This is a genomic window from Duganella aquatilis (assembly GCF_009674565.1).
Classification (GTDB): Bacteria; Pseudomonadota; Gammaproteobacteria; order Burkholderiales; family Burkholderiaceae_D; genus Rugamonas; species Rugamonas aquatilis.
This window is the reverse complement of sequence record NZ_WKJL01000003.1, coordinates 115,344-172,352: the sequence shown is the minus strand read 5'-3', so window position 1 is coordinate 172,352 and position 57,009 is coordinate 115,344. Positions and strand designations below refer to the sequence as shown.

52 protein-coding genes (2 of these 52 running past the window's edge) are annotated in these 57,009 nt (G+C 64.2%); 33 read left to right on the top strand and 19 right to left on the bottom strand.

All coding sequences use genetic code 11. From position 1 onward, the window contains the following. From rimO to GJ698_RS06875, 7 genes are all read left to right on the top strand, one after another. Window positions 1-105 carry the 3' portion of a 30S ribosomal protein S12 methylthiotransferase RimO gene (gene rimO / locus GJ698_RS06905; protein ID WP_154356877.1) on the top strand. It extends 1,287 nt beyond the left edge of the window, so the window shows 105 of its 1,392 coding nt (coding positions 1,288-1,392); the start codon falls outside the window, past its left edge; it ends in the stop codon at window positions 103-105. Window positions 106-184: 79 nt separating this feature from the next. Further along, window positions 185-1,033 (top strand): creatininase family protein, encoded by an 849-nt coding sequence (locus tag GJ698_RS06900; protein ID WP_154356876.1) that lies wholly within the window; start codon window positions 185-187, stop codon window positions 1,031-1,033. After that, complete coding sequence (locus tag GJ698_RS06895) at window positions 1,030-2,271, top strand: YncE family protein (protein WP_154356875.1); 1,242 nt, start codon at window positions 1,030-1,032, stop codon at window positions 2,269-2,271. Before GJ698_RS06900 ends, GJ698_RS06895 begins: the two co-directional genes overlap by 4 nt. 2 nt (window positions 2,272-2,273) lie before the next feature. Continuing rightward, a complete protein-coding gene (locus GJ698_RS06890; RefSeq protein WP_154356874.1) occupies window positions 2,274-3,446 on the top strand; it encodes a cystathionine beta-lyase in 1,173 nt (390 codons plus the stop codon). Next, window positions 3,439-4,497, top strand: coding sequence for a histidinol-phosphate transaminase (gene hisC, locus GJ698_RS06885; protein WP_154356873.1), 1,059 nt, complete (start codon window positions 3,439-3,441; stop codon window positions 4,495-4,497). Before GJ698_RS06890 ends, hisC begins: the two co-directional genes overlap by 8 nt. 47 nt (window positions 4,498-4,544) lie before the next feature. Next, window positions 4,545-5,777 (top strand): putative DNA modification/repair radical SAM protein, encoded by a 1,233-nt coding sequence (locus GJ698_RS06880; RefSeq protein ID WP_154356872.1) that lies wholly within the window; start codon window positions 4,545-4,547, stop codon window positions 5,775-5,777. Continuing rightward, window positions 5,774-7,201: a UdgX family uracil-DNA binding protein gene (locus GJ698_RS06875; protein ID WP_154357048.1), complete on the top strand. Its 1,428-nt coding sequence runs from the start codon at window positions 5,774-5,776 to the stop codon at window positions 7,199-7,201. Before GJ698_RS06880 ends, GJ698_RS06875 begins: the two co-directional genes overlap by 4 nt. On the opposite strand, the gene GJ698_RS06870 is transcribed toward GJ698_RS06875, so the two are convergent. Further along, entirely contained in the window at window positions 7,198-7,560 is a 363-nt protein-coding gene (locus tag GJ698_RS06870; RefSeq protein ID WP_154356871.1) for a DUF4870 family protein, read from the bottom strand. The genes GJ698_RS06875 and GJ698_RS06870 overlap by 4 nt on opposite strands. 92 nt (window positions 7,561-7,652) lie before the next feature. Then, window positions 7,653-8,531 (bottom strand): alpha/beta hydrolase family protein, encoded by an 879-nt coding sequence (locus tag GJ698_RS06865; RefSeq protein ID WP_154356870.1) that lies wholly within the window; start codon window positions 8,529-8,531, stop codon window positions 7,653-7,655. A 64-nt stretch (window positions 8,532-8,595) separates the two neighbouring features. Between GJ698_RS06865 and GJ698_RS06860 the strand changes: the two genes are divergently transcribed. From GJ698_RS06860 to GJ698_RS06845, 4 genes are all read left to right on the top strand, one after another. Further along, window positions 8,596-9,084, top strand: a complete 489-nt coding sequence (locus tag GJ698_RS06860; protein ID WP_166454818.1) for a YfbM family protein — start codon at window positions 8,596-8,598, stop codon at window positions 9,082-9,084. 9 nt (window positions 9,085-9,093) lie between these two features. Beyond that, a complete protein-coding gene (locus GJ698_RS06855; RefSeq protein WP_154356868.1) occupies window positions 9,094-9,570 on the top strand; it encodes a low molecular weight protein-tyrosine-phosphatase in 477 nt (158 codons plus the stop codon). A gap of 148 nt (window positions 9,571-9,718) precedes the next feature. Then, window positions 9,719-10,018, top strand: coding sequence for a hypothetical protein (locus tag GJ698_RS06850; protein WP_154356867.1), 300 nt, complete (start codon window positions 9,719-9,721; stop codon window positions 10,016-10,018). An 81-nt stretch (window positions 10,019-10,099) separates the two neighbouring features. Then, window positions 10,100-11,065, top strand: a complete 966-nt coding sequence (locus tag GJ698_RS06845) for a sensor domain-containing diguanylate cyclase (RefSeq protein ID WP_154356866.1) — start codon at window positions 10,100-10,102, stop codon at window positions 11,063-11,065. Between the two features lie 4 nt (window positions 11,066-11,069). On the opposite strand, the gene serB is transcribed toward GJ698_RS06845, so the two are convergent. From serB to GJ698_RS06830, 3 genes are all read right to left on the bottom strand, one after another. Then, window positions 11,070-11,912 (bottom strand): phosphoserine phosphatase SerB, encoded by an 843-nt coding sequence (gene serB / locus GJ698_RS06840; protein WP_154357047.1) that lies wholly within the window; start codon window positions 11,910-11,912, stop codon window positions 11,070-11,072. Window positions 11,913-11,969: 57 nt separating this feature from the next. Beyond that, entirely contained in the window at window positions 11,970-15,422 is a 3,453-nt protein-coding gene (mfd, locus tag GJ698_RS06835) for a transcription-repair coupling factor (RefSeq protein WP_154356865.1), read from the bottom strand. 68 nt (window positions 15,423-15,490) lie between these two features. Beyond that, a complete protein-coding gene (locus GJ698_RS06830) occupies window positions 15,491-16,417 on the bottom strand; it encodes a 5'-nucleotidase (protein WP_154356864.1) in 927 nt (308 codons plus the stop codon). 160 nt (window positions 16,418-16,577) lie between these two features. Between GJ698_RS06830 and GJ698_RS06825 the strand changes: the two genes are divergently transcribed. The 3 genes from GJ698_RS06825 to GJ698_RS06815 all read left to right on the top strand — a co-directional run bounded on the left by GJ698_RS06825 (window position 16,578) and on the right by GJ698_RS06815 (window position 20,326). Continuing rightward, on the top strand, window positions 16,578-17,690 hold the full coding sequence (locus GJ698_RS06825) for a GGDEF domain-containing protein (RefSeq protein ID WP_154356863.1): 1,113 nt from the start codon (window positions 16,578-16,580) through the stop codon (window positions 17,688-17,690). Window positions 17,691-17,816: 126 nt separating this feature from the next. After that, complete coding sequence (locus GJ698_RS06820; RefSeq protein WP_154356862.1) at window positions 17,817-19,589, top strand: methyl-accepting chemotaxis protein; 1,773 nt, start codon at window positions 17,817-17,819, stop codon at window positions 19,587-19,589. Between the two features lie 146 nt (window positions 19,590-19,735). Next, complete coding sequence (locus tag GJ698_RS06815) at window positions 19,736-20,326, top strand: hypothetical protein (RefSeq protein WP_154356861.1); 591 nt, start codon at window positions 19,736-19,738, stop codon at window positions 20,324-20,326. On the opposite strand, the gene GJ698_RS06810 is transcribed toward GJ698_RS06815, so the two are convergent. Next, complete coding sequence (locus GJ698_RS06810) at window positions 20,327-21,232, bottom strand: lipase secretion chaperone (RefSeq protein ID WP_154356860.1); 906 nt, start codon at window positions 21,230-21,232, stop codon at window positions 20,327-20,329. After that, a complete protein-coding gene (locus tag GJ698_RS06805; RefSeq protein WP_154356859.1) occupies window positions 21,232-22,146 on the bottom strand; it encodes a lipase family alpha/beta hydrolase in 915 nt (304 codons plus the stop codon). The genes GJ698_RS06810 and GJ698_RS06805 overlap by 1 nt, the downstream gene beginning before the upstream one ends. A gap of 180 nt (window positions 22,147-22,326) precedes the next feature. On the opposite strand from GJ698_RS06805, the gene GJ698_RS06800 reads away from it, so the two are divergent. Beyond that, window positions 22,327-23,025 (top strand): TetR/AcrR family transcriptional regulator, encoded by a 699-nt coding sequence (locus GJ698_RS06800; RefSeq protein WP_229259866.1) that lies wholly within the window; start codon window positions 22,327-22,329, stop codon window positions 23,023-23,025. 106 nt (window positions 23,026-23,131) lie between these two features. Here GJ698_RS06800 and GJ698_RS06795 read toward each other — a convergent pair whose 3' ends face one another. Beyond that, on the bottom strand, window positions 23,132-25,528 hold the full coding sequence (locus tag GJ698_RS06795) for a penicillin-binding protein 1A (protein ID WP_229259865.1): 2,397 nt from the start codon (window positions 25,526-25,528) through the stop codon (window positions 23,132-23,134). Between the two features lie 105 nt (window positions 25,529-25,633). On the opposite strand from GJ698_RS06795, the gene glpD reads away from it, so the two are divergent. The 3 genes from glpD to GJ698_RS06780 all read left to right on the top strand — a co-directional run bounded on the left by glpD (window position 25,634) and on the right by GJ698_RS06780 (window position 27,790). Further along, window positions 25,634-27,166 (top strand): glycerol-3-phosphate dehydrogenase, encoded by a 1,533-nt coding sequence (gene glpD / locus GJ698_RS06790; protein ID WP_154356858.1) that lies wholly within the window; start codon window positions 25,634-25,636, stop codon window positions 27,164-27,166. Between the two features lie 70 nt (window positions 27,167-27,236). Continuing rightward, window positions 27,237-27,584 carry an ORF6N domain-containing protein gene (locus GJ698_RS06785; protein WP_154356857.1) on the top strand — a complete coding sequence of 116 codons (348 nt, stop codon included), beginning with the start codon at window positions 27,237-27,239 and terminating at the stop codon, window positions 27,582-27,584. An 11-nt stretch (window positions 27,585-27,595) separates the two neighbouring features. Continuing rightward, window positions 27,596-27,790 (top strand): hypothetical protein, encoded by a 195-nt coding sequence (locus GJ698_RS06780; protein ID WP_154356856.1) that lies wholly within the window; start codon window positions 27,596-27,598, stop codon window positions 27,788-27,790. 27 nt (window positions 27,791-27,817) lie between these two features. Here GJ698_RS06780 and GJ698_RS06775 read toward each other — a convergent pair whose 3' ends face one another. Further along, window positions 27,818-29,317, bottom strand: coding sequence for a peptide MFS transporter (locus tag GJ698_RS06775; protein WP_154356855.1), 1,500 nt, complete (start codon window positions 29,315-29,317; stop codon window positions 27,818-27,820). A gap of 234 nt (window positions 29,318-29,551) precedes the next feature. Here GJ698_RS06775 and ppnN point away from each other — a divergent pair, with 234 nt between their 5' ends. After that, window positions 29,552-30,922: a nucleotide 5'-monophosphate nucleosidase PpnN gene (ppnN, locus tag GJ698_RS06770; protein WP_154356854.1), complete on the top strand. Its 1,371-nt coding sequence runs from the start codon at window positions 29,552-29,554 to the stop codon at window positions 30,920-30,922. Window positions 30,923-31,309: 387 nt separating this feature from the next. Beyond that, complete coding sequence (locus tag GJ698_RS30810) at window positions 31,310-31,651, top strand: hypothetical protein (RefSeq protein WP_229259864.1); 342 nt, start codon at window positions 31,310-31,312, stop codon at window positions 31,649-31,651. Between the two features lie 33 nt (window positions 31,652-31,684). Here GJ698_RS30810 and lysS read toward each other — a convergent pair whose 3' ends face one another. The 3 genes from lysS to prfB form a co-directional block, all read right to left on the bottom strand. Beyond that, window positions 31,685-33,214: a lysine--tRNA ligase gene (gene lysS, locus GJ698_RS06760; protein WP_154356853.1), complete on the bottom strand. Its 1,530-nt coding sequence runs from the start codon at window positions 33,212-33,214 to the stop codon at window positions 31,685-31,687. A 25-nt stretch (window positions 33,215-33,239) separates the two neighbouring features. Beyond that, the gene (locus GJ698_RS06755) at window positions 33,240-33,908 is read right to left on the bottom strand and encodes an HAD family hydrolase (protein WP_154356852.1); all 669 of its coding nucleotides are present in this window, start codon (window positions 33,906-33,908) and stop codon (window positions 33,240-33,242) included. Beyond that, a protein-coding gene (prfB, locus tag GJ698_RS06750) for a peptide chain release factor 2 (RefSeq protein ID WP_154356851.1) occupies window positions 33,908-35,012 on the bottom strand; the annotation gives its coding sequence in 2 pieces (ribosomal slippage) (window positions 33,908-34,930 and window positions 34,932-35,012; 1,104 coding nt in all). The genes GJ698_RS06755 and prfB overlap by 1 nt, the downstream gene beginning before the upstream one ends. A 185-nt stretch (window positions 35,013-35,197) precedes the next feature. Between prfB and GJ698_RS06745 the strand changes: the two genes are divergently transcribed. From GJ698_RS06745 to GJ698_RS06720, 6 genes are all read left to right on the top strand, one after another. Beyond that, a complete protein-coding gene (locus GJ698_RS06745; protein ID WP_229259863.1) occupies window positions 35,198-37,210 on the top strand; it encodes a bifunctional 2',3'-cyclic-nucleotide 2'-phosphodiesterase/3'-nucleotidase in 2,013 nt (670 codons plus the stop codon). Further along, entirely contained in the window at window positions 37,207-37,728 is a 522-nt protein-coding gene (locus tag GJ698_RS06740) for a tetratricopeptide repeat protein (RefSeq protein ID WP_154356849.1), read from the top strand. The genes GJ698_RS06745 and GJ698_RS06740 overlap by 4 nt, the downstream gene beginning before the upstream one ends. Window positions 37,729-37,891: 163 nt before the next feature. Beyond that, window positions 37,892-39,049 (top strand): ABC transporter substrate-binding protein, encoded by a 1,158-nt coding sequence (locus GJ698_RS06735; protein ID WP_154356848.1) that lies wholly within the window; start codon window positions 37,892-37,894, stop codon window positions 39,047-39,049. Window positions 39,050-39,128: 79 nt separating this feature from the next. Beyond that, complete coding sequence (locus GJ698_RS06730) at window positions 39,129-40,019, top strand: branched-chain amino acid ABC transporter permease (protein WP_154356847.1); 891 nt, start codon at window positions 39,129-39,131, stop codon at window positions 40,017-40,019. 3 nt (window positions 40,020-40,022) lie between these two features. After that, window positions 40,023-41,966, top strand: a complete 1,944-nt coding sequence (locus tag GJ698_RS06725) for a branched-chain amino acid ABC transporter ATP-binding protein/permease (RefSeq protein WP_154356846.1) — start codon at window positions 40,023-40,025, stop codon at window positions 41,964-41,966. Window positions 41,967-41,978: 12 nt separating this feature from the next. Continuing rightward, complete coding sequence (locus GJ698_RS06720) at window positions 41,979-42,701, top strand: ABC transporter ATP-binding protein (protein WP_154356845.1); 723 nt, start codon at window positions 41,979-41,981, stop codon at window positions 42,699-42,701. A 36-nt stretch (window positions 42,702-42,737) separates the two neighbouring features. Here the strand turns inward: GJ698_RS06720 and GJ698_RS06715 are convergent, their stop codons facing one another. Then, complete coding sequence (locus GJ698_RS06715) at window positions 42,738-43,577, bottom strand: transposase (RefSeq protein WP_154356844.1); 840 nt, start codon at window positions 43,575-43,577, stop codon at window positions 42,738-42,740. Window positions 43,578-43,722: 145 nt separating this feature from the next. Between GJ698_RS06715 and GJ698_RS06710 the strand changes: the two genes are divergently transcribed. The 6 genes from GJ698_RS06710 to GJ698_RS06685 all read left to right on the top strand — a co-directional run bounded on the left by GJ698_RS06710 (window position 43,723) and on the right by GJ698_RS06685 (window position 50,021). Continuing rightward, window positions 43,723-44,559, top strand: coding sequence for an aldo/keto reductase (locus GJ698_RS06710; protein WP_154356843.1), 837 nt, complete (start codon window positions 43,723-43,725; stop codon window positions 44,557-44,559). A 13-nt stretch (window positions 44,560-44,572) separates the two neighbouring features. After that, window positions 44,573-45,646, top strand: a complete 1,074-nt coding sequence (locus tag GJ698_RS06705) for a DUF4272 domain-containing protein (RefSeq protein ID WP_154356842.1) — start codon at window positions 44,573-44,575, stop codon at window positions 45,644-45,646. A gap of 80 nt (window positions 45,647-45,726) precedes the next feature. Beyond that, complete coding sequence (locus GJ698_RS06700; RefSeq protein ID WP_154356841.1) at window positions 45,727-46,143, top strand: RcnB family protein; 417 nt, start codon at window positions 45,727-45,729, stop codon at window positions 46,141-46,143. 49 nt (window positions 46,144-46,192) lie between these two features. Further along, complete coding sequence (locus GJ698_RS06695) at window positions 46,193-46,660, top strand: YbaK/EbsC family protein (protein ID WP_154356840.1); 468 nt, start codon at window positions 46,193-46,195, stop codon at window positions 46,658-46,660. Continuing rightward, window positions 46,657-48,675, top strand: coding sequence for an alpha/beta hydrolase domain-containing protein (locus GJ698_RS06690; RefSeq protein WP_154356839.1), 2,019 nt, complete (start codon window positions 46,657-46,659; stop codon window positions 48,673-48,675). The genes GJ698_RS06695 and GJ698_RS06690 overlap by 4 nt, the downstream gene beginning before the upstream one ends. Next, on the top strand, window positions 48,672-50,021 hold the full coding sequence (locus tag GJ698_RS06685) for an 8-oxoguanine deaminase (protein ID WP_154356838.1): 1,350 nt from the start codon (window positions 48,672-48,674) through the stop codon (window positions 50,019-50,021). Before GJ698_RS06690 ends, GJ698_RS06685 begins: the two co-directional genes overlap by 4 nt. Here the strand turns inward: GJ698_RS06685 and GJ698_RS06680 are convergent. From GJ698_RS06680 to GJ698_RS06655, 6 genes are all read right to left on the bottom strand, one after another. Further along, window positions 50,013-50,330 carry a DUF2288 domain-containing protein gene (locus tag GJ698_RS06680; protein ID WP_154356837.1) on the bottom strand — a complete coding sequence of 106 codons (318 nt, stop codon included), beginning with the start codon at window positions 50,328-50,330 and terminating at the stop codon, window positions 50,013-50,015. The genes GJ698_RS06685 and GJ698_RS06680 overlap by 9 nt on opposite strands. A 2-nt stretch (window positions 50,331-50,332) precedes the next feature. Beyond that, entirely contained in the window at window positions 50,333-51,022 is a 690-nt protein-coding gene (locus GJ698_RS06675; RefSeq protein WP_371865162.1) for an RES family NAD+ phosphorylase, read from the bottom strand. Then, window positions 51,023-51,457 (bottom strand): antitoxin Xre/MbcA/ParS toxin-binding domain-containing protein, encoded by a 435-nt coding sequence (locus tag GJ698_RS06670; RefSeq protein ID WP_154356836.1) that lies wholly within the window; start codon window positions 51,455-51,457, stop codon window positions 51,023-51,025. It abuts the gene before it with no gap. Between the two features lie 18 nt (window positions 51,458-51,475). Continuing rightward, window positions 51,476-52,834, bottom strand: a complete 1,359-nt coding sequence (locus tag GJ698_RS06665) for a hypothetical protein (protein WP_154356835.1) — start codon at window positions 52,832-52,834, stop codon at window positions 51,476-51,478. 81 nt (window positions 52,835-52,915) lie between these two features. Then, the gene (gene recJ / locus GJ698_RS06660; protein ID WP_154356834.1) at window positions 52,916-54,610 is read right to left on the bottom strand and encodes a single-stranded-DNA-specific exonuclease RecJ; all 1,695 of its coding nucleotides are present in this window, start codon (window positions 54,608-54,610) and stop codon (window positions 52,916-52,918) included. Beyond that, window positions 54,607-55,632 (bottom strand): hypothetical protein, encoded by a 1,026-nt coding sequence (locus tag GJ698_RS06655; protein WP_154356833.1) that lies wholly within the window; start codon window positions 55,630-55,632, stop codon window positions 54,607-54,609. The genes recJ and GJ698_RS06655 overlap by 4 nt, the downstream gene beginning before the upstream one ends. A gap of 370 nt (window positions 55,633-56,002) precedes the next feature. Between GJ698_RS06655 and GJ698_RS06650 the strand changes: the two genes are divergently transcribed. Next, window positions 56,003-57,009 carry the start of an SdrD B-like domain-containing protein gene (locus tag GJ698_RS06650; protein ID WP_166454817.1) on the top strand. 6,847 nt of this gene lie beyond the right edge of the window, so the window shows 1,007 of its 7,854 coding nt (coding positions 1-1,007); the start codon lies at window positions 56,003-56,005; its stop codon lies off the right edge, out of view.

Genomic DNA, 57,009 nt, shown 5'->3' with positions numbered 1-57,009 from the left:
GTCAAGCCGCCGTATGAACCGCACAAGAAACTGGTGGTAGGCCAGTTCGTCGATGTGAAAATCACCACGTCCGACGCGCACGATTTGTGGGGTGAGGCGCTTTAAGGCGTTTTTCGTGGCACATCCACTATAATAAAGGCGGACCGGCGTTATCGCGGTCCGCCTTTTTTTGTTAGTGAGCCTTATGCGTGACTTGAAACTCCCGGCGGCGCTTGCCGCCTGCCTGCTGGTCGGCCTGCTGGCGCGGCCTGTGATGGCTGCCGACACACCTGTCATGCTGGAAGAGATGACCAGCACCGAGCTGCGTACCCGCATCGACGCCGGCGCCACCACCGCCATCATTCCGATCGGCGGCACCGAACAAAGCGGCCCCTATATCGCGCTCGGCAAGCACAATGTGCGCGCCGCCGTGCTGGCGCGGATGATCGCGCAAAAGCTCGGCAACGCCGTGGTTGCGCCGGTGGTCGCTTACGTCCCGGAAGGCAGTATCACGCCGCCGGCCGGCCACATGAAGTTTGCCGGCACCCTGTCGATACCCGAATCCACTTTTGAAGACCTGCTGTTCGCGACGGCGCAAAGCCTGCGCCAGCACGGTTTCCGCCACATCGTCTTCATCGGCGACCATGGCGGCTATCAAAAAAGCGAAACGCGCGTGGCGCAGAAGCTGAACAAGGCCTGGGCCAAGAACGGCGGCGCCGCCGCGCTGGCCCTGCTGGCCTATTACGACGTCACGCAGGAGCCGTTTATCGCCGACCTTGAAAAGCGCGGCTACAGCAAGGCCGAAATCGGCCTGCACGCCGGCCTGGCCGACGCCGCGCTGATGCTGGCGACCGACAAATCCCTGGTGCGCACCGAGGCGCTGGCGCATGGTCCTTCGCCGACCGTGGCGCAGGGCGTGCGCGGCGACGCGCGCCGCGCTACCGCCGAATTGGGCAAGCTTGGCGTGCAGCGCATCGTCGACGCCTCGGTGGCGGCCATTTCCGATTTTGCGGCGCATGGCGCGCCGTCCACTTCTAGTAAAGCATCCAAATGAAAACTAATCGACTCATTTTTGCGGCGCTGGCCGCCGCTGGTTTGATCGGTGCCGGCGGTTTGCTGGCTGTTACCAATACCGAGGCCGCGCAGGCCGTGCCGCCTGCCGCTTCGGCAGCTGCCGCCGCCGCGCCGGTCAATGTTTATGCGGGCATCGGCCCTGCGAACATGAATCCTTCGCTGCGCGACCATCTGCCGCGCGTGTATGTGCCGAATCTGCGTTCCAACGACGTCTACGTGATCGACCCGGAAAGCATGAAGGTGGTCGACAAGTTCAAGGTCGGCGTCGGCCCGCAGCACGTGGTGCCGGCCTACGACCTGCAAACGCTGTGGGTGGCGAATAACGCCGAACGCACCAACAAGGGCAGCCTGACGCCGATCGATCCGCGCACCGGCAAGCCGGGCGCGCAGGTGGCGGTGGATGATCCCTACAATATGTACTTCTCGCCGGACGGCAAATCCGCCATCGTGGTGGCCGAAGCCTTGCACCGCCTGGACTTCCGCGATCCGAAGACCATGGCCATGCAGTACGCCATCGACGTGCCGCAATGCGGCGGCATCAACCACGCCGACTTCTCGCCGGACGGCCGTTACGCCATGTTCACCTGCGAATTCGACGGCGCCGTGGCGCGCATCGACCTGGCCGCGCGCAAGGTGGATGGCTATCTGAAGCTGTCGATGCCGACCACGCGCTTCTCGGAGAAGGATCCGATCGACCAGTTGCTGGCGAATGAAGTGTGCAGCAAGAAGAAGGGCATGCCGCAGGATATCCGCGTTTCGCCAGATGGCAAGCGTTACTACATCGCCGACATGGATGCCGACGGCGTCCACATCGTCGATGCGGCCACCTTCACCAAGGTCGGCTTCATTCCGACCGGCGTCGGCGCGCACGGCCTGTATCCAAGCCGCGATGGCACCAAGCTGTATGTGGCCAACCGCGGCACGCACAACATCCACGGCAAGCGCAAAGGCAAGGGCCGCGTGACGGTGATCGACTTCGCCACCGAAAAAGTGGTGTCGCAATGGCCGATTCCTGGCGGCGGCAGCCCGGACATGGGCAACGTCAGCGCCGACGGCAAGTACCTGTGGCTGTCCGGCCGCTTTGACGATGTGGTGTACCGCATCGACACCGCCAACGGCGACGTCAAGCAGGTCAAGGTCGGCCAGGAGCCGCACGGCCTGACCGTGTGGCCGCAACCGGGCCGCTACTCGCTGGGCCACACCGGCAATATGCGCTGATCATGACGATGAAAAAATCTCCGCAGACGGCGCTGATCCACACGGACTACAAGGCGCCGGAAGGCTTCGAGGCTTTCCCGGTCGGTATCCATCATGCCTCCACGGTGCTGTTCAAGAACGTGGCGGCCATGCGCTCGGGAGACTGGAAAGAGAAGAACGCCTACACCTACGGCCTGCACGGCACGCCGACCACCTTCACGCTGGAGGCGCGGCTGGCCGAGATCGAGGGCGGCAACTACTGCCTGCTGGCGCCGAGCGGCCTGGCCGCCATCGCCATGGTGGATTTCGCGATCCTGAAGGCGGGCGACGATGTGCTGTTGCCGGATAACGTCTACAACCCGAACCGCGAGCTGGGACGCTGGCTGTCGGCCGATTTCGGCATCACCGCACGCTATTACGATCCGCTGATCGGCGAAGGCATCGCGGCGCTGATCCAGCCGAATACAAAGCTGATCTGGACCGAGGCGCCAGGATCTGTGTCGATGGAAGTGCCGGACCTGCCGGCCATCTGCAAGGCGGCGCACGAGCGCGGCGTGCTGGTGGCGCTGGACAATACCTGGGCCGCCGGCCTGGCGCTGCGCGGCTTCGACCTGGGCGTGGACATCATCATGCAGGCGCTGACCAAGTACCAGTCCGGCGGTTCGGATGTGCTGATGGGCGCCGTGATCACGCGCGACCGCGCACTGCACGACCGCGTCAGCCAGGCGCATATGCGGCTCGGCATGGGCGTGGGCGCGGACGACGCCTACCTGGTGTCGCGCGGCCTGCCGACCATGCGTCTGCGCTTCGACGCGCACGATGCGGCGGCGCGCAAGCTGGCGGCGTGGCTGCAATCGCGGCCTGAAATCACGCGCGTGCTGCATCCGGCGTTCCCGGAATGTCCCGGCCACGAAGTCTGGAAGCGCGACTTCAGCGGCGCCGGCGGCCTGTTCTCGGTGATCTTCGACGAGCGCTATACCGAAGCGCAGACCGACCGTTTTGTCGACTCGCTCAAACTGTTCAAGATCGGCTATAGCTGGGGCGGCGCCAACAGCCTGGTCATGCCATACCGCATCCAGCACATGCGTCAGAACTGGCCGGACAAGGGCACGCTGGTGCGCTTCAACGTCGGTCTGGAGGACGTACAGGATCTGATCGGCGACATCGAGCGCGCATTGGGGGAAATGAATGAGTAAGTTCTGGAGCAAGGTGGTACACGGCCTGACGCCCTACACGCCGGGCGAGCAGGTGCAGATGCCCGGCCTGGTCAAGCTGAATACCAACGAAAATCCCTACGGCCCGTCGCCGAAGGCCATCGCGGCGATGCAGGAAGCGGCCGGCGACGGCTTGCGCAAGTATTCCGATCCGTCCAACGCGGTGTTGAAGGACGCGGTGGCGCGTCGTTTCGGCCTGGCGCGCGAGCAGGTCTTCGTCGGCAACAGCTCGGACGAGGTGCTGGCGCATACCTTTCACGCGCTGCTGCGGCACGATCTGCCGCTGCTGACGCCGGACATCAGCTACAGCTTCTATCCGACCTATTGCAGCCTGTATGGCATCGAGGCGGTCCATGTGCCGCTGAACGAACGCTTCGAGATCGACGTCGCGGATTATGCGCAGCCATGCGGCGCCATCATCCTCGCCAATCCGAACGCGCCGACCGGCATCGCCTTGCCGCTGGCGCAGATCGAGGCGCTGCTGGCGGCGCATCCGGATCAGGTGGTGGTGATTGACGAAGCCTATGTGGACTTCGGCGCACAAAGCGCCGCCGCGCTGCTGGGCCGCTACGACAATCTGCTGGTGATCCAGACGCTGTCCAAATCGCGCTCGCTGGCCGGCCTGCGCGTCGGCTTTGCGCTGGGCCACCCGGACCTGATCGCGGGCCTGGAGCGCGTCAAGAACAGCTTCAATTGCTATCCGCTGGGCCAGGTGCAGCAGGCCGGCGCGGTGGCGGCGCTGGACGATGTGGCCTACATGGCGCAGACCTCGCAAGCCATCATCGCCAGCCGCGCGTGGCTGACGGCGCAGATGCAGGCGCTGGGCTTCGAGGTGCTGCCGTCGCAGGCCAACTTCATCTTCACCCGCCATCCGCGGCATGATGGCGCACAGCTGGCGGCGGCGCTGCGCGAGCGCGCCATCCTGGTCCGCCACTTCAAGGCGGCGCGCATCGACCAATTCCTGCGCATTACCATCGGCACGGACGAGGAGTGTGCCAAGCTGGTCGACGCACTGAAAGGCATTCTGTCCTGAACAAATTCTGATATACTGTATGAAAACACAGTATATCGGGGCGCGTGATGGAGTTAAATGACAAGCTGGAGATCCTGGCGGATGCGGCGAAATATGACGCATCCTGCGCCAGCAGCGGCGCGCCGAAGCGCAACTCCATCGGCAAGGACGGTTTCGGCGCCACCACCGGCATGGGCATCTGCCACAGCTACACGCCGGACGGGCGCTGCGTCTCGCTGCTCAAGGTCCTGCTGACCAATTACTGTCTGTACGATTGCCAGTATTGCGTGAACCGGCGCACCTCGAATGTGCCGCGTGCGCGCTTTTCAGTGGCCGAAGTGGTCAAGCTGACCACCGATTTCTATCTCCGCAATTACATCGACGGCCTGTTCCTCAGTTCCGGCATCATCCAGTCGGCCGACTACACGATGGAGCAGCTGGTGCAGGTGGCGCGCGAGCTGCGCGAGGTGCATCAGTTCCGCGGCTACATTCACCTGAAGACGATACCGGATGCCGATCCCGCGCTGATCGCGGCGGCGGGCAGGTATGCGGACCGCCTGAGCGTGAACATCGAACTGCCGACGCAGGACAGCGTGCAGAAGCTGGCGCCGGAGAAGAGCGTCCACACGATCAAGCTGGCGATGGGTTCCATCCGCCGCAAGCTGGATGAAAAGGCGGAAGAACCGAAGTCGCCGCGCTTCGCGCCGGCCGGGCAGAGCACGCAGATGATCGTCGGCGCCGACGCCAGCGACGACCAGCAGATCCTGTCGACGGCGGAGACGCTGTACGGCAGCTATAAGCTCAAGCGCGTGTACTACTCGGCCTTCAGTCCGATCCCGCAAAGTCCCAAGAGCGTGCCGCTGGCGCCGCCGCCGATGCTGCGCGAACACCGTTTGTACCAGGCCGACTTCCTGCTGCGCAGCTACGGCTTCCAGGCGAATGAACTGCTGCCGGCCAGCGGCGGCAACCTGGCGCTGGATATCGATCCCAAGCTGGCGTGGGCGCTGGAGCATCGCGAGCATTTTCCGCTGGACCTGAATCGCGCCGAACCGCACATGATCGCGCGCGTGCCGGGCATCGGCTTGCGCAATGCGCAGCGCATCGTCGAGCTGCGGCGCTTGCGGCAGGTGCGGTATGCCGATTTGTCGCGCCTGCGTTGCAGCATGAAGAAGATTTCGCCGTTCATCATCACCGCGGATTATTTTCCGGCGCGCGACGCCAGTCCGTCCGAACATCTGCGCCGCGCGATGGCCGATGCGCCGCAGCAGATGAATTTGTGGCCGGAGTTGCAGGCGGCATGATGCGGCAGGTGGTGCAATCGTTCGATGCGTGGCGGGCGGCGGCGCGGGAGCTGATCGCGCGCCACGTTTCGCCGGAATCCGTGGAATGGGCGTCGAATGAGACCGATGGCGATCTGTTCTCGGCGGCTGGCGGCGCAGCGCCGGCCGAACTGCCGGCTGTCGCATCGGCCGGACCGGCGCTGCGCCTGCCGCGCGAGCTGATGGAGATGCTGGCCAGCGCGGCCTGCTTCAGCGCTGTGGACCGCTGGGCCTTTCTGTACAAGGTGGTCTGGCGCTGGCATCTGGGCGAGCGCGATGTGATGTCGGCGGCGGACCCGGACGGCGCGCGCCTGTATGCCATGGTCAAGGCCGTCCACCGCGAGGAGCATGACATGCATGCTTATGTACGTTTTCGCGAACGCAAGGAAGAGGATGGGGCGCCGCGCTTCGTCGCCTGGTTCGAGCCGACGCACGAGGTGCTGCCGCAGGTGGCGCGGCATTTCGCCCGGCGCATGGGCGGCGCCACCTGGATGATCGCCACGCCTGCCGCCGCCGTGCTGTGGGACGGCGAACGTCTGCACGACGCGCCGGCGCTGATGCGCAGCGCGGCCGATATCGACGACGCCGGCGAGGCGCTGTGGCTCACCTATTACCGCAGCATCTTCAATCCGGCGCGGCTGAATGCGGATCTGCTGCGCAGCCATATTCCTTCGCGATTCTGGAAAAATCTGCCGGAAGGCGCCATCGTGCCGGCCATGGTCAGCGCCGCCGCCAATGGCGAACGCCGCACCGGCCAGACCATGACGGTTGGCCAGCGCCGTGGTGCGACCACCATCGACATCACGCCGGAACGCGCGCAGCCGCAGCGCGCGCAGCCCGATTCGCTGGACCAGTGCCGCCGCTGCGAGTTGTGGCGCGATGCCACGCAGGCCGTGCCCGGCATCGGGCCGACGAAGGCGCGCATCATGCTGGTCGGCGAGCAGCCGGGTGATCAGGAGGATTTGCAGGGGTTGCCGTTTGTCGGCCCGGCCGGCGCGGTGCTGGACCGGGCGCTGGCGGAAGCTGGCGTGGAGCGCGGGGCGGTGTATCTGACCAACGCCGTCAAGCACTTCAAGTGGGAGCTGCGCGGCAAGCGCCGCCTGCACAAGACGCCGGCGCAGCGCGAGGTATCGGCTTGCCACGTCTGGCTGGAGCAGGAACTGGCGAAGGTCAGGCCGGAGGTGGTGGTAGCGCTGGGCGCCACGGCGCTGAAGTCGGTGCTGCAGGACAGCGGCACGACCATGGGCGCGGTGATGGATGCGCCGTTCCAGCACCAAGGCCGCTGGGTGGTGGCGGTCTATCACCCATCGTTTGTGCTGCGTGCGCGCGATGAGGACAGCCGGCGGCAGGCCTACGAAGTGATTGTCGCCGGCCTGCGCGCAGCCTTGCGGCTGTTGGGCGATTAAACCGGCGCCGCCTCGTTGCGGTTGATGCGCGTGATGCCGACGATCAGGCGGTACGCCTTCCACAGCCAGGCGCAGACCCAGATCAGCCACGCTACCGGAATGCCGATGAAGGTCATGAAGAACACCGCGCCAACCACGATCCACACCACGTACCACCAGAACGAACGGATCATCCACGTGTGATGGCTGTGGACGAAAGTGCCCTCGGTTCCTGGCCGTTGCAGGTAGTTGAGGATCAGCGGAATAATCGAAAACGCACCCAGCGAGAACACAAAGCTGACCCCGTGGATAACGTACAGCCACCACGCCGTGGTCTTGGCCGACTCCAGGCGATTGTCTAATATCAATTCTTGGGACATGACGGTTCCTTTATGAGCAGCGATTAGTCAGAGTATAGCCACACCGTTTTCCGACCTCCGTACGAGAGTGAACATAACAGCCAAAGACGCGATCAAAGCGTCCGTTTGAGGAAGGCGGTGACGTCGGCGAAGAACTCGGGCTGGATGGTTTCGCGGTCGAAGCCTTCCGGATCTTGCGAGGGCTTGAAGTTGGGCCGCGTCATCTCGGGCGGGAACTTGCTCATGAAGGCGAAGTGGCCGGCGCCGGGGATGTCCTTGTGCTCGATCAGCGACGGATCGCCGACGCCTTCGATGATCTTGTGGGCGTGCTCGATCGGCGTGATCTCATCCTTTTCGCCGGTGCGCATCAGGATCGGCAGGTTGACCGGCCGCAGCGAGCCGGCGATGAACCAGAACGTCGCGGGATTCAACAGTACCAGCGCGCGAATGCGCGGATCGGGCGTCACCGGCACCGGCTCCGGTCCGGCGTGTTCGCTCTTGCGTTCATACGGCCCGCTCCAGGCGATGCCGCCGGCCGCCGCCAGCGCGGTGTAGCCGCCGATCGAATGGCCGATGACGGCGACGCCATGGCGCGCCACGTGCGGCGCCAGCACGGCGTCGGCGAGCACCGCGTCGATGCTCAGTGTGATATGGCGCGGACGGTTGGCCAGGTTGGCGGCGGTGCCGGCCAGCGAGTTGTCGGTGCGCGTGTTGCCGGTGTGGGCGGGCAGGGCGACCACGAAGCCGGCCAGCGCCAGGTGCTTGGCCAGCTGGCGATACGCCCACGGCGTGCCGGAGTGGCCGTGCGAGATGACCACCAGCGGATAGACGCCGTCGGCCGGTGCGGCGTCCTTCGCCACGTCCAGCGAATAGGGGCCGAAATGCTCGGCGTGTTCCTCGCCATGCGCCGGGTACAGCACGGCCAGCGGAATCGTCGCGTCCTGCACGGCGTCGTGCACATTGCTCAAGCGGCAGCCGCAGCTGAGATTCATACCTCTCCCTTTTTCGCATAAAATGCAATAGTGGCGATTATATAAGGAGCTGGCTGAGATGGGTATGTGTGCATATTTTGTGCCGGTGACCGGCGAACAGATCGCGCTCTTCACGGAAGAGCCGGATGAGCTGATAGCCTTCCTCTTTCCGGACGACCTGGACCAGGAACCGGAAGGCCGGATCGACGCCGACAAGGCCTGGCATGCGATTCACTTCCTGCTCAACGGTTCCGCCATGCCGGAGGAAACCGATCCCGCACCGGCGATCTTCGGCGGCGAGCCGATCGGCGAGGAGCTGGACTACGGCCCGGCGCGCGTGCTCCAGCCGGCCGAGGTTCAGGCGCTGGCGGGGACGCTGGCCGGCATCGATGCGGCCCAACTGCGCGCCCGCTATGTGCCCGAACAACTGACCGAAGCCGACATCTATCCAAGCATGTGGGACCGTAACGATGACACCGACCTGGACTACGTCATCGAAAATTACCTGCACATGGCGACCTTCTACCGCGGCGCGGCGGAACGCGGCGACGGCGTGCTGCTGTACATCGCTTGAGGGGCTGGCATGGCTAAACCGGTATCGGTGCTGTTTGTCTGCATGGGCAATATCTGCCGTTCGCCGACAGCGGAGGGCGTGTTCCGCCAGCGCGTGGCAGCGGCGGGGCTGGCGCACCGTTTCGTCATCGACTCGGCCGGCACGCACGGCTACCACGTCGGCGAGGCGCCTGATGCGCGTTCGATGGAGTACGCGCTGAAGCGCGGCTATGACCTGTCGGCGCAGCGTTCGCGCAAGGTCGCGGCGCAGGACTTCGAAGATTTCGACTACCTGCTGGCGATGGACCACGACAACCTCAAGCTGCTGCAGGCCGCGTGTCCGCCGCAGCACCGCCACAAGCTGGGCCTGATGATGTCGCACGCCACCCGCAGCGGCGCCGATGCGGTGCCCGATCCGTATTACGGCGGCGGCCGCGGCTTCGACGTCGTGCTGGATTACCTGGAAGACGCCGCCGACGGCCTGCTGGCTCACCTGAAAGTGAAATAAGCGCCATTCGCCCCCGCGAAACGCGCATTCGTGCCCACCTGCCCGCGATTGGTCGGATGGCGCGTGCGATGCATGATGTTTCTGTCTACAGTTGGTGAATTGCCATCCATTGTGAGAGATGGCGATACCACTGAAACGGGGACATATCATGCGGAAGTTTATTCTGGCCTGGCTACTGGGCTGTTGCGTGGCGGGCGCCGCCACCGCGGCCGACAGCGACGATCTGCCGGCAATGAAGGGAAGTTACACGCTGGCCGACGGCCGCGTGCTGTACGTCAGCTACCACCAGCGCACGCTGTACGCGCAGATCGACGCCGGGCCGGAAGTGGCGCTGCAGCCGGCCGGGGGCGCCGTGTGGCAGTCGGCAAACGGCGGCCTGCGCATCACATTCCAGCAGTACGACAACGGCGTGGTCAGCGGCGTGCAGTTGGTGGCGCGCCGAGAATAGCCGCGCACTTTTCATTTTGCTACTGCCGGGCCACGGTAGTATGATAGGGTCATCCACGCCGTCGCAAGCATAGGAGATCACTTGGAACAGCCCGGCATTCCCCATAACGAATCCATCCGGCTTGCAGCCCTCAAGTCGCTCAATGTGCTCGATACGCCGCCCGAGGAGCGTTTCGACCGGCTCACGCGCATGGCGCGGCGACTGTTCGGCGTGCAGACCGCCCTGGTCAGCATCGTCGACGAGGACCGCCAGTGGTTCAAGTCGCGCGATGGGCTGGACGCCACCGAGACGCCGCGCAATATCTCCTTTTGCGGCCACGCCATCCTGGGCGACGACATTTTCCTGATCCGCGACGCCCGCACCGACCAACGCTTTGCAGACAATCCGCTGGTGACCGGGGCACCGAACATCCGCTTCTACGCCGGTTGCCCGCTGCGCGCCAACGACGGCCTGAAGATGGGCACCCTGTGCATCCTCGACAGCCAGCCGCGCGACTTCAGCGAGGAAGATGCGCTGGCGCTGCGCGACCTGGCCTCGATGGTGGAAGACGAGCTGTCCGCCTTCCACACCTCCACCACCGATGAACTGACGCGTTTGTCCAACCGGCGCGGCTTCCTGCAACTGGCGCGCTACGGCCTGAATTTCTGCGTGCGGCACCACCAGCCGGCGGCGCTGGCGTTCATCGATCTGGACCGCTTCAAGCCGATCAACGACCAGTACGGCCATGCGGAAGGCGACCGTGCGCTGGCGGCGTTTGCGGACGTGATGCGCGGCAGTTTCCGCAGCACCGATCTGTGCGCGCGGCTGGGCGGCGATGAGTTCGTGGTGCTGCTAACCGGCGCTACCAAGGCCGAGGCGGAAACGGTGATCAGGAAGTTCTGCGGCCAGCTGCACGACTACAACGTGCGCGCCGACCGTGGTTATGCGCTGGATTTTTCATACGGCGTGGAAGAGTTCCTGCCGACCGATCCGCGCGATGTGGCGGCGTTGCTGGCCGCCGGCGACGCGCACATGTACGCGATCAAGGCGGCCAAGCGCCGGCATTAAGTCATTAAGTCAGCAGCGGCAGGATGCCGTCGAGACCGACGAAGTTGAGCGCCACATTGGCCTGCTCGCGCACCACCGGCTTGGCGCGGAACGCCACCGACATGCCCGAAATGCTCATCATCTTCAGATCATTGGCGCCGTCGCCCATGACGATGGCTTGCGATGGCGAGATGCCCAGCTCCTTGCACACGCGTTCCACCGTGCGCTTCTTCTCTTCGGCGTCGACGATGCCGCCGATCACCTTGCCGGTCAGTTTGCCGTCGACGATTTCCAGCTGGTTGGCGTGGGTGTAGTCCAGGCCCAGGCGCGCTTTCAGGCGTTCGGTGAAGTAGGTGAAGCCGCCCGACACCAGCAGCGTTTTCAGGCCAGCCTTCTGCACCGCCTTCAGCATGCTCTCGGCGCCTGGTGACAGCTGCAGGCGTTCGTCGTACACGCGCTCCAGCGCCGAGGCGTCCAGGCCTTCGAGCAGCGCCACGCGGCGCGTCAGGCTGGCGGCGAAATCCAGCTCGCCGCGCATCGCCGCCTCGGTGATCTCCGAGACTTCCTGCTTCAGGCCCTGCATGTCGGCGATTTCGTCGATGCATTCAATGGTGATCAGCGTCGAATCCATGTCCATGGCCACCAGCTTGAACTCGCTCATCTTGTGGAAGCCGATCGAGTAGGTGGTGTCCAGCTGCGCGGCCTGCGCCGCCACCTCGATGGTCTGGCGCAGCGCCGGCGAGAAGGTGATGCCTTCGCAGCGCAAGGCCTGGTCGCTCAGCCAGGTCAGGCTGGTGGGCGCGGTGAGGGCGCTGATGCGCTCCAGCCGAGCCTTGCAATCGCCCAAGCCTTGCAGCACGAGGTTCATGGCGGTTTTTGCGTTAGTCATGTGCGTCGATGATAGTGAGTATGCTTGATAGTATGTTTAAGGAGTCAGCTGCTTGATGGCGGCCTTGATCTGCGTCACCCGCGCCGCCAGGTCCGGCATGGCGGCGGTGATCTTCAGTTTATCCTGTCCATTCAGCTTGATCTGGCGATTCTTCTGTATCAGCTCGATGATGCGCATCGGGTCGATCGGCGGCTTGGCCATGAACTGCAGGTTGGCGGCCTCGGTATGCGCGTCGATCTTGATGATGCCCACCGTCTTGGCGGCGATGCGCAGGCGGTGCGTTTCGATCAGCGCCTTCACCGGCTCCGGCAGCTTGCCGAAGCGGTCGATCAGCTCTTCCTGCAAGTCGTCGATCTTGCCTTGCGATGCGCAATTCGCCATGCGCTTGTAAATCGATAGCCGTTCGTGGACATCGCCGCAGAAATCGGCCGGCAGCAGCGCCGGCACGTGCAGATTGATTTCGGTGGTGGTGGCCAGCGGCGCCGCCAGGTCCGGCTCCTTGCCGGCCTTGAGCGAGCGCACCGCTTCGTTCAGCATGTCCGAGTATAGCTGGAATCCGATCTCGGTCATCTCGCCGGACTGGTTGTCGCCGAGGACTTCGCCGGCGCCGCGGATTTCCAGGTCGTGCATGGCCAGGTAGAAGCCGCTGCCCAGTTCCTCCATCTGCTGGATGGCGTCCAGGCGGCGCTGCGCCTGCTTGGTCAGCGACTGCACGTCGTGCACCAGCAGGTAGGCATAGGCCTGGTGGTGCGAACGGCCGACGCGGCCGCGCAGCTGGTGCAGCTGCGCCAGGCCGAACTTGTCGGCGCGGTGCATGATGATGGTGTTCGCGGTCGGCACGTCGATACCGGTTTCGATAATCGTCGTGCACAGCAGGATGTTGTAGCGCTGGGCGACGAAATCGCGCATCACTTTTTCCAGGTCGCGCTCGTGCATCTGGCCGTGGGCCACGGCGATGCGCGCTTCCGGCAGCAGCTCGGTCAGCATCGCCATGCGGTTCTGGATGGTCTCGACCTCGTTGTGCAGGAAGTAGACCTGGCCGCCGCGCTTCAGTTCACGCAGGCAGGCCTCGCGGATGATCGATTCGCCTTCGCTGCGCACGAAGGTCTTGATCGCCAGCCGCTTTTGCGGCGCGGTGGCGATTACCGAGAAGTCGCGCAGGCCTTCCAGCGCCATGCCCAGCGTGCGCGGGATCGGCGTGGCGGTCAGCGTCAGCACGTCGACTTCGGCGCGCAGCGATTTCAAGGCTTCCTTCTGGCGCACGCCGAAACGGTGCTCCTCGTCGATGATGACCAGGCCGAGACGCGTGAACTTGACGTCGTCCGACAGCAGCTTGTGGGTGCCGATGATGATGTCCAGCGTGCCGTCGGCCATGCCCTTGATCGCCTGCGCGATCTCCTTGCCGGTGCGGAAGCGCGACATTTCGGCGATGCGCACCGGCCAGTCGGCGAAGCGGTCGGCGAAGGTTTGCGCATGCTGTTCGGCCAGCAGCGTGGTCGGCGCCAGGATGGCGACCTGCTTGCCGCCCATGACGGCGATGAAGGCGGCGCGCAGCGCCACCTCGGTCTTGCCGAAGCCGACGTCGCCGCACACCAGGCGGTCCATCGGTTTGCCCGAGGTCATATCCTTGATGACGTTGTTGATGGCTTCCTGCTGGTCCGGCGTTTCGTCGAAGCCGAAGCTGTCGGCGAAGCGCTCGTAGTCGTGCGCCGAGTATTCGAACGAATGGCCCTGGCGCAGCGCGCGGCGGGCGTAGAGGTTCAGCAGTTCGGCGGCGGTGTCGCGCACCTGTTCGGCGGCCTTGCGCTTGGCTTTTTCCCACTGGCCGGAACCCAGCGTATGCAGCGGCGCGTCGTCCGGCGAGGCGCCGGAGTAGCGCGAGATCACGTGCAGCTGCGAGACCGGCACGTACAGCTTGGTCTCCTTGGCGTATTCCAGGTGCAGGAATTCGGCATCGCCTTCGCCCAGGTCCATGGTGGTCAGGCCCATGTAGCGGCCGATGCCGTGGTTGATGTGCACCACCGGATCGCCGATCTTCAGCTCCGACAGGTCGCGCACCATCGATTCGACCTGCGTGACGGCTTCCTGCTTTTTCTTGCCGACGCGGCGGCCGGAGCCGGCATACAGCTCGGTCTCCGTGATGAAGATCAGATTCGCCTTCGGCAGCGACAGCTCGAAGCCGGCGTGCAGCGGCGCCACGCCCAGCGCCAGCTTGGCGTCCGAGGCGATAAAGCCGTCGAAGCCTTCGACCGGCGCCAGTTCCAGGTTGTATTCGTTGAAGTACTGCTGCAGCGTTTCGCGGCGGCCGTTGGATTCGGCGCAGATCATCACGCGGCTGCCGGACTGCATCAGGTAGGCGCGCAGATTGGTCAGCGGGTCTTCCAGATGGCGGTTGACGGCGATGTTGGGCACCGGCGCCGACAGCTCGGAAGCGCCGGCGTCCGGGTTGTTGCGGATGGCGATCTGCGGGTACGGCTTGGCCAGCACGAAGAACTGTTCGTCGGACAGGAACAGCTCTTCCGGCGCCATCAGCGGACGTTCGCGGTCGGCCTTCAGGAAGCGGTAGCGCGAATTGGTGTCGGTCCAGAAGCGCTTGATGGCCGCTTCGATGTCGCCGACGGTGGCGACCACGGCGCCTTGCGGCAGGTATTCGAACAGCGTGGCGGTTTGGTCGAAGAACAGCGGCAGGTAGTACTCGATACCGGCGGAGGCGATGCCGCTGCTGATGTCCTTGTAGATCACGGCGCGCGACGGATCGCCTTCGAAGTGTTCGCGCCAGCGGCTGCGGAAGGCGGTGCGCGAGGCTTCGTCCATGGGGAACTCGCGGCCCGGCAGCAGGCGCACCTGCTTGACCGGGTACAGCGAGCGCTGGGTGTCGGCGTCGAAGGTGCGGATGGTTTCGATGGTGTCGCCGAACAGGTCGAGGCGGTAGGGCAGCGCGGAGCCCATCGGGAACAGGTCGATCAGGCCGCCGCGCACCGAGTATTCGCCGGGCGACATCACCTGCGTCACGTGGGTGTAGCCGGCCAGCGACAGCTGCGATTTCAGGCGCGCCTCGTCCAGCGATTCGCCCTGCTGGAAGAAGAAGGTGTAGGCGGCCAGGAACGACGGCGGCGCCATGCGCACCAGCGCGGTGGTGGCCGGCACCAGCATGACGTCGCACTGGCCGCTGGAGATTTCGTGCAGCGTCGCCAGGCGCTCGGACACCAGGTCCTGGTGCGGCGAGAAGGCGTCGTAGGGCAGCGTTTCCCAGTCCGGCAGCAGGTGGCAGCGCAGCTGCGCGCCGCCGAACCACGGGATTTCGTCGAGCAGGCGCTGGGCGTCGCTGGCGTTGGCCACGACCACCGCCAGCATCTGGCCACGGGATTTGAGTTCGAGCGCGATTTGCGCGAGGGCGTAAGCATCCGCCGAGCCGTGCAGCGCGGGCAGGGCAAAACGGTTGCCGGGTTTGGGAATGGATTTAGTTAAGGCTGACGACACAACACACATTCAACGGTTATCCCGGCATCGCCGGGTGGCAATGCCGCTGCCGACATTATAGACGAACTGCCCCCGGTTTAGCGGTTGGCGACGCCGAACGGGATATGCACCATCGGGATGTTGCCGGCCGGGGATTGCAGGTGGCTCAACTGGTCGTCGAAGAACATATGCGGCTTGAAGATGCTCAGCACGCGCGCTTTTTCCATGCCGCCCAGGAAGAAGGTTTCGTTGGCCGACACGCCCCAGCTTTTCAGCGTCGTCACCACCCGCTCGTGCGACGGCGCGCTGCGGGCGGTGATGATGGCGATGCGCAGGATTTTCTTGTACGACGGATCGTCGCGTTGCGCGTCTTCCTCCAGCTGCTGCATGGCCGACAGCTTGCGGAACAGGTCGGCCAGCGGTCCCGGCTGGTGCGGGATGGCGACGCGCGCGCTTTCGTGGGCGTGGAATTCGCCGACGTCGTTGTTGCGCTTGAATATAGTTTCAGATTCGTCGTCGGCGATCACGCCGTCGAAGTCGAAGGCGATACGCAGTTCGCCGTCGGCCTCGTCGTCCTCGGTGCGCGACGGCAGCACCAGGCCGGCGGGGTAGTGCGCGGCCAGCGCGTTGCGCACGTCTTCCTCGTTGGCGCTGAGGAACAGCGAGGTGTTGAAGGCGGGCAGGTAGGTGTAGGGCGACTGGCCGGTCAGGAAGCAGGCGCGCGAGATGTCCAGGCCGTAGTGGGCGATCGAATTCATCACGCGCAGGCCGGTCTCCGGCGAATTGCGCGAAAACAGCACCACTTCCACCGGCGCCGTCTGCGGATGGTGCTGGTTGATGCTGAGGAAGCGGCGGATGAAGGGGAAGGCCACGCCCTTGTCGAGCACGGTGGCGAGCTGTTCTTCCTGATACTTGCGGTAGGCTTCCGGACCGTGCTCCAGGTACACCTGGTGCGAGGCGGTCAGGTCAAACAAGGCGCTGGAGGCGATGCCGATCACCAGCTTGTGCTCGATAGGATAGGGCATGGGACTGCGGTCAGTGGATGATGACCGCTACTGTAACCGATTCGGCCCGCGCCCTGTTTTGATTTCTTTTCTGCAATTTAATCATTGCCTCCAGACGGTCACTGCGCTACATTGACACTTCATTACCACGGATGCTGTTGTGCTGAATCTCGATACTCTTTTGCTGGTCCAAGTCTGCGTGACGGTGCTGACCACCGCCTTGCTGGTGGCCGCCGCCTGTTATACCGAAAGTCCGCCCGAACAACGCTGGTGGGCCGGCGGCAATGTGGTGACCTGCATCGGCCTGGCGCTGAGCAGCACGGCGACGCTGCCGGTGCTGGTCCACGGCGTGCTGGGCTACGGCGTTATCGCGCTGGGCCTGGGCCTGGTGCTGCGCGGCTTGCGCGTGCACTGTTCGGCGAGCCTGTCATGGACCTTCATCGCCGCCCTGGTCGGCATCGCGCTGCTGATCCCCGCCTACTTCACGCTGGTGGCGCCTAGCCTGCGCGCGCGGCTGTGCTTCAGCGGTTTTTACTTTGCGCTATTGAACTGGATGTGCGCGGCGGTGGTGGCGCGGCACGGCGTGTGGCGCGTCAGCGGCATCAGCCTGGCGGGCTTCAGCCTGCTGGGCCTGGCGCTGTTCCTGCGCGGCGTGCACATGCTGCTGCATGGCGACCCGGCCGACACCACCAGCTCGCTGGTGATGGGACTGAGCACGCTGGCGATACCGCTGGCGCAGATCTGCATCGCCTTCGGCCTGATCCAGATGGTGATGTGGCGCTACGCCGAGCGCTTGCGGCGGCTGTCGACGCTCGATGCGCTGACCGGGGCGCTGAACCGCGCCGGCCTGGAGATTCAGGGCAAGCGCGTCGGCCTGCGCGCCCTGCGCGCGGCGCGCAGCCTGGCGGTGATCATGATCGACGTCGACAACTTCAAGGTCATCAACGACACCCACGGCCATCCGGTGGGCGACGAGGTGCTGCGCCATCTGGCCCGGCTGGTCAAGGTGGAACTGCGGCCGCACGATTTGCTGGCGCGCTTCGGCGGCGAGGAATTCGTGCTGGTGCTCGACGGCGTCAACCGCGAGGCGGCGCTGAAGGTGGCCGAGCGCCTGCGCGCGCGCATCGAATCGGAGGTTGTCGAATTGGATAACTTGTCGGTTCGCTACACCGCCAGCATGGGCGTGGTGTGCTCGGACGACCACAGCTACGACCTGATCCGCCTGATTTCCGCCGGCGACGCCGCCATGTACGACGCCAAGCGCGCCGGCCGCAACAAGGTCATCGCCGTCTGAGATTGTGCGTGGCGCGCCACACCCGCGACGAATGTGATTGACGCACACATTGTCGGGGCCGCATATTAGTTGGACAGAATCAATATTCACCAATTCTAACTAACGGCCACTGGCGGGAGTGCGGGGATGTTCAGGAATTTACTCATCAAGTGGAAGTTGGCGACGCTGGTGGCGATCATGATGGTGGCGCTGCTGGTGGTGGGCGCGGCCGGGTATCGCGGCATCGTCAAGGTGGGCGGAGCGGTGAATGAAATCGGTGTGGTGCGGTTGCCGTCGATCCAGGGGCTGCTGGTGATGAGCGAAGGCCAGACCGCGGTGTCGGCCGCCACGCTGTACGTGGGCACCTGGTCGCACGAGTATCAGGCGCAGGACAAGTTCGCCGAGGCGATCGAGATGCGCAAGAAGGCCTGGGCGAATATCGACCGCGGCTGGAAGCGCTACGAGCCCTTGCCGCAGACCGCCGAGGAGTCGGTGCTGTGGAAGCAGTTCACCGGCGAGTGGGCGGAGTGGAAGGCGGCCGACGACAAGCTCGGCGCCATCATCGCCAAGCTGGCGGCCAACAAGGACGAGCAGACGCAGAATGCCTTGTTCGGCGAGTTCTACCAGGTGTTCAATCCGTCGCGCCCGCTGTTCCGCAAGGCCGAGGCTACGCTGATGAAAATCGAGCGCCTGAATGAAGGCGTGTCCGACGCCAGCGTGCAGGACGGCATGGCGGCGGTCAGCAGCGCCGAGTGGGCGATGCTGATTGCGGCGCTGATTGCGGCGGCGGTGGCGATCGGCTGCGCGGTGTATATCGCCGGCGCCATCACCAATCCGATCAACGAGGCGGTGCGCGTGGCGCAGACGGTGGCGTCGGGCGACCTGACCAGCCGCATCGAGGTGGCGACCAGGGAGGAAACCGGCCAGCTGCTGGGCGCGCTGAAGGAGATGAACGATAGCCTGATCCGCATCGTCGGCCAGGTGCGCAGCGGCACGGACACGATTGCGACGGCGTCGGCCGAGATCGCCAGCGGCAATCTGGATCTGTCGTCGCGCACCGAGGAGCAGGCCAGTTCGCTGGAGGAGACCGCGTCGTCGATGGAGGAACTGACCTCGACCGTGCGGCAGAATGCGGACAATGCGCGCCAGGCCAATACGCTGGCGGCGTCGGCCTCCGGCGTGGCGCAGCGCGGCGGCGATGTGGTGGCGCGCGTGGTCGAGACCATGGATTCGATCAATGCCTCGTCGTCCAAGATTGTCGACATTATCGCGGTGATCGACGGCATCGCGTTCCAGACCAACATCCTGGCGCTGAATGCGGCGGTGGAAGCGGCGCGCGCCGGCGAGCAGGGACGCGGCTTTGCGGTGGTGGCGGGCGAGGTGCGCACGTTGGCGCACCGTTCGGCGGCGGCGGCCAAGGAGATCAAGGAGCTGATCGGCGATTCGGTGGAGAAGGTCGGCGCCGGCAGCAAGCTGGTGGAAGAGGCTGGCGCGACGATGGGCGAGATCGTCACCAGCGTGCAGCGCGTCACCGACATCATGGGCGAGATCAGCATGGCCACGCAGGAGCAGAGCACCGGCATCGACCAGATCAATATGGCGGTGGGCCAGATGGACACGGTGACGCAGCAGAACGCGGCGCTGGTGGAGCAAGCTGCTGCTGCGGCGGCCTCGCTGCAGGAGCAGGCGGCGGGATTGGCGGAGGTGGTCAGCGTGTTCCGCATGGAGGAGTCGCAGGCGCTGCGCAAGCCGGTGATGGCGGTGCGCCGCACGCCGGTCGCCGCCAGCGCGCCGCGCGCGGCATCGGCATCGGCATCGGCGCCACGGCCGGCCTTGAAATCGACAGCGGCCAAGGCCGCCGCCAAGCCGCCCGCCAAGCAAATGGCGACGGCCTCGGCCGACGATTGGGAAGAGTTCTAACCAACAATAAAGCAAGCCACTATCTGGCACAGCAGCACCCTGAAGCAGCCCTCGCGGCTGCTTTTTTTCGTTTGACGCAGCTCAATCGGGTGGCTGCCGCGGGTGGTAGTTTGGAAGCTCATCGATAGCGTCCTTCAGGAGCTTCCATGCCAAACACCAATGAAAACGAGCGCGTTGAAAATGCCGCCCGCAGCGCCTATGATGCAGTGATCGAAAAGCGCATCGCGGCAGTGGAGACAGACGTGGCCGTCATACGAACCAGCTTTGCCACCAAAGAGGATGTGCAGCGCATTCTGACGCTGCTGTACGATCAAAAACTGGAGTTCAAGGCAGCAGAGGGAGCGCTGCGGGAAGATTTTCACGCGGCCTTCGCCAGACACCGAGAGGAATGGCGTGCCGCGCTGGTGAAACAGCGGGAAGAGTTCAATGCGGCTTTGGCCAAGCAGAAAGAAGAGTTTAATGCCGCTTTGGCCAAGCAGAATAAAGAGTTTAATGCCGCGTTAGCCAAGCAGAAAGAAGAATTTAATGCTGCGTTAGCGAAGCAGCGCGACGAATTTAACGTCGCACTAGCCAAGCAGCGGGAGTATATCGATGCCGCGCTGGCGCAGCTTCGCGTTGACATCCTCGCCGGGCAACTGGATATGCAGAAGACAATGATGAGCCATATGTGGAAACTCTACGGCTTCGCCTCGCTGGTGGTCGGCGGCATCTATTACATCGCCCGCTACGTGCACTGATCATTCATAGGCGGGCAGGCGTTTCTGTTCGTCGGCGCTGAAGGCGGCGTCGCGGAGTTGTTGGCGTGCGGCTTCGTCGGTGGTGGTTCGGCGCTGGGCCTGGTAGACGGCGATGCGGCGCTGCCAGTCGGCTTCTTCGCGGTCGACGTCGGCCAGGCGCGCGGCGGCGGCGGGCGACAGGGCGGCGGCGCGCATGCGGTAGATTTCGTTGTCGTCGGCGCCTTTCGCGCGGGCCTGGCTGACGGCTTCCTCCAGCCGGATCACGCGCGTCGGCGCCTCCTTTTCTTCCCGGGCTTTTTGCGGCAGGCGCGCGTCGAGCACGGCCAGTTGCTGCATGCGCTGCGCTTCGCTCAACCCTGCATCGCGGTTGATTTCCAGCCGCGCGATGGCGTCCAGGTCGTAGGCGTCGCTGGCGCCGAACAGGCCGGCGATTTCCGCGTTGCTGAAGTAGTTCGCGCGCAGTTGCTGCATCGCCGTCAGCCGCGCGCGGGCGCGTTGCGCGGGATCGGCTTGCGCCGGCAGTCCGTGCTCGACGTCCACCAGCGCGCGCTTGTATGCCAGGTAGGCGTCCAGCAGGCGGCGTGCTTCGGCCGCCGGCACGGGACGCAGGCGACGATCCAGCTCGCGGATGATCTCGCTGCGGATCTCGTCCAGCGGCCGCTCGCCGAGGCCGGCCAGGTAGTAATCGAACAGATAGGCCAGCTCCGCGTTGACGTCCAGCCTGTCGTCCGCGCTGGCGCGCACCGCGCCGTCCGGCTGCGTGCCGGCGGCCGAGCGCACAAAGGCGAAGTAGTCCGCATCGGCGGCGGCAACCGGCGCCGCCGGCGCCTCGTGGCGTGCGGCCAGCAGCCAGCCGCCGCCGGCCGCGACCGCGACCAGCGCGGCAACGCGCAGCATGGCCCGCATCAGAGCCCCAGTCCCTGCAGGCGGTTGGCCTGCTGGCGATACAGCGTCACCGGATTGGTCTCGAACAGATTGGTGATGCCGATCAGCTGATTGACCTCGTCCAGATGGTTCAGCGCATAGTCGTCGCGGATCACCCGACCCAGGTGGCTGGAGCAGCTGCTGACCAGACCATCGTTCCTGGCGCCGTTGAAGGCCAGCGCGGTCAGCGCCAGCACCGGATCGCTGGCGTCCAGCACATTGGTGTACGGCTGCGCGCCGCTCCACGAGAAGTAGTAGACGCCGCGCACCTGGTACTCGCCTTCGCCGCAAGCCGATGTCGGCACGCCGGCCGGATGGCGCGCGTTGAACGCGGCGGTGCCGGCGGTACTGAGCGAGGTCGCTGCCGCGCGCGCATTCTGCGGCAGGGTCGGGCTGCCGGACAGGAAGCTGATCAGCCCCGAGACCGCGTTGGCGACGCTGTAGGTCACGTCCGGCACCGCGCCGATCAGCACATCGGCCACGCGCGAGCCTTTGTTGACGCCGCCCACGCTGGTGACCGACGCCACCAGGTCCGGCCGCACCGACGCCACATAGCGCGCGGTCGGCGCGCCGTGGCTATGGCCGATCAGGTTGACCTTGCTGGCGCCGGTGGCGGCCAGGATCTGCTTGACCTGCAACAGCAGCTGCTCGCCGCGCACCTCGGTGCTGTTGGCGGCCGATACCGAGGTCACGTAGACATCGGCGCCGCCGCTGCGCAGCGCCGGGGCGATGCCGTAGAAATAGTCCACCGGGCCGACGCTGTCGAAGCCGAACAGGCCGTGCACCAGCACGATCGGGTATTTGGTCTGCGTGTAGCCGGCCGCCGACGACGGCGCCGGCAGGGCGGTGAACAGGATCAGGAACAGGGCCAGGCACTGCATGGTGCGTTGTCTCATGGTGGTCTCCGGTGGTGGTATTGTTGTCGTGTCCGGGCGCGGCCCGGTTACAAAATGTAGCACCGGCGATCAGGCCTTGCAGTCCGCACGCACGGCCCCGGGAGCCAATTTGCTGGCCCCGTGAGCATGCGCAAATGCCTGCGCTATAATCATAATCAAAAATAAACCATAGAGACAACCTTGCCGGCCCACTTCAACTTCCAACAATTCCAGGCCATGACGCCGCTTGACGGCGTCAATATCTGGGCCTATCTGCTCGACCGCTATGCCGACCGCATCACGGTCAAGCGCCGCAAGCCGGCGCTGGAGAACCTGGAGAAAATCTTCAACGCTACCTTCAAGCTGGCCAACGAGGTCGGCTTCCGCGCAATGAATTTGCGCGACCTGTGCGGCGAGACCGGGCTGTCGATGGGCGGTCTGTATGGCTACATCAGCAGCAAGGACCAGCTGGCGGAGATGATCGAGGACGTGGTGCGCCACGCCACGCACGAGGTGCCGAAGATGTTTGCCGACATCGCCGATCCACTCGACCGCATCGAGGCGCTGATGCGGGCGTCGATTTATGTGTCGGAGATCCTGCAGCCGTGGTTTTACTTCGTCTTCATGGATTCGCGCGTGCTGCAGGCGGAGCAGCGCGGCACGGCGAAGGAATCGGAGCTGTATGTGCAGTCGCTGTTTGCCGGCGCCGTCGCCCAGATCGCGACGCCGCGCGGCAGTCCGGACCTGGTGGCGGCGCACATCCTGGCCATGTTCCAGGACTGGTACGTCAAGCGCTGGAAGTACCGCGCCGCCGACGTCGACCCCGACCGCTTCGCCGACAGCGCCGTGCGCATGATGCGCGGCTACCTGGCGGTGTCAACCCCAGAGAATGGGGTCTGACCCCGTACGGGGTCAGACCCCTGCCTGCGGTGTGCGGGTTTAGCGATTCCCGCACACGCCGCAGAAAACCAACACCTTGACCCGCTGTTGACCTTGGGGTGCCGTCTTAGCGTTTCGGACCGGTCGGCACCGGCTGGATGTTCTCGGCGTTCGGCGTCGCAGGCGGCGCCGGCGCTGCGGGAGCCGCCGGAACCAGCGGCTCGCCCGGCGTGACGTTCTCGGCGCCCGGCGGCACATCATCCATATCCAGCGTATGACGCGCGGCATCGCCGGTGAACTCGTCGTACAGCCACTCGCCATCCACCTGCGTCAGACCGGCCGGCAGCGGACGTTCCTGCGGTGGACGGCTCTGCATCGCCACCTTCATGTAGTCGATCCAGATCGGCAGCGCCGCGGTGGCGCCGAATTCCTTGCCGCCCAGCGAGCGCGAGTCGTCAAAGCCCATCCACGACACGGCCACGATGCCGCCGCCGTAGCCGGCGAACCAGCCGTCGACTGCGTCGCTCGAGGTGCCGGTCTTGCCGGCCAGGTCAGGGCGTCCCAGGCGCGCCACGGCGCCGCCGGTGCCGGTGCGGGTCACCTGGCGCAGCATCGAGTCGGTGACGTAGGCGTTGCGCGGGTCGATCACGCGGGCGTCGTCCGGCAGCGTTTCGCGCGGCTTGGCTTCCGAGATGACCTTGCCGTCGCCGTCGACGATCTTGGCGATCAGATACGGTTCGACCGAGTAGCCGCCGTTGGCGAACACCGAGTAGGCGCCGGCCAGCTGCGCCGGCGTCACCGAGCCGGTGCCCAGCGCCATGGTCAGGTTCTTCGGATGCTTGGCCAGGTCGAAGCCGAACTTGCCCAGGTAGCTGTGCGCATACGGCACGGTGATGGCGCGCAGGATGCGCACCGACACCACGTTCTTCGATTCCGACAGCGCCGTGCGCATGCTGATCGGGCCATCGAACTTGCCGTCGTCGTTCTTCGGCGACCAGGCTTCGTTGCCGGTTTCGGCGCCGGTCAGGTTGAGCGGCGCGTCGTTGATGATGGTGGCCGGCGAGAAGCCGCGCTCCAGCGCCGCCGAATACACGAACGGCTTGATCGAGGAACCGGGCTGGCGCCAGGCCTGCGTCACGTGGTTGAACTTCTGCAGGTTGAAGTCGAAGCCGCCCACCATCGCGTGATAGCCGCCGGTGACCGAATCGATCGAGACGAAGGCCGCCGACACCTGCGGCACCTGGCTGATGGACCAGCCGCCTTTGTCGCCCTGCATGATGCGCACCACGGCGCCGGCGCGCAGGCGCACCGTGTCCTTGGCCTTGTCGCTCAGCGCGCCGGCGACCAGGCGCAGGCCGTCGCCGCTGATGGTGATTTCCTCGCCCGACGGATTCTGCACCTTGACCGCTTTCGGGCCGGCGTCCAGCACCACGGCCGGAATCAGGCCGTCGCTGCTCGGGCGCTTCTGCAGCGCTTCTTCGATGGCGTCGTCGCGCTCGTCCTCGTTGGCTGGCAGCGTGATCACCGCTTCCGGACCGCGGTAGCCGTGGCGCTGGTCGTAGTTCAGCACATTGCGGCGCATCGATTCGTAGGCGGCCTTCTGGTCGGCCTTCAGGATCGTGGTGTAGACGCTGATGCCCCTGGTGTACGACTCTTCCTTGAACTGGGCGTAGACGGTCTGGCGCGCCAGTTCGGCCACGTATTCGGCGTGGACGTCGAAGTCCTGGCCCTTGCGGCTGATGTGCAGCGTTTCGTGCATCGCCTTCTGGTACTGCGCTTCGGTGATGTAATCGAGGTCGCGCATGGCTTTCAGCACGACTTGCTGGCGTTGCTTGGCGCGTTTCGGATTGACGGCCGGGTTGTGGCGCGCGGGATTTTGCGGCAGGCCGGCCAGCATCGCGGTTTCCGCCACGTCCAGGTCTTTCAGCGGCTTGCCGAAATAGGTCTGGGCGGCGCTGCCGAAGCCGAACGAGCGCTGGCCCAGGTAGATCTGGTTCATGTACAGCTCCAGGATCTGGTCCTTGTTCAGCGCCGCCTCGATTTTCATCGCCAGCATCACTTCGGTCAGCTTGCGGCTGAAGAATTTGTCGCGCGTCAGGAAGAAGTTACGCGCCACCTGCATGGTGATGGTGGAGCCGCCCTGGCGCAGCGCGCCGCCCAGGTTGGCCTTGGCCGCGCCCATGGCGCGCACCCAGTCGATGCCGTGGTGTTCGTAGAAGCGCTTGTCCTCGATCGCCAGCAGCGATTTCTTCATCAGCTCCGGCATGTCCTTGATCGGGATGAAGTCGCGGTGCTCTTCGCCGAATTCGCCGATCAGGGCGTTGTCGGCGGTGTAGACGCGCAGCGGGATCTTCGGCCGGTAGTCGGTGATGGTGTCGAGCGAGGGCAGGTTGGGCGCCACGTACAGCAGCAGGTAGGCCAGCAGCAGGCCGCCGCCCACCAGGGCGGCCAGGCCGGCGGCGATGGCGGCGCGGATCAGGTTACGGCGGGTCAGCCACTGGGACAGGGTGCTAGTCGTTGTCAAAACATTATCCGTTGAATGCAGAAGTATGGGCGATTATAGATCAAGCCTATTGTTACTTGGCGTCACTTGACGTAACGTACAGGTATATACATCCAAAGGGACCATATGGCGGAACCCCAGCACATACTCGATTGCGACGTCCTGGTGATTGGCGGGGGCATCAACGGCGCCGGGATTGCCCGTGATGCGGCGGGACGCGGGCTGTCGGTCGTCTTGTGCGAGAAGGACGATCTGGCGGCGCATACGTCGTCGGCGTCCACCAAGTTGATCCACGGCGGCCTGCGCTACCTGGAGTATTACGAGTTCAGCCTGGTGCGCAAGGCGCTGATCGAGCGCGAGGTGCTGCTGCGCGCCGCGCCGCACATCATGTGGCCGTTGCGCTTCGTGATGCCGCATGCGCCGGGCCAGCGGCCGGCGTGGATGATACGCGCCGGGCTGTTTTTGTACGACCAGCTGGCGCGGCGCGAGCTGCTGCAGGCGTCGGCCGGCATCAATCTGCGCCGCCATGCGGCCGGCAAGCCGCTGAAGCCGGAATTCGAACGCGGCTTCATTTATTCCGACGGCTGGGTCGACGATGCGCGGTTGGTGGTGCTGAACGCCATCGACGCCAGCGAAAAGGGCGCCACCATCCTGACCCAGGCGGTCTGCACCAAACTGGAACGCAAGGCGGCCGACTGGGAGGCCACGCTGTTCAAGCCCAGCTGCGGCCAGATCCGCGTCAACGCGCGCTACGTGGTCAACGCGGCCGGGCCGTGGACCGCCGACCTGCTGCACGCCACGCTGCCGAAGGAGGGCGGCGGGCACCTGCGGCTGATCAAGGGCAGCCACATCATCGTCAAGCGCATCTTCGAGCATGACAACGCCTACATCTTCCAGCACAAGGATGGCCGTATCGTGTTTGCCATTCCGTACGAGGGCGAGTTCACGCTGATCGGCACCACCGACCTGGATTATCACGGCGACGCCAACCAGGTCGCCATCGGCGAGGACGAGATCGCGTACCTGTGCCAGCTGGCCAGCCAGTACTTCGCCCAGCCCATCGTGCCGGCCGACGTGGTGTGGACCTACTCGGGCGTGCGGCCGCTGGTGGAAGATGGCGCCGACGCCAAGGCCGTCACGCGCGATTACCGGCTGGAGATCGACAGCCACGGGCCGCCGATCCTGAGCGTCTTCGGCGGCAAGATCACGACTTTCCGCAAGCTGGCGGAGGAGGCGGTGGACCACATCGCCAAGGCGCTGGACAAGCGCCAGGGCGGTTGGACCCACAACGCCTGCCTGCCGGGCGGCGACCTGTTCGGCGCCGAGCCGTGCAACCGTTCGGTGCTGGACTTCGACAGCTGGTCGCGCGCGCAGCAGGCGCGCTACAGCTGGCTGCCGCCGCTGCTGGTGGCGCGCTACTGCCGCACCTACGGCACCCGCCTGCACACGCTGCTGAGCGAGCGCGCCGACCTGGCCGCCATGGGCGAGGAAATCGCGCCGGGCCTGTACGAAGCCGAAGTGGAGTACCAGCGCCGCTACGAATGGGCGCGCAACGCCCAGGACATTCTCTGGCGCCGCACCAAGCTCGGCCTGCACCTGCCGCCCGACACCGCCGACCGCTTGCAAGCCTGGCTGAACGATCATCCGCTGACCAGATAGTTTGATTTTCGTCATGCCGACTGCCGTGGTGGCGGGCTAATGTCACGGAGCCTGCCTGCCGGAGTCCGCGATGAAGCCTGCTACGTCCCCATCTGCTCCAATTGCTACGTCCTTGCTGGCAATCGAGAAGCGAATAATGCTCATCCGATCGCAAAAAGTCATTGTCGATGCCGATCTTGCATTGCTTTACGGTGTGCCTACCAAACGCCTGAACGAGCAGGTCAAGCGTAATTTGGATCGTTTTCCTTCAGACTTTATGTTTGTTTTGACCGCAGAGGAGAAAGCCGAGGTGGTCGCAAATTGCGACCACCTCGCGAAACTGAAATACGCCAAGACCTTGCCGTTTGTGCAAATATTCTTGGTTCGCCGCAAGCAACCCAGACAGGAGTTTATGTGGTGCGCTCATTCGTGCGCTTGAGGGAAGCTTTTATGACGGACAAACTCTTGGCTGCTCGGCTGGTAGAGATGGAAGCTCAACTTTCGGCGTTGGCTGCGCGCCAGGGCGAGTTTGAAAACAGTACACTACAACAGCTTCAGCAGATCTTTGGAACACTCAAAGGTTTGACGGAGCAACCTGCCCCATTGCGAAAAAGAGCTATTGGTTTTGTCCTGCCAGATAAATAAAAACGGCGCCCTCGGGCACCGTTGGTTTTACTTCACACCGTGCATGAGCTTCTGGATCAGCGGGGCGATCAGGAACAGCAGCACGCCGCCGGCCATCAGCGACCAGAAGCCGAAGGTGTAGCCGTGCAGCGCCGAGGGTACCGACATGCCGCCTTCGCCCGACACCGCCGAGGCGAAGATGCCCGACAGGTTGTTGCCGATGCCGGTCGACAGGAACCAGCCGCCCATGCCCAGGCCCACCAGGCGCGTTGGCGCCAGCTTGGTCACCATCGACAGGCCGATCGGCGACAGGCACAGCTCGCCGATCGATTGCAGCACGTAGACCATGAACAGGGTCCAGAACGGGATCTTGTTGTTCATGTCCACCAGGCTCGACAGCGCGAACATCAGCAGCGCGAAGGCGGTACCGTTGAAGATCAGGCCCAGGCCGAACTTGCGCGGAATCGATGGATTGGCGCGGCCCATGGCCACCCAGACGAAGGCCACCACCGGCGCGAAGGCGATGATCGCCAGCGAGTTCACGGTCTGGAACCAGGCCACCGGGAAGGTCCAGTTGAACATTTCGCGGTCGACGATTTTCTCGGCCAGGAAGGTGAACGAGCTGCCGGCCTGCTCGAAGAAGCACCAGAACATGATGTTGAAGAAGAAGATCACCAGCATGGCGATGACCTTGTCGCGCGCCACTTTGCCGTTCTTGATGCCCTCGACCAGCAGCATCACCGACAGCAGGATGAACAGCACCGACAGCACGAGCTGCAGGTTCTTGGCGCCAGCGGCCAGCAGCGAGTACACCACCGGAATCACGCACAGCGAGCCTATCACCACGTACAGCAGGCGTTTCGGATCGGCGTTCTGCGCATCCGGCGCGCCGATGCCTTTCAGCTTGGCGCGGCCGATGTAGAACCATACCAGGCTGATCAGCATGCCGACGCCGGCCGACATGAACACCACCTTATAGGCCGGCATGCCGCCGCTGCCGAACACGGTCGCGGCCAGCCACTCGGTCAGCACCGGGGCGACCAGCGCGCCGGAGTTGATGCCCATGTAAAAAATGGTAAAGCCGGAATCGCGGCGGGTGTCGGCGGTGCTGTACAGCTTGCCGACCATGGTCGAAATATTCGGCTTGAACATGCCGTTGCCGACGATGATGGTCGCCAGGCCGAACTGGAACACCGTCTCGTTGGGGAAGGCGATCATGAACAGGCCGGCCGCCATGAAGGCGGCGCCGACCAGGATCGAGCGCTGGTAGCCCAGCACGCGGTCGGCCACATAGCCGCCGAACAGCGCGGCCGCGTACACCAGCGCCAGGTAGGAGCCGTACACCAGGTTGGCGGAGGATTCGCCAGCGGCGTCGCCGTTGTAGAACTGGGCGACCACGTAGAGCACCAGGGCCCAGCGTATGCCGTAGAACGCGAAGCGCTCCCAGAATTCGGTCATGAACAACATCCACAGCGGAGCAGGGTGACCCATGATCTGCTTGAATTCGGGAATAACAGCTTCCGTGTTGCTGGTGGTAGCACCGCTCATGCGGCTCCTCCTAATAATTATGGTCAAAAAGGACTGACTTCCCTTGTGGGGCAGCCAAATTGGGCGCCATTTTAATCTACAAAGCGGCAGCCGATGCACTTTTTGATGCTGCGCCTGCAAACTTGTGTCATTTGTGTTAATAATTTACCAGTTTCATTTGCCAACCCATGAATGGCCGAGTTGTCGTATATTGATGGCGCAACACCCATAGAAACTGAATAGGATTTACGCATCATGGAACATGACGTTGTCGATACCCAGATTTCCCCCGAAGGCCAGCTGGAGATTCTTTCCAAAGCTGAAGTAACCAAACTGCTCGACACCAGCCAGGGTGGCTTGTACAACGTATTCCGCAAGTGCGCCCTGGCTGTGCTCAACAGCGGCAGCACCATCGACGACGGCAAGGAGCTGCTGGAACGCTACGCCTCGTTCGACATCAGCATCGTGCAGCGCGAGCGCGGCATCAAGCTCGACATCAAGGGCGCGCCGGCGATCGCTTTCGTCGACGGCAAAATGATCAAGGGTATCCACGAGCACCTGTTCTCGGTGCTGCGTGATATCGTCTTCGTCAGCGACGAAATCACCGGCAATCCCAAGTTCGCGCTGGACAAGACCGAAGGCATCACCGACGCCGTGTTCCACATCCTGCGCAACGCCGGCGTGCTGAAGCCGATGCTGAACCCCAACCTGGTGGTGTGCTGGGGCGGCCATTCGATCAACCGCGCCGAATACAACTACTCGAAGGAAGTCGGCTACGCCATGGGCTTGCGCGATCTCGACATCTGCACCGGCTGCGGCCCGGGCGCGATGAAGGGCCCGATGAAGGGCGCCACCATCGGCCATGCCAAGCAGCGCTTGCACCGCGGCCGCTATCTCGGCATCACCGAGCCGGGCATCATCGCCGCCGAATCGCCGAACCCGATCGTCAATGAGCTGGTCATCATGCCGGACATCGAGAAGCGCCTGGAAGCGTTTGTGCGCACCGGTCACGGCATCGTGGTGTTCCCTGGCGGCGCCGGCACCGCCGAAGAGATCCTGTACATCCTGGGCATCCTGCTGCATCCGGATAACGCCGAGATTCCGTTCCCGCTGGTGTTCACGGGCCCGGAAACCTCGCGCGACTACTTCGTGCAGATCAACCAGTTCATCCACGACACGCTGGGACCGGAGGCGCAGCAGCGCTACAAGATCATCATCGACGATCCGGAACTGGTGGCGCGCGAGATGCAGGCCGGGATCAAGGCCGTGCGCGAGTTCCGCAAATCGCGCAGCGATGCCTATTACTACAATTGGGGTCTGAAGATCGACAGCGAGTTCCAGCGTCCGTTCCCGCCGACGCACGAGAACATGCGCAACCTGAGCCTGCACAAGAACCAGCCGGTGCACCTGCTGGCCGCCAACCTGCGCCGCGCCTTCTCGGGCGTCGTGGCCGGCAATGTGAAGGAAGAGGGCATCCGCGCGATCGAGAAATACGGTCACTTCGAAATCCACGGCGACAAGGACATCATGGGACCGATGGACGCGCTGCTGGCCTCCTTCGTCGCCCAGTCGCGCATGAAGCTGGCCGGCAAGCCATACACGCCTTGCTACCGCGTCATTCAGTAAGCCTAATTTCCGGCAGAACACAGGGGAGGGGAATCCTTCTCCGGCCCCTGTGGTAAACCTTCTTTTTCGACTTCTTTTTTCTTCTTTTTTCCTCGTTTTTGAAGAAAAGAGAGGAGAAAAAAAGAATGTTTACCACAATGAGTGTGCAGTTACCTACCCATACCCTACTCCAACTAATTGCCCAGCTACAGCGGAGCGCTGGCTCGCAGGATATATCGGAAGCCATCACGACTGCCGTGGAATTCTGGCTTGCCGACCAAAAGCAATTCCCCAAGACCGCCGATCCGAACGGCATCCACGGCTACCAATGGAAATCCCTCTTCCTGCCCGAAGGCACCGTGCTGCGCTCATGGAGCTACGGCGAACACAACTATGCTTGCGTTGAAGGTGATCACATCATTCATCGCGGCAAGGAAGTCTCGCCCAAACCAGTTTGCGCGCGCCTTCGCCCGGAGCAACCGCAACGCATGGTTCGACCTGAATATACGCCGCCCCGGCGACAAACAATTCAAGCAAGCCTGCATACTGCGCAAGGAAGTCCAGCGCGAGCAGGAGGAAGCCCGCAAAGCCAGGGCGCAATGCGCGGCCGCGCCGCAGGCGCAGGCGCTGCCTCCGCCGCCATCAGCGCCAACGCCAGCAGCACCGCGCGACACCACGCCGGGTGAAGGCTGGACTTTGCCGGAGCGCCGCAAATACCGCTACCGCCTTGAAGACGTCGCCTTTGAATAAAAAAAGCCGCTCAGTGAGCGGCTTTCGTGGTGATTACTCTTCGCGGCGCAGGTGCGGGAACAGCAGCACGTCGCGGATGTTCGGCGAGTCGGTGATGATCATCATCAGACGGTCGATGCCGATGCCGCAACCGCCGGCCGGCGGCATGCCGTATTCCAGCGCGCGGATGTAGTCGGCGTCGTAGAACATCGCCTCCTCATCGCCGGCGTCCTTGGCGGCTACTTGCGCCAGGAAGCGTGCCGACTGGTCTTCCGCATCGTTCAGCTCCGAGAAGCCGTTGGCGATCTCGCGGCCCACCATGAACAGCTCGAAGCGCTCGGTGATGCCTTCGCGCGAGTCCGAAGCACGGGCCAGCGGCGATACTTCCACCGGGTAGTCGATGATGTAGGTCGGTTCCCACAACTGCGCCTCGGCGGTTTCCTCGAACAGCGCCAGTTGCAGCGCGCCCAGGCCGGCGGTGGCGAACGGCTTGACGCCGAACTTCAGCAGTTCCTTCTTGATGAACTCCGCATCGCCCAGCTGCTCGGCGGTGTACGACGGCGCGTACTTGTTGATCGCTTCAACAATGGTCAGACGGTGGAATGGCTTCGACAGATCCAGCTCGCGGCCGCCGTAGGTCAGCTTGGCGGTGCCGTGCGCGTCGATCGCGGCCTGGCGGATGACGGCTTCGGTGAAGTCCATCAGCCATTTGTAGTCGGTGTAGGCCGCATAGAATTCCATCATCGTGAATTCCGGGTTGTGACGGATCGACACGCCTTCGTTACGGAAGTTGCGGTTGATCTCGAACACGCGGTCGAAGCCGCCGACCACCAGGCGCTTCAGGTACAGCTCCGGCGCGATACGCAGGAACATCTGCATGTCCAGCGCATTGTGGTGGGTGATGAACGGCTTGGCCGCAGCGCCACCTGGAATGGTGTGCAGCATCGGCGTTTCCACTTCCATGAACTCGTTCTTTTCCATGAAGCGGCGGATCGACGAAATCGCGGCGGTACGCGCCTTGAAGGTGCGGCGCGTCTCTTCGTTCATGATCAGGTCCACGTAGCGCTGGCGGTACTTGGTCTCCTGGTCGGCCAGGCCGTGGAACTTGTCCGGCAGCGGGCGCAGCGACTTGGTGATCAGGCGCAGCTCGGTGACTTTGATGGTCAGCTCGTCGGTCTTGGTCTTGAACAGCGTGCCGACCACGCCCAGGATATCGCCCAGGTCATAGTGGTGCAGCGCGGCCATGGCGGCTTCGCCGGTCAGGTCCAGCGTGGCGTAGATCTGGATGCGACCATCGGCCTTCGGACCGGAGGCATCCTGCAGCGTGGCGAAAGCGGCCTTCTTGCCGGCTTCGCGCTTCAGCATCATGCGGCCGGCCAGCTTGACCGTCACCGGCGCGGCTTCCAGCTCTTCGCGCGACTTCTCGCCGTATTGAGCGTGCAGGTCGGCGGCCTTGTGTTCCGGCTTGAAGTCGTTCGGGAAGGCGACGCCCTGTTCGCGGATGGCGGCCAGCTTGGCGCGGCGTTCCGCAATGATTTTGTTCTCGTCCGGCGCTGCTGCTTGGTCTTGAAGATCCGTAGTCATGGTGTATTTCTGTTTGAAGTGATGATTAGTTGGTGGCGGAGGCGAACAGCTCGTCCACATCCAGCGCGCTGAAATCGCTGACGACAGCGATCACATTGTCGAATTCCGCAAACGCTTCGACCGGCAGGGTGGTGGTCAGCACCACCGCGCGCATACCGGCGCGGCGCGCCGCTTCCACGCCCAGCGGCGCGTCTTCGAACACGATGCTGTCGGCCGGCAGCGCGCCCGCGCGTTCGGCCGCCAGCAGGAACACGTCCGGATTCGGCTTGCCGCGCGCCACGTCGGCGGCGCCGGCGATGGCGTGGAACTCCTTGCGCAGATCGAGGCCGTCGAGCGTGAAGTCGATGTTCTCGTTCGGCGCGGCGGTGGCCACAGCCAGCTTGACGCCGGCCGCCTTGGCGCGTTCGATGAAGTCGACGAAGCCGGTGGTCGGCGCCAGGTGCGGCGCGTACATCTCGCGGTACAGCGCTTCCTTCTCGAAATCGAGCGCCGCGCTTTCTTCCTTGGTCAGCGTTTTGCCGAAGTAGGTGCTCATGATCTCATGGCCCTGGCGGCCGGCCGTGTTGCGGAAGAATTCGTCCGCATCGACCGTGTGGCCGCGGCGCTGGAAGAACTCCAGCCACGATTTCACGTGGAAGGACATGTTGTCGACAATGGTGCCGTCCATGTCGAAGATGAATGCACGTTGGGTCATTACACGCCTTGTTTGAGCGAAGCCGAAATGAAGTCGTCCAGGTCGCCGTCCAGCACGCCCTTGGTGTTGCCGGTCTCGAAGTTGGTCCGCAAGTCCTTGATGCGCGACTGGTCCAGCACATACGAGCGGATCTGGTGGCCCCAGCCGACGTCGGTCTTGGAGTCTTCCAGCTTCTGCTGCTCGCTCATGCGCTTGCGCAGTTCCAGTTCGTACAGCTTGGCCTTCAGCATTTCCATGGCCTCGGCCTTGTTGCGGTGCTGCGAACGGTCGTTCTGGCACTGCACGACGATGCCGGACGGGCCGTGGGTCAGACGCACCGCGGAGTCGGTTTTGTTAATGTGCTGACCACCGGCGCCGGACGCGCGGTAGGTGTCGATACGCAGGTCGGCCGGATTGATCTCGATGTCGATCGAGTCATCCACCTCCGGGTACACGAACAGCGACACGAACGAGGTGTGGCGGCCGCCGGCCGAGTCGAACGGCGACTTGCGCACCAGGCGGTGCACGCCGGTCTCGGTGCGCAGGAAGCCGTAGGCGTATTCGCCTTCCACCTTCAGCGTGGCGGTCTTGATGCCGGCCACCTCGCCGTCGGACTGCTCCATGATCTCGACCTTGAAGCCCTTGCGTTCGCAATAGCGCAGGTACTGGCGCAGCAGCATCGAGGCCCAGTCCTGGGCTTCGGTGCCGCCGGCGCCGGACTGGATGTCGACGAAGCAGTTGTTCGGGTCCATCGGATTGTTGAACATCCGGCGGAATTCCATGCCTTCGATGACCTTGCGGACTTCTTCCGCATCGACGATCAGCGCTTCCAGCGTCTCGTCGTCGCCTTCTTCCTTGGCCATGGCGATCAGGTCGGCCATGTCTTTCAGGTCGGCGTCAGCCTTGGTCAGCGAGAAGACGATGGCTTCCAGCGATTTTTTCTCTTTGCCCAGGTCCTGGGCTTTTTTCGGGTCGTTCCAGACGGCTGGATCTTCCAGCTCGCCGTTTACCTGTTCCAGTTTCTCCGACTTGCGATCGAAGTCAAAGATACCTCCGAAGTTCGGCTTCGCGCGTGGTCAGGTCGGCGAGCAGGGAGGTGAGGGCGTTGATGCGTTCGGCTTCCATGGTATTCTTCTTTTCTCAGGCTGAAATCAAACCTTGGATTATACCGTAAGCGGCCACGCTCTCCCAGCGCGAATCGGCGCCAGCCCGGCCAGCCGCACCTTCGGCGTGAAATGCTGACATTTTAGCCACAAAACCGGCGCAAAACCGGATAGAATGTCGCAGCCTGTAACTTCGACATGCCATCCATGCGCCTTGCCTATCTCGCTTTGCCGTCCCTGCTGATCGCCTGTTCCAGCCTGCCGCACGATGGCGCCGGCAGCGCGCCGCCGGCCGGCGCCGAGGCCACGCTGGGCCTGCTGGAGACCACCGACCTGCACGCCAACGTCCTCAGCTACGACTATTACAAGCTGCAAGCCGATCCCGCCATCGGCCTGGAACGCACCGCCACGCTGATCAAGCAGGCGCGCGCCGACTACCCGAACAACCTGCTGCTCGATAACGGCGACGCCCTGCAAGGCACGGCACTGGCCGACTACCAGGCGCTGGTCAAGCCGGTGGCCTGCGGCGACACGCTGGCGATTTACAAGGCCATGAACCAGCTGGGCGTGGACGCGGCGGGCATCGGCAACCATGAATTCAACTACGGCCTGCCGTACCTGAACCAGGTCACCGCCAGCCACTTCGACGTCGACGGCGTGCCGGCCGACGCCCCGCGCTGCGCCGGCCCGAACTTCCCCATCGTGCTGGCCAACATCTACAGTGTGAAGACGAAACAGCCGCTGTTCGCCCCATACCGCATCCTGACGCGCCAGATCCAGGCCACCGGCCCGGATGGCAAGCCGCTGACCGCCACCATCAAGGTCGGCGTGATCGGCTTCACGCCGCCGGGCGTGCTGTCGTGGGACAAGCACTGGCTGGAAGGGAAGGTCTACGCCGAGGGCGTACGCGAAACAGCGCAGAAATACATCCCGCGGATGCGCGCCGAGGGCGCCGACCTGGTGGTGGCCGTGTCGCACGGCGGCATCGACGGCGATCCGTACACGCCACAAATGGAAAACGCCAACTACTACCTGGCGCAGGTGCCGGGCGTGGACGCCATGCTGATCGGCCACGCGCACCTGCCGTTCCCTAATCCCGCCAGCACGCTGCCGGCGTTCAACCTGCCGGGCGTCGACAAGACCCGGGGCACGGTGTACGGCGTGCCGGCCGTGATGGCCAACCTGTGGGGCAAGCACCTGGGCGTGATCGGCCTGCACCTGAAGTATGACGGCCAGCATTGGGTTATCGACAAAACCCGCACCACGGTGGAAGCGCGCAGCATCCAGAATCCGGACCGCAGCTTTGTCGCCGCCGATCCGGCCATCGCACCGCTGGTGGCGGACGAACACGCGGCCACCATTCAGTACGTGAAAACCCCGGTCGGCACCAGCGACTTCCGCATGACCAGTTACTTCGCCGACGTCGGCGACATCAGCGCGATCGAACTGGTGAACCAGGCGCAGACCGCCTACGTGCAGGACTACGTCAAGGCCAACCTGCCGCAGTACGCGGCGCTGCCGGTGCTGTCGATGGCGTCGCCGTTCAAGACCGGCGCCGCCGGCGTGGCCGACTACACCGACGTCAAGCCGGGCGCCGTGGCGCTGAACAACGCCGCCGACCTGTATCTGTACCCGAACGCGCTGCACGCGGTGAAACTGAACGGCGCGCAGCTGAAAGCCTGGCTGGAAAAGTCGGCCGAACGCTTCAACCGCATCGACCCGGCCAGCAGCGCGCAGCAGGAACTGGTCAACACCGGTTTCGCCGGCTTCAACTTCGACATGCTGACCAATCAAGACGTCAGCTACCAGATCGACGTCACGCAGCCGCTTGGCCAGCGCATCGTCGCCTTGCACTACAAAGGTGCGCCGCTGTCGCCGACGCAGGAATTCCTGGTCGCCACCAATAACTACCGCGCCAGCGGTGGCGGTGGCTTCCCCGGCCTGGACGGCAGCAAGACCATCCTTGCCGCGCCGGACTCCAGCCGCGACGTGCTGATCGCCTACATCCAGAAAGCCAGGCAGCTCACGCGCGCCCGCAACGGCGCCGACCGCAGCTGGCGTTTCGCGCCGGTCGCCACCAGGGGTGCGGTGGTGTTCCATTCCGCCCCCGGCATGCTGAACCTGGCGCGCGACGCCGGCCTGAGCGCCGTCAGCCAGCTCAAGGCCGACGACGGCGCCGGCAAAGGCTTCGCCCTCTACGCCATCGACTTGAGCAAATGAAGATCCGGCGCCGCGCTCTCGCGATTCTTGCCGCCAGCCTCGTGCTGGGCGGCGCTGCCTCGGCCGGACCGGTGGAAGAAGGGCGTTTGTGCCTGCGCGGTTCCGAGCGCGTGCAGGTCGATCTGCCGCGCGCCTTCCAGCTGTTCAGCGGCGCCGCGCAAAAGGGCGATCCGCAAGCCGCCTACTATCTCGGCCTGATGTACCAGAACGGCATGGCGGTGGCGCGCAACATGAAGGCCGCCGCCCACTGGCTGCAATTCTCCGCCGACCACCAGAACCCGGCCGCCATGTACGCCCTGGCCAAGCTCTATCTCGCCGGCGACGGCGTCAAGCGCGACGACCTGGCCGCCCGCCGCTGGATCGAAAAAGCCGCCGACCTCGAATATCCGGAGGCCGTGATGGCCATGGCCATCGGCCTGCGCGACGGCTCCATGGGCTTCGAACGCAACGAAGCGCTGGCCGAAACCCAGATGCGCTTCGCCAACCGCGCCCTCAAGCTGGCCGTCCCCGGCCTGTAAATCCTTACGCCATGCTTACAGCGCAAGCGCGTGCCGCCCTTGCTGCGATGCCGCACATCTATCTGTTGCTGATGAACTTCTACTAACCTACAATGGTTTTCGATGGGGCGATTTTCCAGCGTACGACTACTATAAAAAACGTTGTATAAACAGGAGATGACACATGAACTTCAAGTTGAACATGCTTGTTGCAGGTCTGGCGTTAGCTTTCTCGGCATCCTCCCAGGCGGCCGATCCCATCAAGATCGGCGTCGCCGGTCCGTTCACCGGCGGTTCGGCGCCAATGGGCGTGTCGATGCGCGACGGCGTCAAGCTGGCCGTCGCCGATATCAACGCCAAGGGCGGCGTGCTGGGTCGGCAGATCGTGCTGGTCGAACGCGACGACGAAGCCAAGCCGGAACGCGGCGTGCAGATCGCCCAGGAACTCATCAATAAAGAAAAAGTCGTCGCCACCGTCGGCTACATCAACACCGGCGTGGCGCTGGCCTCGCAGCGCTTCTACCAGGACGCCAAGATCCCGGTCATGAACAACGTCGCCACCGGCTCCATCATCACCAAGCAGTTCGCAGACCAGCCGGAAAACTACATCTTCCGCAACTCCGCCAACGACCAGATCCAGTCGCAGATGATCATCAAGGAAGCGGTCGACAATCGCAAGTTCAAGAAGGTCGCCATCCTGGCCGACTCCACCAACTACGGCCAGCTGGGCCGCGAAGACCTGGAGAAGGTGCTGGCCGGCCGCAACATGAAGGCGGTCGCGGTCGAGAAGTACAACATCAAGGACGTCGACATGACGGCCCAGCTGCTGAAGGCCAAGCAGGCCGGCGCCGACGTCGTGCTCACCTACGGCATCGGCCCCGAGCTGGCGCAGATCGCCAACGGCATGGAAAAACTGAACTGGAAAGTGCCGCTGATCGGCAGCTGGACCCTGTCGATGGCCAACTTCATCGACAACGCAGGCAAGAACGGCAACGGCACCCGCATGCCTCAGACCTTCATCCAGGACCCGAACACGCCGAAACGCAAGGCCTTCATCGACGCCTACGTGAAAGCCTACAACCCGCCGCAGGGCCGCATGCCGTCGCCGGTGTCGGCCGCGCAGGGCTACGATTCGATCTACCTGCTGGCCGCTGCCATCAAGCAGGCCGGCAGCACCGACGGCCCGAAAATCAAGGCCGCGCTGGAGAACCTGAGCGAGAAGGTGGATGGCGTCGTCACCAGCTACAACAAGCCGTATAGCAAGGACAACCACGAAGCCATCAACGCCGAAACCACCGTGTTCGGCGAAGTCAAAGACGGCAAAGTCGTCCTGGCCAAGTAAGGCGGCCGAGCGCCACAGTGGCCAGACTTGTTGATGCAAGCCTGGCCATTTTCTTGTTGTCTGTAGCAAAGGACCTATCATGGAAATCCTGTTGCAACTGGTGTTCAGCGGCATTGCGCTGGGCATGATCTATGCGGTGATCGCCTTCGGCTACCAGCTCACCTTCGCCACCTCCGGCACGCTGAATTTCGGTCAGGGCGAATCGCTGATGCTCGGCGCGCTGGTCGGGCTTAGCCTGGTCGGCACCATCCACGGCGGCCCCTACATGAGCTACCTGCTGATGATCCCGGTGGTGATCGTGTTCGGCGCGCTGCAAGGCATGTTCGTCGAATGGATAGGCGTGCGGCCGGCGATCAAGATCAAATCCGAATTCGGCTGGATCATGTCCACCATCGCGCTGGCCATCATCTTCAAGAACGTCGCCGAAAACATCTGGGGCAAGGACGACCTGACCTTCCCGTCGCCGCTGGACTCGGCGCCGATCGACATCCTCGGCGCCAACGTGCAGCCGATGCAGATCGCGGTGGTGCTCGGCGCGCTGGCCATCATGGCGGCGGTGGAACTCTTCAACCGCAAATCCATCTACGGCAAGGCGGTGGTCGCCACCGCCAACGACCGCGACGCGGCCGGGCTGATGGGCATCAACACCGGCATGGTGATCACCTTCTCGTATGCGCTGTCGTCCGCCGTCGCCGCCTTTGCCGGCGTGCTCGTGGCGCCGCTGACGCTGACCGGCGCCACCATGGGCGCCTCGCTGGGACTGAAGGCGTTCGCGGTGGCCATCATCGGCGGCCTGACCTCCGGCATGGGCGCCATCGTCGGCGGCCTGATACTGGGCATCGCCGAAACCACCACCGGCTACTACATCTCCACCGGCTACAAGGAAGTGCCGGGATTGCTGCTCCTGCTGCTGGTGCTGGCGATCAAGCCGTCCGGCCTGTTCGGCAAAGCCGCCATCAAAAAGGTCTGACCCATGAACAAGACGATCGTCGCGGCAAGCGTGGTGGGACTGGCGGTGCTGGTGCTGTATCCGGTGCTGATACCCAATCCGTACTACATCCATCTATTTGAAACGATCCTGATCTACGCCATCCTGTTGTTCGGCCTGGACATCGTGGTCGGCTACACCGGCCAGGTGTCGCTGGGTCACGCCGGCCTGTTCGGCATCGGCGCCTACGCCACCGGCGTGCTGGTGTTCAAGCTCGGTGCGCCGTTCTGGATCGCGATTCCGGCCAGCGTGCTCGGCGCGGCGGTGTTCGGCGCCATCCTGGCGCTGCCGGCGCTGCGCGTCACCGGGCCGTACCTGGCCATGGTCACGCTGGCCTTCGGCACCATCATCCAGATCCTCATCAACGAAATGACCTTCCTCACCGAAGGCCCGATGGGCATCAAGATCGCCAAGCCCATGCTATTCGGCGCCAAGCTGAGCGAAGTGCAGTACTACTACATGGTGGCCGTGCTGATGGTGATCTCGCTGATCGTGGTGCACCGCGTGCTGAAGTCCAACCTCGGCCGCGCCTTCGAAGCGCTGCGCGACAGCCCGATCGCCTCCGACTGCATGGGCGTCTCGGTCTACCGCTACAAGGTGTACGCCTTCATCATCAGCGCCGGCTTCGCCGGTCTGGCGGGCAGCCTGTACGCGTACTCGGAGGAGTACATCAACCCCAGCACCTACACCTTCGAGCTGACCATCCTGTTCCTGCTGGCGGTGATCATGGGCGGCCGCAAGACGCGTTCCGGCGCCTTGATCGGCGCGCTGATCGTGGTCATGCTGCCCAGCCTGCTGGCCGACATCGAACTGTTCCGCAAGATCGCCGTGGCCGCCGCCGTGCTGGGCGTGATCGGCTCGGCGCTGGCGATCGCCCGCAAGCGCTCGACGCCGCGCGGCGTGGCCGTGCCCTTGATCGCCACCATCGGCATGGCGGCGTTCTCCTTCAAGCTGGAAAACATCGTCGACTGGCGCCTGACCATCTTCGGCCTGATGACGCTGTTCGTGGTCTACTACCTGCAGGACGGCATCGTCGGCTTCCTGCAAGGGCTGGTGGGCAAGGCGCGTGCGCATGCGCAGCCGCTGGCGACCGGCGCCGGCGCCGAGCCGTTCCCGCGCGCGCAGGGCGGCAAGGTTGGCGACACGCTGCTCAACGTCGAACAGATCCTGATGCAGTTCGGCGGCCTGAAGGCGCTCAACCAGGTCAACCTCAACGTGGCCCAGGGATCGGTGCACGGCCTGATCGGCCCCAACGGCTCCGGCAAGAGCACCATGATGAACGTGCTGACCGGGATCTACCGGCCGACCGCCGGCAAGGTGGCCTTTGCCGGCGCCGTGATCTCCGGCCGTACGCCGTCCGAAATCGCGCTGGGCGGCGTCGCCCGCACCTTCCAGAACGTCCAGCTGTTCGGCGAAATGACCGCCACCGAGAACGTGCTGGTCGGCCTGCACAAGACCTTCCAATCCAATGTACTGGACGTGATGCTGCAAACGCCGCGCTACAAGCGCGAGGAACAGGCCGCGCGCGAGCGGGCCGCCAGCATCCTGGAGTTTGTCGGCCTGTCCGACCTGGCCGGCGAGGAGGCGCGCAATCTGCCGTATGGCAAACAACGCCTGCTGGAGATCGGCCGCGCGCTGGGCCTCAGTCCGCGCCTGCTGCTGCTGGACGAACCGGCGGCCGGCCTGACCGCGCCCGACATCAAGGACTTGATGGCCATCATCCGCAAGATCCGCGACCACGGCATCACCATCATCCTGATCGAGCACCACATGGACGTGGTGATGGCCTTGTCCGACACCGTCACGGTGCTGGACTTCGGCCAGAAGATCGCCGAAGGCAAGCCGGCCGCCGTGCAAAGCGATCCGAAAGTGATCGAAGCCTACCTGGGCGGCAGCGATGACGCCAGCCACGCGCCGGCGGCGCACTGACAAGGACACGCCATGCTATCGATCTCCAACCTGCAAGCCGCCTACGGCAAAGTCGAAGTCCTGCACGGCATCTCGCTGGACGTCCCGAAAGGGAAGCTGGTGACGCTGATCGGCTCCAACGGCGCCGGCAAGACCACCACCATGCGCGCCATCTCCGGCATGATCAAGCCCAAGGGCGGCAAGGTCACGCTGGACGGCAAGGACATCACCGGCCACGACTCGCACCGCATCGCCCGCGCCGGTCTGGCGCATTCGCCGGAAGGGCGGCGCGTGTTCGCCTCCATGAGCGTGACCGACAACCTGCTGCTGGGCGCCTTCCCGCGCTTCACCCGCGCGCGGCCGAAAGGCGACATCAAGCGCGACCTGGAAAAAGCGCTGGAATTGTTCCCGCGCCTGAAAGAGCGCCAGCACCAGCTGGCCGGCACCCTGTCCGGCGGCGAGCAGCAGATGCTGGCGATGGCGCGCGCGGTGATGCTCAATCCCGACGTGGTGTTGCTGGACGAACCGTCGATGGGCCTGGCGCCTATCCTGGTGGAAGAAGTATTCCGCATCATCCAGCGCCTGAAGTCGGAAGGCGTGACGATGCTGCTGGTGGAACAATTCGCCGCCGCCGCGCTGAACGTGGCCGACTATGGCTACGTACTGGAAAACGGCCACATCTCCGTCCACGGCCCCGCCGACAGCCTGAAAACCGATCCCAAAGTCATCGCCGCCTACCTTGGCGGCGCCCACTAACCCCCAAACCGGGGTCAGTGCCGACATTCGGACATTTCATCGCGCGCGATGCTTTTTGATCGCCCGGCTGACGGTTTTGGATGAGACGCCAAAGAACGCGGCGATCTGTTCCATCGTGTACGCGGTGGAGCGGAAGGCGTTATTCATCGCTTCATCGCGGCTGGCTGCCTGCTGCTGGTAGTCGGCCAGTGATAGCGCCAAGGCGCGGCGCTGCAGTTTGGGCACCGCGCGAAGCGTGTCTGCGGCTGGCGGTTGTCGGGTTGCAGCGACAAAGGTATCGTCGCCGAGGATCAACTGGTGTTTGGTGTTCAAGAGCGGATTGGGCGCGCCGATTCCTGCCGTCACGAATCTTCGGTAAGCCGCGATGGCCGGCGCGGTTTCGCTGGAGAACGCCTGCAAGGTGGTGGCGACATCCAGCCAGGGCGGTGCGGAATACGTGCCGAGCAGATAGGGATAGCTGCTCCACGGCCAGTCCTCGGGTGCCTGAACCAGGCCAGCGCGCACCGGATTGAGTACCACGTAGCGTGCCACCTCCATCAAATAAGCTTCGCGCTGTATGAGGATTGCCTTGTAGCGGCCTTGGAATACGTGTCCCACCAAGTCGTGCCGGCGGTTGAAGTATTGCGAATATATGCCGTTTAGCTGTTGCATGCCTTGCGCCAGATTACCATCCACAGTCTCCACGACGAAGTGGTAATGGTTGGACATTTGGCAGTAGCCATGAATAACAAAATTATAAAGAGCGCATACGTCAGCCAGGATGGACAGCCACATGAGGCGGTCGTTCTGGTCGTGAAACACCAGACTCTTTCGGTCGCCGCGAGAGGTCACATGGTACAGTGCACCGGGAAACTGTAGTCGGATTGGGCGGCTCATCCAGTCATTCTAGGCAGGCGGATGGCGAGACCCGTGAGGCAGCGCAAACAATCCCGGCATGGCAAGGACGAGCTTGTGTCCGAATGTCGGCACTGACCCCGGTCTTCGCCTTATACTCGGCTTTTCGATAGCCGTGGAGGCTTGCATGAAAACGCTGAAGATGGCCGGGCACGCGGTGCCGGCGCTGGGGCAGGGCACGTGGAATATGGGGGAGCAGGCCGCGCGCAAACGGGACGAGGTGCGCGCCCTGCAACTGGGCCTCGATCTTGGCCTGACGCTGATCGATACCGCCGAGATGTACGGCGAGGGCGGGGCGGAGGAAGTCGTGGGCGAGGCCATCGCCGGCCGCCGCGATGAAGCCTTCATCGTCAGCAAAGTCTATCCGCACAACGCCAGCTTCGACGGCGTGCAGGCCGCGTGCGAGCGCAGCCTGCGTCGCCTGAAAACCGAAGCCATCGACCTGTATCTGCTGCACTGGCAGGGCCACCACCCGCTGGCCGAAACCTTCGACGGCTTCGAGGCGCTGAAGCAGGCCGGCAAGATCAAGGCCTGGGGCGTCAGCAACTTCGACCTGGAAAACATGGAGGAAGCCCTCGGCTACGGCGCGCCCGCCACCAACCAGGTGCTGTACAACCTGATGAAGCGCGGCATCGAGTTCGACCTGCTGCCCTGGGCGCGCGAACGCCAGCTGCCCGTCATGGCCTACTCGCCGCTGGAAACCCACGGCCGCGAACAGGCCGCGCTGCTGTGCAATCCGGGCCTGAAGGCGGTCGCCGATGCGCACGGCGTCACTCCGGCGCAGATCGCGCTGGCCTGGGTGCTGCATCAGGATGGCGTGATCGCTATCCCCAAGGCCGTCGATCCTGTACACTTGCGCGCCAACCGCGCCGCGGCCGATATCCGCCTTTCCGCCGATGATCTGGCCGCATTGGACCAGGCATTTCCGCCGCCGCGACGTCGCCGCGCGCTGGACATGCGTTAAACGATAAATAACTATGCTCAATCGACTGAAGCAGCTGTTCTCCCCCAAAGACATCAGCAACCACATTCTGCTTAACGCCTACGCCACCGTGGGCGACGCGCCCAAGCCGGCCTTCCCGCACGTGCTGAACGGCCGCCGCGACAGCAAGGACGCCGAACTGGCGCCGCACCTCAATGGTTTCATGCACTACCTGGCCGAGCAAAACGGCGGCAAGATGACGCGCACGCGCTACCACGTGATCCGCCATCTGCAACGCACGCAGCACCACCTGAGCTTTGCCATCGATCCGGCCGACATGGCGCCATTCCACGCCTGGGCGGAAGCGGCCAATGCGCTGGTGTTCATGCAGGACGGCACGGTGCGCGATCCGCAGGGCCGCATCCTGCTGGCCGCGTCGGGCGAAGATGGCGACGCCCAGGCCGTGATGCCGTATCCGCCGCAAGCCTGGCAGCGCAAGGCGCGCAGCGACGAACAACTGGCGGCGCGCCAGATCAATGTGCCGGCCGACCTGCCGCCGCTGGTGTCGGAACCGGAATTGCGTCTGCGCGCGCCGGAGGATGTGCTGCGCCGGATGCTGGCCCTGTTCGTGGTCGCCATCCGCGCCGAATCGCTGAACAGCAAGACGCCGATCGCTGTCGACGATCTTCAGCAGCGCTTCCCGCCGGCCTTCGCCGGCCTGACCGACGCCGAACGCGCCTTCCTCGCGCAGGAAGCGCCGTCCGAACAGGAGATCACGCAATTCCTGTGGCGCTATGAAGCCATCCTGGTGCTGCAATGGGCCCTGGGTTTGCAGGAGGCGCTGCCGTTCACGGATGCGATCTGCGACGTGGCGTCGATCTCCAGCACCGTCATCGATCGCGGCACCGAGGGCTTGCGCAAGCAGCCGGTCGCGCGCGCGACCGGCGAGATCCTGGATGCGCTCGACCTGCACTATCGCCTGCACTGGGCCAGCCGCCAGGCCATCCTGAAGAAAACGCCGGTGCCGGCGGGCCTGAACGACGGCGTGCTGCAGGAGCGTCACTATGCCCTGAATTGGCTGGTGCGCTTCGAGGACCGCGAGTGGGATGATGTCGATACGCCCACCTGAGTAATGTTCGGTAGCGAACGGACGGCTAGCGGATTTACAGGTAGGCTGTTCCTATCGAAGCACTTAACAAGGAGTTCGACATGAACCGCAAAATGATTACCGCTGCCGTGCTGGCAGCATTTGTCGGCGTCACCGGCGCAGCTTCGGCGCAGGACCGGCACGATGATCGTCGGGACGACCATCGCAATGACGACCGTCATAGCCAGCAGGATCGTCACGACGACAATCGCTATGCCCAGGATCGCCGCAACGACCGCCAGGATTATCATCACGACGACGACCGTGGCCGCGACCGCGGCGCCGGTCCGCGTCACGACATCCGCAAGGGCGGCCGCCTGCCGCCGGAATACCGCAACCGCCAGTACGTGGTGGACGACTGGCGCGGCCACCATCTGAGCGCGCCGCCGCGCGGCTACCATTGGGTACAGACCGGCGGCGATTATGTGCTGGTCGCGATCACCACCGGCATCATCGCCAGTCTGCTGCTCTCGAACTAATCCGCTCTGCTAATATGCTGGACAGTCCTAACTGCCCAGCATATTTTTTATGAGCCTGCAATCGGTACGAGAGTTCTTCCTCTCCCGCGAGATCCATCTTCCCATCATTGAAACCGAAGCCAGTACCGCCACGGTGGCGCTGGCGGCGGAAGCGCATGGCGTGGAGCCGGGCCGCATCGCCAAGACGCTGGCGTTTCGTGTCGCGGACGGCAGGGTGATACTCGTCGTGGCGAGCGGTGTCGCGCGCGTCGATAACCGCAAGTTCAAAGAGACTTTCGGCAAGGGCAAAATGCTGGGTGCCGACGAAGTGGTGGCGCTGACCAGCCATCCGGTGGGCGGCGTATGCCCGTTCGGCCTGCCGCAGCCGCTGCCGATTTATCTCGACCATACGCTCAACGACTTTGACGAAGTGCTGCCTGCAGCGGGTTCGGTCAACAGCGCCATCCGCATCACGCCGGCCTTGCTGGCCTCCGTCACTGCTGGTCAGTGGGTCGACGTGTGCGGGAGCGTCGCATGAGGCGCACGCTGACCGCGCTGGCGGCAATGGCGCTGGTCTCGGCCGCGCAAGGGGCTGTGGAGCGCATCGAAGTGGTTGAGCGCGTGCCGTTCGCACCCGGCGTCACCTTTGGCGAATACGGCGCGTATGAAAAGATACGCGGCATCGCTTACTACGCGCTCGATCCCCGTGCCGCCGCCAATGCGTTCATTGTCGACTTGAAGCGCGCACCGCGCGACAAGAAAGGCCGCGTGCTGTTCTCCAGCGAGTTTGTGCTGCTGCGGCCCAGCGGCGCGCAGCCCACTACCTTGCTCTATGATGTGAACAATCGCGGCAACATCGCCATCCTCGGCCAGGTCAACGGCCGCAGTCCCGCATACAATGATCCCACCACCGCCGCCGATGCGGGCGACGGCTTCCTGATGCGTCACGGCTTTTCGCTGCTGTTCTCCGCGTGGACCTGGGACGTGGCGCCATCCGCGCCGCCCGCAGCCGGCACGCCGGCGCCGCGGCCGCTGGTGTTCGTGCCGCCGGTGGCCAAGGGCGTCAAGGGCAAGGTGCAGAACGAATTCACCGTCAATGCGCCGACGGATGTCGCCACCTACGCTGGCATGCGCGGCCTGACCTATGAACCGGCCACGTCCAACGATCCGCATGCGCAGCTGACGGCGCGTGCGCGTCCGGACGACAAGCGCCGTCCCATCCCGCGCAGCGCCTGGCGTTTCGTCGAGCCGGAACTGAAGGGCGGTCCGGGCCGCGTGCAGCTGGAGGGCGGCTTTCAGCCCGACACGATCTATGAACTGACCTATGTGGCGAAAGACCCTTACGTCACCGGCGCCGGCCTGGCGGGCATCCGCGACCTGCTGTCCTGGTTCCGCGATCATCCTTTTGAAAATGCTCCCGCGCCGCGCAATGTGCTGATGTTCGGCATCAGCCAGTCCGGCCGCGTCATCGGCCGCATGCTGCACGATGGCCTGAACGTGGATGAAGGCGGCAGGCTGGCATTCAGCGGCGCCTATCTGCAAGTGCCCGGCGCAGGCGGTTCCGCAGGCTTCAACAGCCGCTTCGCGCAGCCGACGCGCCATCCGTCGATGATGGAGGAGCATGACTATCCCGCCGACGCGTTTCCGTTCACCAGTGCGCCATCGCGCGATCCCGTCACCGGCGTTACCGCGTCCACGCTCGACAAGGCGCGCGACAAACAGGGCAAGCTGCCCAAGCTGATTGTCGCGAACACTTCCACCGAATTCTGGAACCGTGGCGCCTCGCTGATCGCCACCACGCCGGACGGCGAGCGTGATGTGGCGCCGGCCGACAATGTGCGCATTTACGGCTTCATGGGCGCGCAGCATTATGTCGGCCGCTCCAGCAAGCGCGCGCCGTTCACCGCTTGCGTCTCGACCAGCGACCATTACCTGCCGATGCGCGCGTTGATCGTGGCGCTGGATGATTGGACTGTCAACGGCAAGCAGCCGCCCGCCAGCGCTTACCCGCAACTGGCGGACGGCACGCTGACCACGGTGGCCGACTACCGCGCCATCTTCCCCAAAGGTTTCGGCCTGACGCCGCCGGCGCAGAATCTGCGCGAACCGCGTCTGGGCGGCGTACCATCCAAACACGGTGACGACTACGAAACCCGCGTGCCGACGCCGGACGCCGACGGCAACGACAAAGGCGGCGTGCGCCTGGTCGAACTGCAAGCGCCGCTCGGCACCCACACCGGCTGGAACCTGCGTGCGCCGGATACCGGCTTTGCCTGGGCCACGTCGCGTTTCGACGGCAGCTTTGTGCCGTTCGCGCGCACCGAGGCGGAACGCGTGGCGGCCGGCGATCCGCGTCCCAGCCTGGAAGAACGCTACGCAACGCGCGACGCTTACGTGGCCGCCGTGCGCACCGCCGCAGAGCGCCAGGTCGCCGCCGGCCTGCTGCTGGCGGAAGACGTGGAACGCACGCTGAAGGAAAACGTCGGCCTGTACGACCGCATCCTGGCCCGCGACAGCGCCGATCAAAGCTGCAACTACCTTTACGCCCAATGAGCAAAACACTACTGATTAAAAACGCCCGCGTGCTGGTCACCATGGATGATGCGCGGCGCGAGATCGCCGACGGCGCGGTCTACATCCGCGACAACGTCATCGAGCAGGTGGGCAGCAGCGCCGAATTGCCGCAGGACGCCGACGAGATCATCGACGCCAGCGGCCACGTGGTCATGCCGGGCCTGGTCAACACCCACCACCATATGTACCAAAGCCTGACGCGCGCCATTCCCGCCGCGCAGAACGGCGAGCTATTCAACTGGCTGACCAATCTCTATCCGCTGTGGGCCGGCCTGACGGCGGAAATGATCCACGTCTCGACGCTGACCGCGATGGCGGAACTGATCCTGTCCGGCTGCACCACCAGCAGCGACCATCTCTACATCTACCCGAATGACTGCAAGCTCGATGACAGCATCGCGGCCGCGCAGAAGATCGGCATGCGCTTCCATGCCGCGCGCGGCGCCATGAGCGTCGGCCAGTCGAAAGGCGGCCTGCCGCCGGACCGCGTGGTGGAAGAGGAGGGCGCCATCCTCAAGGACACCCAGCGCCTGATCGAGACGTACCATGACGCCAGCCGCCACGCCATGCAGCGCGTGGTGGTGGCGCCATGCTCGCCGTTCTCGGTGTCGCAGGATCTGATGAAGGAATCGGCCCGAATGGCGCGCAGCTACGGCGTCTCCATGCACACGCACCTGGCGGAAAACGTCAACGACATCGCCTACAGCCGCGAAAAGTTCAACATGACGCCGGCCGAATATGCCGAGGATTGTGGCTGGGTAGGTCCGGACGTATGGCATGCCCACTGCGTGCAGCTGGACGACGACGGCATCCACCTGTTCGCGCGCACCGGCACCGGCGTGGCGCACTGTCCATGCTCCAATATGCGCTTGGCCTCCGGCATCGCGCCGATCCGCAAGATGCTGGACCGGGGCGTGCCGGTGGGACTGGGCGTCGACGGCAGCGCGTCGAACGACGCCGGCCATATGATGGGCGAAGTGCGCCAGGCGATGCTGTTGCAGCGGGTGGGATTCGGTCCGGATGCGATGACCGCGCGCCAGGCGCTGGAAGTGGCCACGCTGGGCGGCGCCAAAGTGCTGAACCGCGACGACATCGGCGCCATCAAGCCTGGCATGTCGGCGGATATCGTCATGTTCCGGCTGGATGGCATCGGCATGGCCGGCGCGCTGCACGATCCGGTGGCGGCGCTGGTGTTCTGCACGCCGCCGAATGTCGCCTACAGCATCATCAACGGCAAGGTGGTGGTGCGCGAGGGGCAGCTCTGCACGATCGACCTGCCGGTGATCATCGAGCGCCACAACGCGCTGGCGATGCAGCTAGTTTAAAGCCTTCTGTTCCTGCACCAGGATGAAGGGGCTGACCACGCTGGCCCACAGCTGGGCGTCGGACTCCAGCCAGGCTGCGGCCTGCTGGTCATTGACCTTGGCCAGCAGGCCGGCGTTCATCCACTGGCTGATGTTGGCCTTGTCGTCGTGCGAGATACGTACGGCCACGTCGACCAGGTCGAGCGAGCTGGCAACCCACACCACGTTCCCTTGTGCGAAGTGCTTGAGCAGCTCTGTCCACGGCAGGCGCGCCGTTTCGCGGTTAACTTTGTCTCGGAGTTCGAGGTCTTTTTCTGGCTTGGTTTGCATGATTAAATAATTTCTATCTTCGGTTCCGGGCTACCCTGCCATGTTAACCGATAGACCGCGCCTTTGCGAACATTGCCTACCAGCGCGGGACGGAAGCAGGCCAGGTTGGTGCCGCCGTCGCGCCGCACGCTCGGGTAGATGACGCCCAGCGAGCCGCCGTCCAGCAGCCGCTCCGCCAGCGTTTGCGATTCGATATAGCTGTCCGGCGCCAGGCAGGCCTCGTAGCGCGCCTGGCCGCGCAGGTCGTGGAAGGTGGCGGTGAAGTCGGCCAGCATGCACTGGTACTGCACGCTGTCGTCGAAGCGGTTGATCTCCGCGTATTCCACCGCCTTGTGGAAGCTCACTTCCGCCAGCGCCGTCTCGGCGTCGAAGGCGCAGTACCAGGCGCCGCGGCGGCCGTCGTTGAAGCGGCTGCCCTGCGGATGGGCGTAAGTGAAGGCGGCGTTGACGATGCGGAAGTTCGGCACGCCGAACACCAGTTCATCGACGCTGATGCCGGCCGCGCCGCCGTTCTGCGTGCGCAGGCGGGCATTGGTGGCGTTATCCAGTTCGAACAGGTCGTGCAGGTGGGCGTCGCTGTCGGCCAGCGGCGCCAGCACGGAATCCTCCACATCGGCAAAGCGGGAGGGCAGCAGACGGCAGGTGTCGAACTGGCGCAGCGTGGTTAAGGGCGGAACGAGGCTGACCGGCACTTACAGGCCTCCACGGCGGGCGTCCAGCAGCTGGCGCACGGTTTGCATGGCGATCAGGCCGCCGCCCAGCATGTAGGCCAGCGGCGTGCGGCCTTCGAAAATCTGGTTGTTGTTGGGCAGGGCGATCCATTCGTCGGCCAGCTTGTCGCCGTAGATGATGTGCAGCGCCTTGTAGATGCCCAACAGGTAGGAGATGCGGGTGATGCAGTCCACTTCCAGCGTGCGTTCGGGATTCTTTTTCCAGTCGTAGTAGGCGCTGTTGGACAGGCCGCCCAGCAGCTGGCGCGCGTCTTCATCGCGCACCTTCCAGGTTGCAACCAGCTTGAAAAAGCCCTTCAGGGCGGATTTGGACAGCCGCTCGCGCTCGGCCTTGGCGTTCAGATCCACCAGTACGGTCGGTTCGAAGCGGCTGCGGGGGTAGGCATAGTTGAGCATAAATCCTCCGGTAATGGATTATTTATACTCCTTTTTCGTATTATTTGCAAATGGTGTGCGTGTTTCCTCGGTCAGCATGCCCATCACATACTTCATTACCTGCGTGGTGCCGGTGGTGCTTTGCCCGGTGGATGCATGCGCCAGCTTGCCGTTGTTGTAGCTGATTTCCGTGTCGCTGACGCTGTCTTCGCTGATGCGCTTGAAGTAATAGTTTTGCGACTGCCTGCTGTTATCCAGCGCAAGCGACGCATCGGCCGACAACGGCTCGTGGAAGCTGGCTTCCAGGTGCGCGTGCTGTTTCTGCGAGATCGAACGGCTGCCGTGACCGTAATCGTTGATGGCCGTGTCCTGCGAAACCTGATAGGCAAACGTGTCGACCTCGCTCTGCCGCATCGGATTGGACGCCACTGGCGTGTCGGTCATGGACGCGCTGAAATCGGGCAGTCCCGTCAACATGGCGTGATCGGTTTCCGACAGGTCGACCGGACGGGCGGACAGCGCCGTGGCCGTCGTCGCGGCGCCGATCATCTGCTTGAAGGCGGCTTTGAACGTGTCCAATGTGCCGGCATTGGCATGTCCATGAACACCGGCATCGTCAAACTGCTTGAGATAGGCCTCCATGCTGGCCTTGCGTTGCTGGGCGTTGCCGAGGACCGCCAGCTGGCGCAGGTTGACAGCGACGTTGACCTTGCCATCCGGCCCATCACTGCTGAACGAGCGCGTCTTGTCATCGGCATGGAAACGCTGCGTTTGCACCGCCACGCTTCCGCGCTGGACTGTCGCTTGCAGGTCGATCGACGACAGCAGGCTGTGGTCATATTGCAGCAGGCCGCCGAAGTCCAGTTTCGACGAGTCCGTCATGCTGTCGATCGCATTCTGGAAGCCGTCGGCAAGTCTGGACAGGGCGTTGCGTTCCGCCACACTGAGTTTGCCGCTGCTCTTGATCTGCAATGCCAGGCGGTCGCCGGTGCTGTCCAGGCTCACGTTGACGGTGACGCTATCGGCCAGCGTAATGTTCAGGGTGATTTGATACGCAGTCTGGGCATCGGGGCCTGATCGCGAGACCGATTGCGAGAAGTTGCCCGGATCGTTACCCAGGCGTTGCAGTGCGGCCGCGCCCAGACCATCGAAGCGGGAAAAAATGGAGGGCGATCCATAATTAATCGTCATCAGCGAGGTGATCGGATCGCTGGACCTGCTTGTCCAGACCAATGGGCTGATCACGGGCGGCTGCATGCTTTGCAGGCTGCCGCCGGACGCGACAGCCGCCGCCTGGACGGAAGGATCGGTAGCGGCAGGAGCGCTGGATTGCTCCTGCACCTTGCGTACGGGTGACGCCGGGATAAGGCTGCTGCTGACGGAGGAAATGGTGGCCATGGGGGCTTTGTGACGATCGCAGGATTGCTACTGTTAGTAGCGTCACAATCTATACAAATATTAAATCCATGGCCGCGCTGGTCAAAGCGGCTCGGCGTGCTCCACCAGCAGCTGCACCTTGGTGACGCCGTTGTATTCGTTGGCGTCGAGGCGGAACGCCACCTTGGCGCGGTCGCCCAGCGAATCGACATGGCCGAACCAGATAGCGTCGTAGCGTGAACCATTTTTCTCCAGCAGCAGCTTGAGGTGGCGCTCTTTGAGGATGCGCTGGCTCACCACGCGGAACTCGTCGCAGAACACCGGCGGCGCGAAGCCCTGGCCCCACACCTGGCCGGCCATCAGTTCGATGAAGCCGGTGGTGTAGTAGGCATCCTCCAGCGGGCCGTCGGTTTCGATCACGCGTTCCAGCTGCTGTTTGCTGAGCCACGCGCGGCCCACTTCCTCGAAGGCCTCGGCGAAGGCGTCGAAGGCGTCGGCGCGCAGCGTCAGGCCGGCCGCCATGGCGTGGCCACCGAACTTGTCGATCAGCGACGGCGCTTTTTTGTACACCAGATCCAGCGCATCGCGCAGGTGGAAGCCGGGAATCGAGCGGCCGGAACCCTTGATCCAGCCATCCGCGCCGGGCGCGAAGGTGATGGTCGGGCGGTAGAACTTCTCCTTCAGGCGCGAGGCGACGATGCCGATCACGCCCTGGTGCCAGGTGTCGTCGAACACGCAGATGGTGCTGCGTTCGGCCGGCTCAAAGGCGTCCAGGTGCAGCAGGGCGGCGTCCTGCATGTCGGCTTCGATCTCGCGGCGTTTCAGGTTGATGTCGTTGAGCTGCTGCGCCAGTTCCCATGCGCGGCCTTCGTCGTCGGTGATCAGGCATTCGATCCCCAGCGACATGTCTTCCAGCCGGCCGGCGGCGTTCAGGCGCGGGCCCAGCGCGAAGCCCAGGTCGAAGGGATTGGCGTTGCGCGCTTCGCGTCCCGCCACGCGGAACAGCGCCGCCACGCCGGCGTGCATGCGGCCGGCGCGCATGCGCTTCAGGCCTTGCGCCACCAGGATGCGGTTGTTGGCGTCCAGCCGTACCACGTCGGCCACGGTGCCGAGCGCCACCAGGTCCAGCAGGTTGTCCAGCTTGGGCTGCGTCTGGGCGTCGAACACACCGCGCTGGCGCAGCTCCGCGCGCAGCGCCAGCAGCACGTAGAACATCACGCCGACGCCGGCGATATGCTTGCTCGGAAAGCCGCATTCCGGCTGGTTCGGATTGACGATGACGCGCGCGGCCGGCAGGGTGTCGGCCGGCAGGTGGTGGTCGGTCACCACCACTTCGATGCCACGGCGGTTGGCTTCCGCCACGCCGTCGATGCTGGCGATGCCGTTGTCGACGGTGATGATGATGTCCGGCTGCTTTTCGCGCGCGGTCAGCTCGACGATCTCCGGCGTCAGGCCGTAACCGTACTCGAAGCGGTTCGGCACGATGAAGTCGATGTTCGCACCCATGGCGCGCAGGCCGCGCAGCGCCACGGCGCAGGCGGTGGCGCCGTCGCAGTCGTAGTCGGCCACGATCACCATGCGCTTGCGCGCGGCGATGGAGTCGGCCAGGAACACGGCGGCGGCGCCGATGTGCAGCAGGCCGGATGGCGGAATCATCGCCGCCAGCTCGCTGGACAGGTCTTTGACATCGGTCAGGCCGCGCGCCGCGTACAGGCGCGCCAGCACCGGGTGGATGCCGTTCTGGCGCAGCATTTCGGATTCGCGGAACGGGAAAGGGCGGGTGGCGATGCGGGTCATGGTTGCTTCAACAGGGAATTCAGGGAGGGCTGGCGCCAGAACTTGCGTTGCGCCAGTTTGCTGCTGGCGACGGTGGTGGCGCCGAAGCGGTGGCTCAGCACCAGCTTGACGCTGCCGATGCGGCCGCCCTTCAGCGCCGCCAGCAGCGGCGCAAACCATTCCTGCTCGATGCGCTGCATGCGCGCCAGCCAGTCGGCCCAGTCGCCCACCTGCGCCGGCGCGATCAGGTCGGCCAGCATGGCGGCGCCTGGTTTGGCGATCAGCTGCTGCGCCGTTGGCGCGCGCAGTTCCGGCACGGCCAGCGCCGCCATCCATTCGGTGCCGCCGCCGATGGCGACCTGGCCGGCCGGCGCACCTGGTCCGGCGCCGCCCCACAGCCAGCAGGAATTGACCGCCTGCAGGCCGCGCGCCTGGCGCGCTTCATTGATCGGGTGTTCATGCCACAGCATCTGGACTTCGTTTTGCAGCTTGCGGAAGGCGCGCGCGTGCTCGCCTTCCGGCAGCCAGTCGCCCATGCTCTGGGTGGTGGCGGCGTCGGGCGAGGCGGTGTCCAGCGACGCCCAGTCGTCGGCGCGCATGAACCACAGGCCCGGCGCGCCGTGCAGCAGCGGCTTGCCGATGTCGTCGAAATACGGCCGGGCGATGTCGTACAGGCCGCGCGAGTCGGCCTCGCTCAGCTGCAGGTTGCGCAGGTCGGTCAGCAGGAAATGGGTGCGCGAGATCTGCACGTAAGCCGGCTGCAGCATGAACCAGTGGCCTTGTTCGGCTTCCTTGTGCAGGCCGCAGCCGCGCATGCAGGCGGTGGCCAGCGGCGCGCCGGCGCCGCTGGCCAGGCCGAGCGCCTGGGTCAGCCAGGCTTCGTGCGGCAGCACGCGGGCAGCGTTGTCGAACAAACTATATTCCAACGTGCTGTGACGGGATAGCAACATTGCCAGCGCCGGGGTCTTGAGTGCGCGCAGCAGGTCTTTGGCCAGCTCCGGCGGCGGCAGGGCAAAGGGTAAGGCGAGGGTAATTTCGGTCATCCCGAGATTGTAGGGCAAAGCGCGGCTGGATGAATTAATTCTTTAGGGAAATAATAATTTCAGAAAAACCACAGGAATGAGAAAAAACTTAATTATTGTAAGTAAATGTTCGCTATAATTGCGACAACTTAGATGTACACAAGGTATCACTTAAACCCCGTGATTACCAAACTCCTGTTTTACATGTCACTGCCTACCCAATCAGCGTAGCCGCCGTGTCTGCCCGATTTATAACTCCAAAAACTATTTTTGAAGGCATTGTATGAGCTCGCTTAGTCTTGCAACCACTATTCACATTTGCGAAGATACCAATGGTACTTTCGAGATCCGCGATCTGTTGGCCAGCGCCGGCTATACGGCAAGTACGACGTTGAAAATCAACGCTATGTCGGTGACCATGCCCGACCACACCGTTGTCAACACCGACACGCCGCTGATCGGCAAAGTGGACGCCGACACCATCTACGTGCGTCCGGGCCAGTGGGCAGAGAACTACAATGGCACTTTTTCCACCTTCGAATTTGTGCTGGACCAGGGCAAAGGCGTCTCGAACAACATTACCCTCACGCTGACGGTGGTGGTGGACCCGGTTAACGACGCGCCGACCGGCGCCGACAAGACCTTCAACCTGAGCGACGGCCACGCGGTGGTGCTGGCGCAGAACGACTTCGGCTTCGTCGACAAGGTCGAGCACGACGCCTTCCAGTCGGTGATCATTACCACGCTGCCGAGCGCCGGCAAGCTGACGCTGAACGGCGTGGCGGTGACCGTGGGCGCGGAAATCTCCGCCGCCGACATCGCCGCAGGCAAACTGGCCTTCGAGCCGAGCCAGAGCACTTCCGGCAGCTTCGACGTCGGCTTCAAGGTGCGCGATGCGGGCGGCCTGGTCGGCTGCGGCGCGGCCGACACCAGCGCCACGCCGAACTACCTGACCTTCAAGGTGCCGCAGGCGCACCTGGGCGACTTCGTCTGGGAAGACAGCAACGGCAACGGCGTGCAGGACAGCGGCGAAGCCGGCCTGGCCGGCGTGACCGTGCAACTGAAGGACGCCAACGGCCAGGTGGTCGCCACCACCAAGACCGACGCTGCAGGCGCCTACCACTTCGACGTTGACGCCGGCACCTATTCGGTGACCGTGCAGCCGCCGTCCGGCTTTGTCGCCACCCAGCAGGGCCAGGGCGGCAACAACGCCGTCGACAGCGACATCAACGCCGCCGGCAGCACCGCGCCGATCGCGCTGGCGCCGGGCGAAACCAACAACAAGGCCGATGCCGGCCTGTACCGTCCAGTATCGCTGGGCGACACCGTCTGGTACGACAGCAACCGCAACGGCGTGCAGGACAGCGGCGAAGCCGGCGTGGCCGGCGTCAAGGTCAC

Coding starts and splice junctions, on each gene's coding strand:
- GJ698_RS06900 (WP_154356876.1), top strand. CDS start 185: ATGCGTGACTTGAAACTCCCGGCGGCGCTTGCCGCCTGCCTGCTGGTC.
- GJ698_RS06895 (WP_154356875.1), top strand. CDS start 1,030: ATGAAAACTAATCGACTCATTTTTGCGGCGCTGGCCGCCGCTGGTTTG.
- GJ698_RS06890 (WP_154356874.1), top strand. CDS start 2,274: ATGACGATGAAAAAATCTCCGCAGACGGCGCTGATCCACACGGACTAC.
- hisC (WP_154356873.1), top strand. CDS start 3,439: ATGAGTAAGTTCTGGAGCAAGGTGGTACACGGCCTGACGCCCTACACG.
- GJ698_RS06880 (WP_154356872.1), top strand. CDS start 4,545: ATGGAGTTAAATGACAAGCTGGAGATCCTGGCGGATGCGGCGAAATAT.
- GJ698_RS06875 (WP_154357048.1), top strand. CDS start 5,774: ATGATGCGGCAGGTGGTGCAATCGTTCGATGCGTGGCGGGCGGCGGCG.
- GJ698_RS06870 (WP_154356871.1), bottom strand. CDS start 7,560: ATGTCCCAAGAATTGATATTAGACAATCGCCTGGAGTCGGCCAAGACC.
- GJ698_RS06865 (WP_154356870.1), bottom strand. CDS start 8,531: ATGAATCTCAGCTGCGGCTGCCGCTTGAGCAATGTGCACGACGCCGTG.
- GJ698_RS06860 (WP_166454818.1), top strand. CDS start 8,596: ATGTGTGCATATTTTGTGCCGGTGACCGGCGAACAGATCGCGCTCTTC.
- GJ698_RS06855 (WP_154356868.1), top strand. CDS start 9,094: ATGGCTAAACCGGTATCGGTGCTGTTTGTCTGCATGGGCAATATCTGC.
- GJ698_RS06850 (WP_154356867.1), top strand. CDS start 9,719: ATGCGGAAGTTTATTCTGGCCTGGCTACTGGGCTGTTGCGTGGCGGGC.
- serB (WP_154357047.1), bottom strand. CDS start 11,912: ATGAACCTCGTGCTGCAAGGCTTGGGCGATTGCAAGGCTCGGCTGGAG.
- mfd (WP_154356865.1), bottom strand. CDS start 15,422: ATGTGTGTTGTGTCGTCAGCCTTAACTAAATCCATTCCCAAACCCGGC.
- GJ698_RS06830 (WP_154356864.1), bottom strand. CDS start 16,417: ATGCCCTATCCTATCGAGCACAAGCTGGTGATCGGCATCGCCTCCAGC.
- GJ698_RS06820 (WP_154356862.1), top strand. CDS start 17,817: ATGTTCAGGAATTTACTCATCAAGTGGAAGTTGGCGACGCTGGTGGCG.
- GJ698_RS06815 (WP_154356861.1), top strand. CDS start 19,736: ATGCCAAACACCAATGAAAACGAGCGCGTTGAAAATGCCGCCCGCAGC.
- GJ698_RS06810 (WP_154356860.1), bottom strand. CDS start 21,232: ATGCGGGCCATGCTGCGCGTTGCCGCGCTGGTCGCGGTCGCGGCCGGC.
- GJ698_RS06805 (WP_154356859.1), bottom strand. CDS start 22,146: ATGAGACAACGCACCATGCAGTGCCTGGCCCTGTTCCTGATCCTGTTC.
- glpD (WP_154356858.1), top strand. CDS start 25,634: ATGGCGGAACCCCAGCACATACTCGATTGCGACGTCCTGGTGATTGGC.
- GJ698_RS06785 (WP_154356857.1), top strand. CDS start 27,237: ATGAAGCCTGCTACGTCCCCATCTGCTCCAATTGCTACGTCCTTGCTG.
- GJ698_RS06780 (WP_154356856.1), top strand. CDS start 27,596: ATGACGGACAAACTCTTGGCTGCTCGGCTGGTAGAGATGGAAGCTCAA.
- GJ698_RS06775 (WP_154356855.1), bottom strand. CDS start 29,317: ATGAGCGGTGCTACCACCAGCAACACGGAAGCTGTTATTCCCGAATTC.
- ppnN (WP_154356854.1), top strand. CDS start 29,552: ATGGAACATGACGTTGTCGATACCCAGATTTCCCCCGAAGGCCAGCTG.
- lysS (WP_154356853.1), bottom strand. CDS start 33,214: ATGACTACGGATCTTCAAGACCAAGCAGCAGCGCCGGACGAGAACAAA.
- GJ698_RS06755 (WP_154356852.1), bottom strand. CDS start 33,908: ATGACCCAACGTGCATTCATCTTCGACATGGACGGCACCATTGTCGAC.
- GJ698_RS06745 (WP_229259863.1), top strand. CDS start 35,198: ATGCGCCTTGCCTATCTCGCTTTGCCGTCCCTGCTGATCGCCTGTTCC.
- GJ698_RS06740 (WP_154356849.1), top strand. CDS start 37,207: ATGAAGATCCGGCGCCGCGCTCTCGCGATTCTTGCCGCCAGCCTCGTG.
- GJ698_RS06735 (WP_154356848.1), top strand. CDS start 37,892: ATGAACTTCAAGTTGAACATGCTTGTTGCAGGTCTGGCGTTAGCTTTC.
- GJ698_RS06730 (WP_154356847.1), top strand. CDS start 39,129: ATGGAAATCCTGTTGCAACTGGTGTTCAGCGGCATTGCGCTGGGCATG.
- GJ698_RS06725 (WP_154356846.1), top strand. CDS start 40,023: ATGAACAAGACGATCGTCGCGGCAAGCGTGGTGGGACTGGCGGTGCTG.
- GJ698_RS06720 (WP_154356845.1), top strand. CDS start 41,979: ATGCTATCGATCTCCAACCTGCAAGCCGCCTACGGCAAAGTCGAAGTC.
- GJ698_RS06715 (WP_154356844.1), bottom strand. CDS start 43,577: ATGAGCCGCCCAATCCGACTACAGTTTCCCGGTGCACTGTACCATGTG.
- GJ698_RS06710 (WP_154356843.1), top strand. CDS start 43,723: ATGAAAACGCTGAAGATGGCCGGGCACGCGGTGCCGGCGCTGGGGCAG.
- GJ698_RS06705 (WP_154356842.1), top strand. CDS start 44,573: ATGCTCAATCGACTGAAGCAGCTGTTCTCCCCCAAAGACATCAGCAAC.
- GJ698_RS06700 (WP_154356841.1), top strand. CDS start 45,727: ATGAACCGCAAAATGATTACCGCTGCCGTGCTGGCAGCATTTGTCGGC.
- GJ698_RS06695 (WP_154356840.1), top strand. CDS start 46,193: ATGAGCCTGCAATCGGTACGAGAGTTCTTCCTCTCCCGCGAGATCCAT.
- GJ698_RS06690 (WP_154356839.1), top strand. CDS start 46,657: ATGAGGCGCACGCTGACCGCGCTGGCGGCAATGGCGCTGGTCTCGGCC.
- GJ698_RS06685 (WP_154356838.1), top strand. CDS start 48,672: ATGAGCAAAACACTACTGATTAAAAACGCCCGCGTGCTGGTCACCATG.
- GJ698_RS06680 (WP_154356837.1), bottom strand. CDS start 50,330: ATGCAAACCAAGCCAGAAAAAGACCTCGAACTCCGAGACAAAGTTAAC.
- GJ698_RS06670 (WP_154356836.1), bottom strand. CDS start 51,457: ATGCTCAACTATGCCTACCCCCGCAGCCGCTTCGAACCGACCGTACTG.
- GJ698_RS06665 (WP_154356835.1), bottom strand. CDS start 52,834: ATGGCCACCATTTCCTCCGTCAGCAGCAGCCTTATCCCGGCGTCACCC.
- recJ (WP_154356834.1), bottom strand. CDS start 54,610: ATGACCCGCATCGCCACCCGCCCTTTCCCGTTCCGCGAATCCGAAATG.
- GJ698_RS06655 (WP_154356833.1), bottom strand. CDS start 55,632: ATGACCGAAATTACCCTCGCCTTACCCTTTGCCCTGCCGCCGCCGGAG.